The sequence below is a fragment of the Flagellimonas taeanensis genome, from assembly GCF_003584105.1.
Classification (GTDB): Bacteria; Bacteroidota; Bacteroidia; order Flavobacteriales; family Flavobacteriaceae; genus Flagellimonas; species Flagellimonas taeanensis.
The window spans coordinates 57433-115103 of record NZ_QXFO01000025.1 but is presented as its reverse complement, the minus strand read 5'-3'; the positions used below and the strand labels follow the sequence as shown (position 1 = coordinate 115103).

The 57671-nt window shown below is 45.9% G+C and carries 53 protein-coding genes, 1 tRNA gene and 1 other RNA gene (1 of these 55 running past the window's edge); 37 read left to right on the top strand and 18 right to left on the bottom strand.

All coding sequences use genetic code 11. The annotated features are described in order from the left end of the window. Positions 1-196, top strand: partial view of a BspA family leucine-rich repeat surface protein gene (locus D2V93_RS14025; RefSeq protein WP_119619830.1) — the 3' end only. It extends 1763 nt beyond the left edge of the window; only the last 196 of its 1959 coding nucleotides appear in the window; its start codon lies beyond the left edge, outside the window; its stop codon occupies positions 194-196. Between the two features lie 637 nt (positions 197-833). On the opposite strand, the gene D2V93_RS14020 is transcribed toward D2V93_RS14025, so the two are convergent. Then, complete coding sequence (locus tag D2V93_RS14020; protein WP_119619829.1) at positions 834-2027, bottom strand: DegT/DnrJ/EryC1/StrS family aminotransferase; 1194 nt, start codon at positions 2025-2027, stop codon at positions 834-836. Positions 2028-2052: 25 nt separating this feature from the next. Beyond that, on the bottom strand, positions 2053-2805 hold the full coding sequence (locus tag D2V93_RS14015; protein WP_119619828.1) for a sulfite exporter TauE/SafE family protein: 753 nt from the start codon (positions 2803-2805) through the stop codon (positions 2053-2055). A gap of 102 nt (positions 2806-2907) precedes the next feature. On the opposite strand from D2V93_RS14015, the gene D2V93_RS14010 reads away from it, so the two are divergent. After that, positions 2908-2992: transfer RNA gene (locus D2V93_RS14010), tRNA-Ser, on the top strand. Between the two features lie 58 nt (positions 2993-3050). On the opposite strand, the gene D2V93_RS14005 is transcribed toward D2V93_RS14010, so the two are convergent. Further along, positions 3051-4250 (bottom strand): TlpA family protein disulfide reductase, encoded by a 1200-nt coding sequence (locus D2V93_RS14005; protein ID WP_119619827.1) that lies wholly within the window; start codon positions 4248-4250, stop codon positions 3051-3053. Between the two features lie 140 nt (positions 4251-4390). On the opposite strand from D2V93_RS14005, the gene D2V93_RS14000 reads away from it, so the two are divergent. Continuing rightward, positions 4391-4789, top strand: coding sequence for a DoxX family protein (locus D2V93_RS14000; RefSeq protein WP_119619826.1), 399 nt, complete (start codon positions 4391-4393; stop codon positions 4787-4789). Between the two features lie 49 nt (positions 4790-4838). Then, on the top strand, positions 4839-5177 hold the full coding sequence (locus D2V93_RS13995) for a tRNA-binding protein (protein ID WP_072882700.1): 339 nt from the start codon (positions 4839-4841) through the stop codon (positions 5175-5177). A 9-nt stretch (positions 5178-5186) separates the two neighbouring features. On the opposite strand, the gene D2V93_RS13990 is transcribed toward D2V93_RS13995, so the two are convergent. Then, positions 5187-6671: a potassium/proton antiporter gene (locus D2V93_RS13990; protein ID WP_119619825.1), complete on the bottom strand. Its 1485-nt coding sequence runs from the start codon at positions 6669-6671 to the stop codon at positions 5187-5189. 356 nt (positions 6672-7027) lie between these two features. Between D2V93_RS13990 and D2V93_RS13985 the strand changes: the two genes are divergently transcribed. Further along, positions 7028-7876, top strand: a complete 849-nt coding sequence (locus D2V93_RS13985) for a TolB-like translocation protein (RefSeq protein WP_119619824.1) — start codon at positions 7028-7030, stop codon at positions 7874-7876. 698 nt (positions 7877-8574) lie between these two features. After that, entirely contained in the window at positions 8575-9219 is a 645-nt protein-coding gene (locus D2V93_RS13980) for a response regulator (RefSeq protein ID WP_119619837.1), read from the top strand. A 75-nt stretch (positions 9220-9294) separates the two neighbouring features. Here D2V93_RS13980 and dnaK read toward each other — a convergent pair whose 3' ends face one another. Further along, complete coding sequence (gene dnaK / locus D2V93_RS13975; RefSeq protein ID WP_072882692.1) at positions 9295-11211, bottom strand: molecular chaperone DnaK; 1917 nt, start codon at positions 11209-11211, stop codon at positions 9295-9297. A 220-nt stretch (positions 11212-11431) separates the two neighbouring features. Between dnaK and D2V93_RS13970 the strand changes: the two genes are divergently transcribed. Next, the gene (locus tag D2V93_RS13970) at positions 11432-12856 is read left to right on the top strand and encodes an L-serine ammonia-lyase (protein WP_119619823.1); all 1425 of its coding nucleotides are present in this window, start codon (positions 11432-11434) and stop codon (positions 12854-12856) included. On the opposite strand, the gene D2V93_RS13965 is transcribed toward D2V93_RS13970, so the two are convergent. Beyond that, positions 12853-13332, bottom strand: a complete 480-nt coding sequence (locus tag D2V93_RS13965; RefSeq protein WP_245978244.1) for a nuclear transport factor 2 family protein — start codon at positions 13330-13332, stop codon at positions 12853-12855. The two genes, D2V93_RS13970 and D2V93_RS13965, sit on opposite strands and share 4 nt — an antisense overlap. Positions 13333-13402: 70 nt before the next feature. On the opposite strand from D2V93_RS13965, the gene panB reads away from it, so the two are divergent. Together panB and D2V93_RS13955 are read left to right on the top strand one after the other, a co-directional pair. After that, on the top strand, positions 13403-14221 hold the full coding sequence (panB, locus tag D2V93_RS13960) for a 3-methyl-2-oxobutanoate hydroxymethyltransferase (RefSeq protein ID WP_119619822.1): 819 nt from the start codon (positions 13403-13405) through the stop codon (positions 14219-14221). 26 nt (positions 14222-14247) lie between these two features. After that, positions 14248-14955, top strand: coding sequence for an RluA family pseudouridine synthase (locus D2V93_RS13955; RefSeq protein ID WP_119619835.1), 708 nt, complete (start codon positions 14248-14250; stop codon positions 14953-14955). On the opposite strand, the gene D2V93_RS13950 is transcribed toward D2V93_RS13955, so the two are convergent. Beyond that, positions 14945-16489: a hypothetical protein gene (locus D2V93_RS13950; RefSeq protein ID WP_072882685.1), complete on the bottom strand. Its 1545-nt coding sequence runs from the start codon at positions 16487-16489 to the stop codon at positions 14945-14947. The genes D2V93_RS13955 and D2V93_RS13950 overlap by 11 nt on opposite strands. A 146-nt stretch (positions 16490-16635) precedes the next feature. Here D2V93_RS13950 and D2V93_RS13945 point away from each other — a divergent pair, with 146 nt between their 5' ends. Both D2V93_RS13945 and leuB read left to right on the top strand, forming a co-directional pair. Further along, on the top strand, positions 16636-17808 hold the full coding sequence (locus D2V93_RS13945) for a 2-isopropylmalate synthase (RefSeq protein WP_072882683.1): 1173 nt from the start codon (positions 16636-16638) through the stop codon (positions 17806-17808). 49 nt (positions 17809-17857) lie between these two features. After that, positions 17858-18976, top strand: a complete 1119-nt coding sequence (leuB, locus tag D2V93_RS13940) for a 3-isopropylmalate dehydrogenase (RefSeq protein WP_072882681.1) — start codon at positions 17858-17860, stop codon at positions 18974-18976. 83 nt (positions 18977-19059) lie between these two features. Here leuB and D2V93_RS13935 read toward each other — a convergent pair whose 3' ends face one another. Continuing rightward, the gene (locus tag D2V93_RS13935; RefSeq protein ID WP_119619821.1) at positions 19060-20289 is read right to left on the bottom strand and encodes a peroxiredoxin family protein; all 1230 of its coding nucleotides are present in this window, start codon (positions 20287-20289) and stop codon (positions 19060-19062) included. Positions 20290-20418: 129 nt separating this feature from the next. Here D2V93_RS13935 and pheT point away from each other — a divergent pair, with 129 nt between their 5' ends. Continuing rightward, positions 20419-22833, top strand: a complete 2415-nt coding sequence (gene pheT / locus D2V93_RS13930) for a phenylalanine--tRNA ligase subunit beta (RefSeq protein WP_119619820.1) — start codon at positions 20419-20421, stop codon at positions 22831-22833. A 6-nt stretch (positions 22834-22839) separates the two neighbouring features. Here the strand turns inward: pheT and D2V93_RS13925 are convergent, their stop codons facing one another. After that, positions 22840-23376 carry a fasciclin domain-containing protein gene (locus tag D2V93_RS13925; RefSeq protein ID WP_072882675.1) on the bottom strand — a complete coding sequence of 179 codons (537 nt, stop codon included), beginning with the start codon at positions 23374-23376 and terminating at the stop codon, positions 22840-22842. Between the two features lie 213 nt (positions 23377-23589). On the opposite strand from D2V93_RS13925, the gene D2V93_RS13920 reads away from it, so the two are divergent. Continuing rightward, positions 23590-24309 carry a hypothetical protein gene (locus D2V93_RS13920; protein ID WP_072882673.1) on the top strand — a complete coding sequence of 240 codons (720 nt, stop codon included), beginning with the start codon at positions 23590-23592 and terminating at the stop codon, positions 24307-24309. Here the strand turns inward: D2V93_RS13920 and D2V93_RS13915 are convergent. Further along, positions 24306-25934 carry an ABC-F family ATP-binding cassette domain-containing protein gene (locus D2V93_RS13915; protein WP_119619819.1) on the bottom strand — a complete coding sequence of 543 codons (1629 nt, stop codon included), beginning with the start codon at positions 25932-25934 and terminating at the stop codon, positions 24306-24308. The two genes, D2V93_RS13920 and D2V93_RS13915, sit on opposite strands and share 4 nt — an antisense overlap. A gap of 172 nt (positions 25935-26106) precedes the next feature. Between D2V93_RS13915 and D2V93_RS13910 the strand changes: the two genes are divergently transcribed. Continuing rightward, positions 26107-27498, top strand: a complete 1392-nt coding sequence (locus D2V93_RS13910; protein ID WP_245978243.1) for a TlpA family protein disulfide reductase — start codon at positions 26107-26109, stop codon at positions 27496-27498. Positions 27499-27658: 160 nt separating this feature from the next. On the opposite strand, the gene fsa is transcribed toward D2V93_RS13910, so the two are convergent. From fsa to ffs, 3 genes are all read right to left on the bottom strand, one after another. Then, the gene (fsa, locus tag D2V93_RS13905; protein WP_072882669.1) at positions 27659-28315 is read right to left on the bottom strand and encodes a fructose-6-phosphate aldolase; all 657 of its coding nucleotides are present in this window, start codon (positions 28313-28315) and stop codon (positions 27659-27661) included. A 39-nt stretch (positions 28316-28354) separates the two neighbouring features. Further along, the gene (locus tag D2V93_RS13900; RefSeq protein ID WP_119619817.1) at positions 28355-29164 is read right to left on the bottom strand and encodes an SDR family oxidoreductase; all 810 of its coding nucleotides are present in this window, start codon (positions 29162-29164) and stop codon (positions 28355-28357) included. A gap of 23 nt (positions 29165-29187) precedes the next feature. Further along, positions 29188-29286, bottom strand: an RNA gene (gene ffs, locus D2V93_RS13895) — signal recognition particle sRNA small type. A gap of 75 nt (positions 29287-29361) precedes the next feature. Between ffs and D2V93_RS13890 the strand changes: the two genes are divergently transcribed. The 7 genes from D2V93_RS13890 (at position 29362) to D2V93_RS13860 (ending at position 36228) form a co-directional block, all read left to right on the top strand. Continuing rightward, positions 29362-30429 (top strand): glutaminyl-peptide cyclotransferase, encoded by a 1068-nt coding sequence (locus D2V93_RS13890; RefSeq protein ID WP_245978241.1) that lies wholly within the window; start codon positions 29362-29364, stop codon positions 30427-30429. Beyond that, the gene (locus D2V93_RS13885; protein WP_119619816.1) at positions 30429-30818 is read left to right on the top strand and encodes an acyl-CoA thioesterase; all 390 of its coding nucleotides are present in this window, start codon (positions 30429-30431) and stop codon (positions 30816-30818) included. The genes D2V93_RS13890 and D2V93_RS13885 overlap by 1 nt, the downstream gene beginning before the upstream one ends. Before the next feature lie 415 nt (positions 30819-31233). Continuing rightward, positions 31234-31968 (top strand): LytR/AlgR family response regulator transcription factor, encoded by a 735-nt coding sequence (locus D2V93_RS13880; protein ID WP_119619815.1) that lies wholly within the window; start codon positions 31234-31236, stop codon positions 31966-31968. 142 nt (positions 31969-32110) lie between these two features. Then, entirely contained in the window at positions 32111-32287 is a 177-nt protein-coding gene (locus D2V93_RS18690; RefSeq protein WP_182849994.1) for a hypothetical protein, read from the top strand. 345 nt (positions 32288-32632) lie between these two features. Then, positions 32633-34708, top strand: coding sequence for a tetratricopeptide repeat-containing sensor histidine kinase (locus tag D2V93_RS13870; protein WP_147377411.1), 2076 nt, complete (start codon positions 32633-32635; stop codon positions 34706-34708). A 23-nt stretch (positions 34709-34731) separates the two neighbouring features. Then, entirely contained in the window at positions 34732-35400 is a 669-nt protein-coding gene (locus D2V93_RS13865; protein ID WP_119619812.1) for a response regulator transcription factor, read from the top strand. A gap of 174 nt (positions 35401-35574) precedes the next feature. Then, positions 35575-36228 carry a hypothetical protein gene (locus tag D2V93_RS13860; protein WP_072882657.1) on the top strand — a complete coding sequence of 218 codons (654 nt, stop codon included), beginning with the start codon at positions 35575-35577 and terminating at the stop codon, positions 36226-36228. A 24-nt stretch (positions 36229-36252) separates the two neighbouring features. Here D2V93_RS13860 and glyA read toward each other — a convergent pair whose 3' ends face one another. Continuing rightward, complete coding sequence (glyA, locus tag D2V93_RS13855) at positions 36253-37527, bottom strand: serine hydroxymethyltransferase (protein WP_072882751.1); 1275 nt, start codon at positions 37525-37527, stop codon at positions 36253-36255. Between the two features lie 238 nt (positions 37528-37765). On the opposite strand from glyA, the gene D2V93_RS13850 reads away from it, so the two are divergent. Beyond that, positions 37766-38950 (top strand): hypothetical protein, encoded by a 1185-nt coding sequence (locus D2V93_RS13850; RefSeq protein ID WP_119619811.1) that lies wholly within the window; start codon positions 37766-37768, stop codon positions 38948-38950. A 35-nt stretch (positions 38951-38985) separates the two neighbouring features. Here D2V93_RS13850 and ytxJ read toward each other — a convergent pair whose 3' ends face one another. Further along, a complete protein-coding gene (ytxJ, locus tag D2V93_RS13845) occupies positions 38986-39375 on the bottom strand; it encodes a bacillithiol system redox-active protein YtxJ (protein WP_119619810.1) in 390 nt (129 codons plus the stop codon). Between the two features lie 141 nt (positions 39376-39516). Between ytxJ and clpB the strand changes: the two genes are divergently transcribed. The 5 genes from clpB to D2V93_RS13820 all read left to right on the top strand — a co-directional run bounded on the left by clpB (position 39517) and on the right by D2V93_RS13820 (position 45978). Continuing rightward, on the top strand, positions 39517-42117 hold the full coding sequence (clpB, locus tag D2V93_RS13840) for an ATP-dependent chaperone ClpB (protein ID WP_072882652.1): 2601 nt from the start codon (positions 39517-39519) through the stop codon (positions 42115-42117). A gap of 258 nt (positions 42118-42375) precedes the next feature. Continuing rightward, positions 42376-43689: a gluconate:H+ symporter gene (locus tag D2V93_RS13835; protein ID WP_072882651.1), complete on the top strand. Its 1314-nt coding sequence runs from the start codon at positions 42376-42378 to the stop codon at positions 43687-43689. A 4-nt stretch (positions 43690-43693) separates the two neighbouring features. Continuing rightward, positions 43694-44161, top strand: a complete 468-nt coding sequence (locus D2V93_RS13830) for a RidA family protein (protein WP_119619809.1) — start codon at positions 43694-43696, stop codon at positions 44159-44161. A gap of 5 nt (positions 44162-44166) precedes the next feature. Next, entirely contained in the window at positions 44167-45231 is a 1065-nt protein-coding gene (locus tag D2V93_RS13825; RefSeq protein ID WP_119619808.1) for a dipeptidase, read from the top strand. Between the two features lie 150 nt (positions 45232-45381). Next, positions 45382-45978, top strand: a complete 597-nt coding sequence (locus D2V93_RS13820) for a TetR/AcrR family transcriptional regulator (RefSeq protein WP_119619833.1) — start codon at positions 45382-45384, stop codon at positions 45976-45978. Between the two features lie 4 nt (positions 45979-45982). On the opposite strand, the gene D2V93_RS13815 is transcribed toward D2V93_RS13820, so the two are convergent. Beyond that, the gene (locus tag D2V93_RS13815; RefSeq protein WP_182849993.1) at positions 45983-47380 is read right to left on the bottom strand and encodes a PorP/SprF family type IX secretion system membrane protein; all 1398 of its coding nucleotides are present in this window, start codon (positions 47378-47380) and stop codon (positions 45983-45985) included. A 121-nt stretch (positions 47381-47501) separates the two neighbouring features. Between D2V93_RS13815 and D2V93_RS13810 the strand changes: the two genes are divergently transcribed. Continuing rightward, the gene (locus D2V93_RS13810; RefSeq protein WP_119619806.1) at positions 47502-48026 is read left to right on the top strand and encodes a SixA phosphatase family protein; all 525 of its coding nucleotides are present in this window, start codon (positions 47502-47504) and stop codon (positions 48024-48026) included. Here the strand turns inward: D2V93_RS13810 and D2V93_RS13805 are convergent. After that, entirely contained in the window at positions 48023-48766 is a 744-nt protein-coding gene (locus tag D2V93_RS13805) for a DUF6503 family protein (protein WP_119619805.1), read from the bottom strand. The two genes, D2V93_RS13810 and D2V93_RS13805, sit on opposite strands and share 4 nt — an antisense overlap. 80 nt (positions 48767-48846) lie before the next feature. Here D2V93_RS13805 and smpB point away from each other — a divergent pair, with 80 nt between their 5' ends. Then, a complete protein-coding gene (gene smpB, locus D2V93_RS13800) occupies positions 48847-49308 on the top strand; it encodes an SsrA-binding protein SmpB (protein WP_119619804.1) in 462 nt (153 codons plus the stop codon). A gap of 133 nt (positions 49309-49441) precedes the next feature. On the opposite strand, the gene D2V93_RS13795 is transcribed toward smpB, so the two are convergent. After that, positions 49442-50083 carry a protein-L-isoaspartate(D-aspartate) O-methyltransferase gene (locus tag D2V93_RS13795; RefSeq protein WP_119619803.1) on the bottom strand — a complete coding sequence of 214 codons (642 nt, stop codon included), beginning with the start codon at positions 50081-50083 and terminating at the stop codon, positions 49442-49444. A gap of 115 nt (positions 50084-50198) precedes the next feature. On the opposite strand from D2V93_RS13795, the gene D2V93_RS13790 reads away from it, so the two are divergent. From D2V93_RS13790 to D2V93_RS13755, 8 genes are all read left to right on the top strand, one after another. Further along, complete coding sequence (locus D2V93_RS13790; protein WP_119619802.1) at positions 50199-51167, top strand: Gfo/Idh/MocA family protein; 969 nt, start codon at positions 50199-50201, stop codon at positions 51165-51167. Between the two features lie 91 nt (positions 51168-51258). Beyond that, the gene (locus tag D2V93_RS13785; protein WP_119619801.1) at positions 51259-52146 is read left to right on the top strand and encodes a 3-hydroxyacyl-CoA dehydrogenase family protein; all 888 of its coding nucleotides are present in this window, start codon (positions 51259-51261) and stop codon (positions 52144-52146) included. A 5-nt stretch (positions 52147-52151) separates the two neighbouring features. Then, entirely contained in the window at positions 52152-53387 is a 1236-nt protein-coding gene (locus D2V93_RS13780) for a DUF1015 domain-containing protein (RefSeq protein WP_119619800.1), read from the top strand. A 3-nt stretch (positions 53388-53390) separates the two neighbouring features. After that, positions 53391-54050: a YggS family pyridoxal phosphate-dependent enzyme gene (locus tag D2V93_RS13775; protein WP_119619799.1), complete on the top strand. Its 660-nt coding sequence runs from the start codon at positions 53391-53393 to the stop codon at positions 54048-54050. A 15-nt stretch (positions 54051-54065) separates the two neighbouring features. Then, the gene (locus D2V93_RS13770) at positions 54066-55400 is read left to right on the top strand and encodes an exonuclease domain-containing protein (protein WP_072882632.1); all 1335 of its coding nucleotides are present in this window, start codon (positions 54066-54068) and stop codon (positions 55398-55400) included. Continuing rightward, positions 55397-56239, top strand: coding sequence for an ion transporter (locus tag D2V93_RS13765; RefSeq protein ID WP_119619798.1), 843 nt, complete (start codon positions 55397-55399; stop codon positions 56237-56239). The genes D2V93_RS13770 and D2V93_RS13765 overlap by 4 nt, the downstream gene beginning before the upstream one ends. Further along, positions 56236-57159: a tRNA (adenosine(37)-N6)-dimethylallyltransferase MiaA gene (miaA, locus tag D2V93_RS13760; RefSeq protein ID WP_119619797.1), complete on the top strand. Its 924-nt coding sequence runs from the start codon at positions 56236-56238 to the stop codon at positions 57157-57159. Before D2V93_RS13765 ends, miaA begins: the two co-directional genes overlap by 4 nt. Beyond that, positions 57152-57649 (top strand): gluconokinase, encoded by a 498-nt coding sequence (locus D2V93_RS13755; RefSeq protein WP_119619796.1) that lies wholly within the window; start codon positions 57152-57154, stop codon positions 57647-57649. Before miaA ends, D2V93_RS13755 begins: the two co-directional genes overlap by 8 nt. Positions 57650-57671 lie beyond the last annotated feature (22 nt).

Here is a 57671-nt window from a genome sequence, read left to right as displayed (position 1 = left end):
CAATTCGGGGATGACGGTCAGCACCTACAGTGCCACCTTGGCGGGTTGGTGGTTCAATGCCAATACGCCCGACAATTTAACGCTCGATGCGGCAGGCCTGACTGTTTGCGGCAATGTGGGGGGCGTGAATGCCTATACCAACCTTAGAGCGAACAAAGGGTGGACCATCAATGACGAAAGTAGCTCTTGCTTCTAAAGAATATCTTATTTTGACAAAGACCGGGAGGACCATAAGGTCCTCCCGGTTTTTTTATTTCCTGGTTACGTTATTGGGTTTACTGGGTTCTTCCGGTATTCGAGATGCTTGTCATTCTGAAAAAAACGGAGTGTTTGAAGAATCTGACCCAGAAAGGGATTCTTCGATTGTCTGACGTCAGAGGTCTGAACATTGATTCGTGAGTATTCGTGCAATTCGTGTCGAATTAGATACAAGAGTATGGACCCTAGAAAATAGACTTTGGTATTTGGTTATTCGATTACTCGATGATCGTCATACTTGTCATTTTGAAAACACGGAGCGTTTGAAGAATCCAATCCAAAACGGGATTATTGGATTGTTGGATTTACGTTAAGATGTCAGTTCGAGTTTTTTCCAAAGGAAAAAGTATTGAGGACCCCTTCTTTGTCCAAGGCGATTGAATGTTGGGTCATCGGAAGTTTGGGCTTGGTTTGAATGATTCGTCACATTTGTGTCCACTCCATAGGAAACACCCCTAAAGTTCCCTCAAGGGGACAGTTGGTGATGGTTAACCTACATACAACTTACTGGTTCAATGGAATTTGGAATTTCAAATTTGAAATTTGGTACTTGAGACTTGTACTTTTTTACCCAACTAGAGAACCTTTTTAATGGCCTCCACCATTCTTTTGGCCCTTTCCCCTACTTCTGCTTCGGTCCATCCCAGTTTGATCAAACAGGAAATGGTCCTGCCCATCCAATGGTCCGATTCCGAAAAGTCGGCTTTGGAATAGTCAGGAAGGCTTTCCCTCACCTCTTTCGGCAATTGGCCCAACGATTTCAGTTGGGTGAGATGCTCCCATTTTTTATAATAGTGCCAATTGTTGCTGTACCAATAGAAGCAACCGTCGACCCCATTCTCCCCAAGGGCTTTGTGTGCCTTCCGCGCCAATTCCTCCGTTGGAAGAAAGAAACTGAGGAAGGAATAGTTTTCCTCCCCTCCTTTGGGCACACTTCGAAACATAATTTCGGGAATTTGTGACAGGGCCTCCCTCAAAATGGAATAGTTTCTTTTTTGAATGGAAAGAAATTCGTCCAATCGGGAAAGTTGCGCCAAACCTACTGCAGCGTTCATCTCCGAAATCCTAAAATTGTATCCCAAAAAAGGATGTTGCTCCGCTCCCCTATCGTTTCCGATATGATCGTGGCCGTGATCGGAGTATTTGTGGGCATTTTCATAATAGGCCTCATGGTTGGTAATGATCGCCCCACCTTCCCCACAGGTAATGGTTTTTACATAATCAAAGGAAAAACAGCCGAGGTCGCCATAGCTTCCCAAGGGTTTTCCTTGATAGCTTCCCCCGATGGCCTGACAAGCGTCTTCCAAAAGCAGCAGGCCGTATCTATCACAAATCTCCTTCAATGCTTTCAAATTGGCCATAGAACCGCACATGTGCACGGGCATCACTACTTTGGTGTGTGGTCCGATGGCCTTTTCCACCGCAGTGGGGTCTAAGGTAAGTGTATCATCAATGTCCACAAGGATAGGCACGGCCCCCAATGCCAAAATGGACTCGAAACTGGCCACAAAGGTGAATGTGGGCATGATCACCTCGTCCCCTGCCCCCACTCCGGCACTGGCCAGGGCCACTGTCAAGGCCGCAGTTCCACTGCTCACCAAATGCACATGTTGGGCCTGCATACGCTTGGCGAGGGCGGCCTCCAACTCCTTGGCCTTCCAATGTCCGTTGCGCATACCATCAAATCCGTAGCGCATCAGCACTCCCGAATCCAATACATCCTGCACTTCTTTTCTTTCCTTGTCCCCAAAAAGTTCAAATCCCGGCATTCCTTCTATTCAATTTTAATTTGACTTAAAAAAACCACAGCTTTATGGCCATGATCACTACGGCAACCACCAAAAAGGTCTTGATGAAGCCATCTCCCCGTTTTACCGAAAAACGACTTGCCACCCAGGCTCCCGATCCGTTGCCAATGGCCAAAATTAACCCGATTTTCCAATTGACCTTATCGTGAAATACAAATACGGCCAATGCCGCCAACATATAGATAAATACGACCGTTACTTTGGTGGCATTGGACCGTACAAGGTTCATTCGGTTAACGTAGTGCGTGAACAGCATCATCAGAAAGCCAAGTCCAGCGTTGATGAATCCCCCATATATCCCAAAACCAAAAAAAACGATCAGACTGATCCAAAGATATTTCCCCGTAAGGCGTTCCTGCATATCCTCCAACCTCATTTTGGGCTTAAAAATAATGATTAGCACCACGGCCAGCATCACCATCGCCAATATCCTATTAAAGGTCTCCCCATTGATGTCCACCGCTATCCAAGCTCCTAATATGGAGCCTAAGAAAGCGGAAATACCCAAATACACATTAAAAGGAAATGTGGAAATGCCCTTGCTCTTAAATCCAGCCGTGGCCATGGCCGTTTGGATGACGATGGCCACCCGATTGGTACCATTGGCCACCGCGGCGGGAAGTCCCAAAAAGATGAGTGTCGGCAACGAAAGTAGGGAACCCCCACCCGCTATAGTATTGATAAAACCAACAGCAAATCCAACGGCAACAAGAAGCAAATAATGATACCATTCCAACATGGGGCAAAAGTACAGGCAATAGTTGAATTCTTGCGCGATTAAAAAATAAAATGCTTTGGTTTTTCACAGAAGGAAAAAGCTTTATATATTTGCACCCGCTTAGGAGGAATGGCAGAGTGGTCGAATGCGGCAGTCTTGAAAACTGTTGAGGGTCACACCTCCGGGGGTTCGAATCCCTCTTCCTCCGCTTAATAATGTGAAAAGCCCCTTTTTTTGGGGCTTTTGTTTTTTAGGTGGCAGCCCGTTCATTCCTTTACAAGTCCGACCATATAGCTCTCCACAAATTGGATGAGTTCTTCTCCATGTAAATTTTTGGCCAGCACCCTCCCCTCCCCGTCCAGTAGAAAGTTGGCCGGAATGGTTTTCAAACGCAGGGCATCCATCAACGGATTTTGGTCACCCAACAAATGGGAGGCGTGCAGCCATCTGTCTGCCCCGTCACGTTCCATGGCATTTACCCATGCCTTTTCACTGCTCTCCAGTCCATACGCCAGAATTTGAAAATGATTGGATTGGTACTTTTCCCAAAGTGGCAGTAGCACACTTCTGTTCTCAATTCGGCAGGGGGCACACCAAGAGGCCCAAACATCTAGAAGAAGTAGTTTCTTTCCTTTCAACACTTCATCCAAAAGCAAGGTTTCCCCATTTTTCATGGGAAATTCCAATTGTGGCATCATATCTCCTTGCAATATGGGCAATTTGTCCTTCTCCGCTTTAAGGCCTATTTCCCGCACCCAGGAATGTTCTGGGTATAATGTGCCCCATTCTTGGGCCTGTCCATAGAAGAATTCGGCAACCCGCTCATAATCCCCTTCGGGACTCACCCATCTGATGGCCAACAATGCGGGCAGCATCTCTTCGGTACCATTTGCAAACTCCATCAGCTCTGCCTGGTAATTGAACAGCATTTTTTCTCGGTCCAACAAAGCCTCATCCGAGTCACTGACCCTTGAAGAATTTTCCATATAGCGCTCAAAAGCCCGTATTCTCAAATCCCGAAGCCGTAAAATCTCCTCATTTGCGTTTGATGGGGATTCCATGGACAAACTGGCTTGAAACCTATCGATACCAGCCTTTATTTTTATTTGATCCCCGGACTCCCACACCAAAGGGAAATAATTGTCGGTACGGGGATCTTCGTTCTGCAGCAGATTGGCGTAACCCTCTCCTTTTTTTTGGACTGCCAATTCCAATAAAGACGGGTTTTCTATATCAGGTAACCCTTGGAAACCAAAATAGCCATCCTTGCCCACCTCGGCCGAATCCAAAACACGGCCTACAAAACTTTGTCCCACCTCGCTCCACTTCCCAGGTTGGATAAGATAAACCTTGGGTTGCCATTCACTCCCGTCCGAAAGGTCCAACGTACCCGAAATCACGTGGGGTTTAGAGCAGCCGACCATCAGAGCGACTATGGGAAGTAATAGAAAAAATACGCCTCTCATTCTGTAAAATTAATGAATTACGGGTTGTTTTAACCAAGCTCATTTTTTAGAAAAACCGACAAATCGTCCATTTAAATTACAATAAAGTTATTTGAGGGCTTGTTTGACGACCAATCGGGGTAGTCAAACACAACTTCATCATGAAAACCAAACAAATTGTCTTTGTCCTGCTCCGGATCGTTCCGGCAATCATTCTATTACAGACTCTTTATTTTAAGTTTTCGGCAGCCCCTGAATCAGTGTTCATTTTTGAAACATTGGGACTGGAACCTTATGGACGTATCGGGCTGGGGATTGTGGAGCTTATTACTGCCGTGCTCCTCCTTGTTCCCCGGACCACTTGGATAGGCGCGCTTTTGGGAATAGGAATCATGGCAGGTGCCCTTTTCTCCCATATCACCACGCTTGGGGTGGTCGTTCAGGATGATGGTGGGACCTTGTTCATCATGGCCCTCATCACTTTTTTGTGTTGCTTGGCTCTGGCCTGGACACAGCGTGACCAGATTCCCCTGTTCAAAGATAATCTGCACAAATCATAGGGGCTTTGTCAAATTGAGGTTATTTTTAATCCCTCAAAAAAAAAATACAATGGCTGAAAATTTGACCTGGGGCGATTTTATGAAAGTAGAAATGGTGGTGGGTACCATCCTATCGGCCGAAACGTTTGAAGAAGTACGGAACCCTGCCTACAAAATGCTCATTGACTTTGGCCCTTTGGGCCAGAAAAAGACCTCTGCACAGATCACCAAACTTTACAAACCCGAAGAACTGATTGGGAAACAAGTAGTGGCCGTGGTCAACTTTCCCCCGAAACAGATTGCCAACATGATGAGCGAATGTCTAGTGTTGGGCGGTGTGGGCAATCAAGGAGAAGTGACCCTGATTCAACCCGAAAGACGAGTGGAAAACGGTACTCGGATCGGTTAATGGACAACCTTATCCTTCGGTCACATTGGCTCCCGACAAGGATAAGGATTCATAGACCTTCTCCAAGATCTCGGGCTTGTCCGTGAGTACCACCAACCTGTCATTGGCTTCCAACACTGTGGAACCATTCGGGGTCAGGTAATTTCCATCGCGTTCTATCATGGCGATAATGGCCTTCTTAGGAAAGTTTAGGTTAACGATTTTCAACCCGACAGTGGGACAACCCTCTCTTATAGTAATTTCCTTCATAATGGCCTTGGGATGTTCCGTGAGAAGCTCATCCGTGGGAGATAACGGTTTTACATTTTCCGGCAGGCCCACATGGAGCCATTTGGCCACTAGGGACAATGTACTGCCCTGTATGAGCACAGAGGTCAGCGACACAAAGAACACAATGTTGAACATCATGTTGGCCTTTTCTATGCCTGCCAAGAGCGGATAGGTGGCAAAAACGATGGGCACGGCACCCCTCAACCCTACCCAGGAAATATAGAACCTGCGCCTTAACTTCATGCGGAAGGGCAACAAAGAAATGAGCACTGCCACTGGACGGGCCACAAAAATCAAAAAGAGGGAGATCAACAGCCCTATTCCTATAAAAGGCACAATCTGGGAAGGAAAGACCAATAGGCCCAATGTCAAGAAGAGGGCTATCTGCATCAGCCAGGCCAGACCATCGAACATCCGCATGATGGTTTTTTTGTGTATGAGGTTCTGGTTCCCCAGATATACCGAACAGATGTATATGGCCAAAAATCCGTTGCCTCCCACAAAGTCGGTCGCCGAAAACGTTATGAACATCAGGGCAATGGTCAGTACGGGATAAAGTCCCTCAAAATCCAACTGGATACGGTTGATGATGATCTTACTGAACTTGCCGAAGAGAAACCCTGCAACTCCACCGATCACCATTTGCATAAAAAACAGGGGTAAAATGGAAAGGATACTTTTCTCCGGCTCTTGCACCAATGACAGGAAAGCAATGGTCAGTACATAGGCCATGGGGTCGTTACTCCCGCTCTCCAGCTCCAATGTCGGTCTCAGGTTCTTTTTAAGGGCCAGGTTCTTTCCCCGCAGTATGGAAAACACCGCTGCAGCATCCGTGGAGGAAACAATGGCGCCCAATAATAAACTTTCATATAGTCCAAAATCGGTTATCACATACACAAAATAGCCCAGCCCCACGGCCGTGAGCAAAACTCCCAAAGTGGATAGGGCAATCCCTTCCTTGAGTACGGGCTTCACCGATTGCCAGTTGGTGTCCAGTCCTCCCGAAAACAGGATGAAGTTCAAGGAGACCACGCCCACAAACTGTGCAATCTTGGGATTGTCAAAATAAATGCCGCCTATACCGTCCGATCCTGCCAACATCCCTATCGTCAAGAACAGCAAGAGGGTGGGAACCCCAAAACGATAACTGGTCTTACCGGCAATGATACTGATCAAGAGCAGTACAGAGCCAATAAGGATAATGTTCTCTATGGTAATGCTCATACGTTCAGAATGGTTTCGTTCATAATCTCAGGACAGTGGTTGAAAAATGTACCAAGCTATTCTTTTTTGGCGTTTATTGAGATGCGAAGTTAACCGAATTTGCCCAATCTATGGACAGAACACCTTTCGCTTATGGCTTAAAATCCATTTCTTTCAAGTCTTGTTTTCCGTCGCTCATCGGTACAAAAAGTTCGTTAATCAGTATCATAGAGCTGATTTTATTGTTAAATGGTTAAAATTTATTCGATGAAATACACTTTTTAGTCGTTAAAAGTGAAAACCTATGAAAAATTGATAAGTATTTCCTTGGTTTCTTTTTGATCTTTGTCATGTATTAACCCCCAAATCTATACATCATGACACAATCTACAATTTACAGCCTACTTGTTTCAGGAATGATTCTTGCCACCCAAAGCTCTTTTGGACAAATGGCAAAAGAAATGATAGATGAGAACATAAACGGAGGTGTTTCCACCGTAGATGGTTATGTGCCATCCATGTCCGTCACCAAGGATGGAAAAACAGCCTACTTCAGCAAGGCCACCTATCAGAAACCACTATATGGTGTGTTCTCCAAAAAAGAATTGGTACACGAAATCTACCGCACGGAATATATCAACGGTAAATGGACCAATATCACCAAAATGGAAGTATGCCCGCAGCACTACTCCGCCAAGCACCCTACCGTATCCGATGATGGAAAACGACTGTTCTTTGCATCGAACATGAAAGGCAGTTATGGAAAATATGACATTTATGTGGCCGACATCAACAAAGATGGCAATCTTGGGGTCTCCAAGAACCTGGGGCCAAAAGTGAACACCAAAGAGGACGAACTCTACCCTAGCATCTACAACGGCACCTTGCTATTCTTCGCTTCCGAAGGACGTGACGGTTATGGCGGATTGGACCTGTATGCCACCCAAGTGGTACAGAACACCCTCACTCCCTCCGTCAATCTAGGGAACCACATCAACAGCGACAGTGATGACTATGCCATCCAACTGAGCCCAGAAAAGAAATTGGGACTAGTGGTGTCCAACAGGGGCTATAACAATACCGTCTCACAATATACAGTGGCCTACGGGCGCACTGAAAAACAAGATGACTACAAGGACATTGCCCAAAGGGACATTGATCTGCAAACGGCAATGAACGTAGGGTCCGAATACAAATACACCGATACCTCCTTCGAGGACAAATAATATGAAAATATAATAACTAAAAATCGGTCAACTACCTGGTAAAGTGTCATATGATGCGTTTCATAGCCGAGATTTCGAAACACTCATGACCATGATAAGAAAGACAGGGGGAACTGACAGTCTATCATAGAAAGCGGGTTGTATTATTTCAATCTGACCGATTTTTTCACCAAGAATAGGATGCTCTCAAAAGCATCCTATTTTTTTTGTATATACTTCTGATATACAGTTAATTGATTTTTAAAAAGCATACAAATCAACCTGCTTCTGGGTGACTACGGGAAGTGGCAATAAGTGCATTTGAACGAAAAACACTACAAAAAATTCTATCCGATACAAAAAAATTTTACTTTAACTCTTGAAATAATACAATCCCAAATCTATTAGTCATGAAAAAAAACTACAACTCTCGGAAAAAAGGCATCCCCAAACCTCATTTGGATCCTCTTTTTTAAGAAGATAACCTACCTCTTCTAAACTTTATTTTTTGACCTGATCCCTTGGATCGCACCCGGATTGAAAGTCCAGGAATAGGTCTGTATTGCACATGTTCTTGGTCGTCCAAGAGCTTGAACCTGCATATTGTACCCCTTTCCAACCCTTTCAGACTGTGGAACGGGCTTTTTTTGCCCTATCGCAAACCTTTTAAATTCAAAGAAAATGTAATAGTTATCAATCCCCCCCAAATCTTTCTTATCATGAAAACTAACATCTTAAAAATTGCCATCATCGACAACGATGAGGCACTCGACCCTATTTATCGGCTTTATTTCAGTGAAAATGTTGAGTATGAACTCCATGGAGTCTACAAATCGGTGCAGGGGCTACTGTCCAGTTTTGGCCGTTCGTATCCCGATATCATCATTTGTGAGGCACAGCTCAACGGTATCTCCGGAATAGACGGCCTAGATTACTTTCTACGAAAAAATGAAGACCTAAAAGTACTGATGATGAGTAAAAAAAATGATTTCAAACTCATCAAGGAAGCCTTTAAAAAAGGGGCTTCGGGTTATCTCATCAAACCATTGACCAAGGAAAGGCTCTTCAATGCCTTGGAGGCCCTGCACCTGCATGGTGTGGCCCTGGAGCACGATGTGGCCAAAAAAATCATCAACTCGTTCCAGACCAAGAGTTTTGACTCGTTTTCCCGAAAGGAAAACCAGATCATAGAACTGCTCACCCAAGGTTTTACCTACAAGATGATCGCCGATAGACTTTGTGTTACACCCAGTGCCGTAAATTTCCACATCCAGAACATTTACGTCAAACTGAATGTGAACTCCAAATCAGAGGCATTGCAAAAGCTAAAGGAAATAGAGATACGACAGCTCAATGCGGCTTAACTCTGTTTTTTAGCTAAAACAAAAAGGCCCCGACATAAATGTCGGGGCCTTTTTGTTATTAAGATGTGGGGATGATCACTTCACTTCCTCGAAGTCAACATCTTCCACATTATCGCCTTCTTTGGCTCCTGTTGCTCCGCTCTCCGTGCCCGCAGAAGCTCCTGCTGCACCGTTTGCCTGTGCCGCATCAGCTTGGGCCTTGTACATTTCCTCGGAAGCGACTTTCCAGGCTTCATTGATCTTGTTCAACGCAGGTTCAATGACCGCCAAATCCTTGCTCTCATAAGCCTTTTTCAATTCTTCCAATGCATCCTCGATTGGCTTTTTCTTGTCATCGGACAATTTATCACCAAACTCTTTCAATTGCTTTTCGGTCTGGAATATCATTCCATCGGCCTCGTTCAACTTATCGGCAGTTTCCTTCGCTTTTTTGTCCGCTTCGGCATTGGCCTCGGCTTCCGCCTTCATCTTTTTGATCTCTTCCTCGGTCAAGCCGGAAGACGCCTCGATACGGATATCCTGGGTCTTGTTCGTGGCTTTGTCCGTTGCAGAAACCTTGATGATACCATTGGCATCGATATCGAAGGTCACCTCGATCTGAGGGGTACCTCTTGGTGCTGGTGGAATACCGTCCAAGTGGAACCTACCAATGGTTTTATTGTCAGCGGCCATAGGGCGTTCCCCTTGCAACACATGGATCTCAACCGAAGGCTGGTTATCCGCCGCAGTGGAGAATACTTGTGACTTCTTGGTCGGGATGGTCGTGTTGGACTCGATCAATTTGGTCATTACACCGCCCATGGTCTCGATACCCAAAGAAAGTGGGGTAACGTCCAACAAGAGTACATCCTTCACATCCCCGGTCAATACACCTCCTTGGATAGCGGCACCTACGGCCACTACCTCATCTGGGTTCACCCCTTTGGATGGTTTTTTGCCGAAGAATTTCTCAACCGCTTCCTGTACCGCAGGAATACGGGTGGAACCTCCTACCAAGATAATCTCATCGATATCGCTTTTGGAAAGTCCTGCAGATTTCAATGCAGTCTCACAGGGAGCGATGGTCCTTTTCACCAAATCTTCGATCAATTGCTCAAACTTGGCCCTTGACAAGGTTCTCACCAAGTGCTTGGGTCCTGAAGCCGTAGCCGTCACATAAGGCAAGTTGATCTCTGTTTGTGCGGAAGATGACAATTCGATTTTTGCCTTTTCGGCAGCTTCCCGCAAACGCTGAAGGGCCATAGGGTCTTTTCGAAGGTCCATATCCTCATCTTTCTTGAACTCCTCTGCCAACCAATCGATGATCTTTTGGTCCACATCGTCACCACCCAAGTGGGTATCCCCATCTGTGGCCAGTACCTCGAACACACCATCCCCCAATTCAAGAATGGAAACGTCGTGCGTACCTCCACCAAAGTCGAATACCACAATTTTTTGGTCCTTGTCCTTTTTGTCCAGACCGTAGGCCAAAGAGGCGGCGGTCGGCTCATTGATGATTCGCTCCACAGTCAGTCCGGCAATCTCTCCGGCTTCCTTGGTGGCTTGACGTTGCGAATCGTTAAAATATGCTGGAACGGTGATGACCGCTCTGGTCACATCTTGCCCCAAGTAATCCTCGGCGGTTTTCTTCATTTTCTGAAGAATCATGGCCGAAAGCTCTTGTGGTGTGTACAAACGACCGTCGATATCCACCCTAGGGGTGTCGTTGTCGCCTTTTACCACTTTGTAAGGGACTCTATCCGCTTCCTTTTGCGATTCTGAGTACTTGTTTCCCATGAATCGCTTAATGGAATAAATTGTTTTGTGAGGATTGGTCACCGCTTGTCTTTTAGCTGGGTCACCTACCTTGATCTCTCCGCCTTCCACAAAGGCGATCATGGATGGGGTCGTGCGCTTACCTTCGGCATTTGGAATCACCACAGGTTCGTTTCCTTCCATTACAGAGACACAGGAGTTGGTCGTACCCAAGTCTATACCTATAATTTTGCTCATCGTATCTAAAAGTTATATCTGTTTAAAAATGTTTTTTTGTCCTTGGTCATGAAATGTCAATGATTATGCCATGGGCAAGAATATGACAAGGTGTCAGCTAATTGAACTTTCACGATTAAAAACACCTAGACCATTCTACCTAAAATATGGGTTCCCTTGGTCGGATATTCTCCCATTATATCACATTAGGTTCCTATATTTGAAACCGCAATCGTTACCTATGGAATGTATCAGTGTGTTTGACATGCTCAAGATCGGGGTGGGACCTTCGAGTTCGCATACCCTTGGCCCTTGGCGTGCAGCGGAACGTTGGATCGGTGAACTCAAGGAGCAACAGCTTTTTGATAACGTACAGACCGTTTCCGTTTCCCTTTATGGCTCCCTCTCCCTGACCGGAAAAGGGCATGCCACCGACATCGCCGTAGTCATGGGACTGTTGGGCACCGACCCACAGATCGTTCCAATTGACAGTATTTCAGGAAGTATTGACAGGGTAAAGGCGGAAAACCTTCTGAATCTTTCCGGTGAACGGAACATTCCTTTCGATTTTGGAAAGGATATCGTTTTCAAAAAGGAGTTTCTGCCCTTCCACGCCAACGGCATCCAGTTCCGGGCACAATTAACAGATGGCACATCGGTTTCGGAAACCTATTATTCCATAGGTGGTGGTTTTGTGGTGAAGGAAGAACTCATCCATTCCAAGGAGAACAAAGAAACGTTCCAGACCTTCCCCTACCCAGTAACGACGGGCAGTGAATTGCTCCACTTCTGCGAATCGGAAAATAAATCCATTTCAGAGATTGTGCTGATGAACGAACGCTCACTACGAACAGATGCTGAAATAGATGAAGGCCTCCAACGCATCTGGGACACCATGCTGGAAAGCATGTTTGTGGGCTGCCATACCGAAGGGAAATTGCCCGGAGGCCTGAACGTGAAGAGAAGGGCCTTTGAAATGCACCAAAAACTCAAGGGGGACATCCCCTACTCCAATCCGCAGGAATGGCTGGAAAGTATTCGGGAAACAGAGGTAAAGTTCCGACAGATCATCAAATGGGTGAGTTGTTTTGCCTTGAGTGTCAACGAAGTGAATGCTTCCCTAGGCCGGGTGGTCACCGCCCCCACCAACGGGAGTGCCGGTGTAATACCTGCCGTGTTGATGTACTATATGGTCATTGAAAACCACGACGCCAACTTTGATGATGTCCGACAGTTTCTTCTGGTAGCCAGTGAAGTGGGCAGTATTTTTAAGAAGGGTGCCACCATATCCGCTGCCATGGGAGGATGCCAGGCAGAGATTGGGGTGTCATCGGCCATGGCCGCTGCCGGGTTGACCGAACTCATGGGCGGGACCCCCGAACAGGTGCTTATGGCGGCCGAGATTGCCATGGAACACCACTTGGGGCTTACATGTGACCCCATTGGGGGATTGGTGCAGGTGCCCTGCATCGAACGGAACGCCATGGGGGCCATCAAGGCCATCAATGCGGCGGAACTTGCGCTGGACGGTGACCCCAAAGAGGCCAAAGTGCCCCTGGATAAGGTGGTCAATACCATGTGGGAGACCGCAAAGGACATGAGCTCCAAATACAAGGAAACTTCCGAGGGAGGTTTGGCCGTAGGGGTGTTTTTGAGTGATTGTTAGTCCAAACAACCTTCCTTACCTCTGGTATCGATAAGGTAAATGATTTTCCATTCCCCATCAAAATTGACAAGTTGGAACGAATTGATACCGCAATGGCTGAAATTCCCATTGAGCCAAAACTCATACCCTACCCATGCATTGGCCATGGTGCGATCCACTTGGATGGAAAATGAAGTCAGCTTTTCTTCAAACCGAATACTATCGGGAATGCTGACAATTGAATTGATGAACTTTGAAAATTCCTCAGTCCGAAACATGGTCTTTCCCGCAGGGTTTCTTCCCGTGGTCTGTAGTACCACTTGATCGGCGACAGTAGAATTGATGATAGTGGAATCTTGTTTGTGAAAGCCCTCAAAAAAGGTCTCGATCACTCTCTTCACCTCTTCTTTCGAGCTTGCATCGGAGGCATCGGATACTTGGGCCCGTACGGAAACACCCAAAATCAATAGTGTCATGAAACAGAACAACTTTCCCATTCGTTAAGTTTTTTGATTGAAGTCCAAATTAAACAAATCTGCTTACATTTAACCGCTAAAGAAGAACATAATGTCTGTTGTAAAAAAAGAATACAAAAGAATCACGGTGAAGTCCTTGGTGGAAATGAAACAGAACGGCGAGAAGATCAGTATGCTCACTGCTTATGACTATTCCATGGCAAAAATCGTGGATGCGGCCAACATTGATGCCATTTTGGTGGGCGACTCCGCCAGCAATGTCATGGCAGGCCATGAGACAACCCTCCCCATCACCTTGGACCAAATGATCTACCATGCGTCTTCCGTGGTCCGGGCCGCAAAAAGAGCTTTGGTGGTCGTGGACATTCCATTCGGCAGCTATCAAAGCGATTCCAAGGAAGCATTGCGTTCGGCCATCCGAATCATGAAGGAAAGTGGCGCCCATGCGATCAAGGTGGAAGGTGGCAGTGAGATCAAGGAATCCGTTGGCCGTATTCTTCAAGCTGGCATACCCGTGATGGGACACTTGGGTCTTACCCCACAATCCATCTATAAATTTGGGACCTATACCGTCAGGGCCAAAGAGGAAGAAGAAGCCCAAAAACTGAAAGATGACGCCAAACTGCTCGAAGAACTGGGGTGTTTTGCCATTGTTCTGGAAAAAATTCCCGCCAAACTGGCCAAGGAGGTCGCGGAAAGTGTATCCATCCCCATCATCGGCATTGGTGCAGGAGGCCATGTGGACGGACAGGTCCTGGTCGTGCACGACATGCTGGGCATGACCCACGAATTCCACCCGAGGTTCCTGAGACGCTATCTCAATCTTTATGACGAGATGAGCAATGCCATATCCCAATATGTGGCCGATGTGAAAAGTAAGGATTTTCCCAACGATGAAGAATCGTATTGATTCAATGTTCAATTAACAAAAAACAATTGGCAGAAAAAATACCGCACTCCACATCATCAAATCTACAAGTCCTCTTTGAGGACAACCATCTCATTGTAATCAATAAAAGAGTCGGCGATATTGTCCAAGGCGACAAGACCGGAGATTCGCCCTTGAGCGATGTCGTAAAAGAATACCTCAAGGAAAAATACAACAAACCGGGCAATGTGTATCTGGGCGTGGTGCACCGACTGGACCGACCCACATCGGGCATTGTCCTATTTGCCAAGACCTCCAAAGCTCTGCCCCGATTGAACAAGCTGTTTTCCGAAGGAAAGACCAAAAAAATATACTGGGCCGTTGTGGACAATGCTCCACCGGATGAAAGCGGGGTCCTAACCCATTGGCTGGTCCGCAATCCCAAGCAGAACAAATCCTATGCGCATGCGCAAGAGGTCCCGGACAGCAAAAAGGCCGTTTTAGAATATAAACTCCTAAAAAAACTGAATCGATATTTTCTTCTGGAGATAGATTTAAAAACGGGAAGACACCATCAAATACGGGCACAATTGGCTGCCCTGGGATGCCACATCAAAGGAGATCTGAAGTACGGGGCAGATCGAAGCAACAAAGACGGGGGCATACACCTGCATGCCCGATATCTGGAATTGGAACACCCCGTAAAAAAGGAAATGATGCAGTTTACGGCCCCTTTACCCCCCGACCCAGTTTGGGATGCCTGTACTAACGGGTGATGGCCAGTGCTTTTTCGCGGATGATCTGCCCTACGGGTTTGTTCTCCAGATGGCTTTCGAGCCAAGAAAGGATATCCAAATAAAGGAAGGCCCTTTTCTCATACGGGTGGTTCTCGTATTTTTTCAACTCGTTGTAGAGTTTTTGGAACTCGTTCCGCAATTCGTGCGGATAGATTTCCCCTAATCCCCTCAAGAATTTGATCATTTCTTTCTGAACCGCATGCAAATCGTTCATTTTCAACAAGAACTTGTAGGTACTCTTTAACTGAACTTCCAAATGGTAGTCCATCCCCGCTTCATAGTGGGCCACCAAACTCAATACCCGGGCAAAACACATGAGGTCTTCGCGCATTTTGAGGTTCTTGTTGGATATGATTTTTTTGAGGTAAACAATGCAGCTCTTATTGTCCCCATTTCCAAAATACAGACAGGCGATTTTGTAGTAGAGTAGCATAATGTGGTGCTCGTCTATCCGCTCGCCATGCTTTTTGATACCGTACTCAATGATGTTCACCAAATATAGCCCTTTATCAAAAGTCCCTTCCAAAAAGTGGAGGTTCAGCTTGTTCGTGTTGATGTACAAAAAGGCCAATGAAGCGATATTGTCATTTTGGGGAAATTCCGGACTTTCCACTTGATGTTCCAACCTATCCAAGGTTTCCCGGAATTGGGAGGCGTACTTTACAAAAAAGAGGGATTCCAAAAGATAATGGTTCCCCTTCAGGAAGAATACGGGATTCAAAGGGATCATGGTTTCGTTCTCATAGAAAAGGTCCACCCACTTGCTGGCATATCTATAGGCGGACAAAAAGTCCTGCGTCAACAAGCTGTACCACAAATATGCTTTGTAGAGCCATAATTTTTCCCGGAATCCGAGTTTATCCAGGTCATAGGCGGGCAAATGGGTCTCAAAATAGGTCTTAACCGTGTTGAGATCCTCATCGCTACGCACATAGCCCACTTTCAGCATCATACCATACAGTTGAAGGGACAAGTTGGACAGCTTGCTGGTCATGACATTATGGGCGGAAAGTTCCTTGGCCTGAATGGCCAGCTCATCTGCCCTGTCAGGGATACTTCTCGTAATGTATTGTGTTTCAATGACCTTTTCCAGTTCTACAATCTCGTAGGCCACATTTTTCTCTTCATTTTCGATGGCAAAACTTTTCGCCTTGTCCAAAATCTTCAAGCTTTGCTTGTAAAGCCCTTTTTGATAGAGTATGGTGGCAAAGTCCAACTGTTCCCTGATCTGAATGCGTACATTCTGGTTTACGGGATTCAACCGAAGGCTTACCAATATCTGTTTGTACAAATGCGCCTTCAGGTTGGAAAGTTGTGCCTTGGTGACAATACCACTATCCAAAATTTGGTGTTCATCATACTTCCGCATTTTGTCCAACAGGTTAAAAAGAGCCAAAAACTTCGCATCCGTGTTGACCCCCAAACGGCCAACATAGAGTTTGAATTGACGCTTTTCCGATTTGGACAGCGATTTTATCAACACAAACAACGCATCCTTATGGGCATTTGTCATCGTAAAAAATATAATTTAAAGTGTTGTTTTACAGTTTTTTAAGTTATCCCTACTGCTATTTAACGTTGTAACAGGCACCGGCCTACTTTTATTTTTCGTCCTCTCTTCTCTATTTTCGTATGTCTCAGTATAAACAGATTGGAATAATGGGTAAAGATAAGGTACAAATTTTTGATACGACACTTAGGGATGGAGAACAAGTTCCAGGATGTAAGTTGGACACGGAGCAAAAATTGGTCATTGCCAAACGGTTGGATGAACTAGGAGTGGATGTGATCGAGGCTGGCTTCCCAATATCAAGTCCCGGGGATTTCAAATCCGTCCACGAAATTGCAAAATTGGTACAAAATGCAACGGTCTGTGGATTGACCCGCGCCGTCAAAAAAGACATCGAAGTGGCCGCCGAGGCCATCAAAATAGCAAAAAAACCTAGAATACATACGGGAATCGGAACCTCTGATTCGCACATCAAGTACAAATTCAACTCTACCCAGGACAAAATCATCGAGCGTGCTGTAGAAGCCGTGTCCTATGCAAAATCCTTTGTGGAGGACGTGGAGTTCTATGCGGAAGATGCTGGACGTACGGACAATGAATTTTTGGCCCGGGTATGCGAGGCCGTCATCAAGGCTGGTGCCACCGTGCTCAACATCCCTGACACCACTGGGTATTGTTTGCCAGAAGAATATGGGGCCAAAATGAAGTATTTGAAGGAAAATGTAAAGGGTATTGACAGGGCCATTCTTTCTTGCCACTGCCATAACGACCTTGGCCTTGCCACCGCGAATTCCATTGCCGGCGTAATCAACGGAGCAAGGCAGATTGAGTGTACCATCAACGGTATTGGGGAACGTGCGGGGAACACCTCTTTGGAAGAAGTAGTGATGATCTTGAGACAACACCCTTATTTGAACCTCGATACCAACATCAACAGTAAGCTGTTGTGGGACACCAGCCGAATGGTTTCCCAGAAAATGGGTATGCCCGTGCAGCCCAATAAGGCCATTGTTGGGGCCAATGCATTTGCCCACAGTTCCGGCATACACCAAGATGGGGTGATCAAACAACGTGAGACCTATGAGATCATAGACCCCAAAGATGTGGGCGTCAATGAATCTTCCATTGTGTTGACCGCAAGGAGCGGACGTGCCGCACTGGCCTACCGCGCCAAAAAAGTAGGCTATGAACTCACCAAAGTTCAACTGGACTCTGTTTACGAAAACTTCTTGAAGTTTGCGGACCGCAAAAAGGAAATCTTGGACGAGGACATCCACCAAATCATTGAGACCAGTAACATCCGCATACAGAGTATTGCTTAATTTTCAATAGTCTGCCCTCTTCAAAATACAACTTGTTTAAGGCTTCCATATGAATTTGAATATAGCTTTGTTACCTGGTGATGGTGTTGGACCCGAAGTGTTGGCCCAGGCGGTGAAATGTTTACAGGCCGTTGAAGAAACCTTCAACCACCAGTTCATTTTCAGGGAGGCCCTAGTCGGTGCAGCCGCCATCGACAAAAAAGGCAGGCCGCTGCCCCAGAGCACCTTGAAATTGTGCCAAGAGGCCGATGCCGTACTTTTCGGTGCCATAGGCGACCCCAAATATGACAATGATCCCGAAGCTAAAGTAAGACCAGAGCAAGGTTTATTGGAACTGCGCAAAAGTCTTGGCCTGTTCGCCAATATCAGGCCCGTGCTGTCCCACCCCAGCCTTTTGGGCAAATCCCCATTGAAAAAGGAGATTGTTTCCGGGACCGATTTTGTGATTTTCCGTGAACTGACCGGGGGAATCTATTTTGGTGAGAAAAAATTAAACGAGGAAGGTACCGTTGCCTCCGACCTTTGTGAATATTCCGAAACAGAAATCAGCCGTATCGCTCACTTGGCCTTCAAGGCAGCGAAGAGCAGAAAAAAGAAGGTGACCCTAGTAGACAAGGCCAACGTTCTGGAATCGTCCAGACTTTGGCGTAAGGTCGTGACCCGTATCGGAGAAAGTTACCCCGAGGTCGCCCTCGATTTCTTGTTTGTGGACAATGCTGCCATGCAGTTGGTCCTAAACCCTACCCAGTTCGATGTCATCCTAACCGAGAACATGTTCGGGGACATCCTTTCCGATGAGGGGAGTGTCATTGGAGGTTCCATCGGGTTGTTGGCATCCGCTTCCATTGGGGATGAAAACGCCCTTTTTGAACCCATCCACGGCTCTTACCCGCAAGCTAAAGGGAAAAATGTGGCCAACCCTATCGCTTCCATTCTTTCCGCAGCAATGCTATTGGAACATTTTGGGCTCATGGAAGAGGCCATGGCCATCAAACTGGCTGTGGACAAGTCCTTGCGAAAAGGCATCGTGACCCCTGACATTAAATCCAAGAGCCAATTCGGCACCCAACAGGTCGGTGATTATATCGCCCATAGCATTGTGGATATCGAGGACAATTTCAGTGTGAACGATGAAAACATCGATTTGGGCAAGTCCACGATTATTTGATTTCAAGTTTCAAGCCCAAGTTCAAATATCAAGTTCAAGGTCGAATAGCTCCTGCCTATTTAAAACAGCAACCTATTTAGGATTTAGCTCTGCTCATTGGCCAACCCTTCGACCATTGTTGCAAACTGCGCTTTGAACTGTTCGTATTTTTCCCCAGTGGCCGGACCGTTGAAACCGGTGTGTATTTTCCGTACCTCGCCTTTTTTGTCAATATAGATTGTGGTGGGATAGGAAAGAATGTGGTTGAGCATGGGCAGTTTTTCATTGGCCTTTTGCTTGTTGGAAGTCCCATATTGCGCCAATAAGATGGGATAGGGCACCTCCGCTTTTTCCTTCAACCTGCCGATTGCCTCGAACGCTTTTTCCTCTGTCTTGGCATATTCAAAGGCCAAAGCCACCAGTTCAATATCCAAATCGGGGTTGTTTTTAAGAAATTCCACATAGAAACGTGTCTCGTCCAAACAATTGGGACACCAAGACCCCATAATCTGCACCAAGACCACTTTATCCTTAAATCTTGCATCGGAAAGACTGACCATTTTTCCCTCGGAATTGGGAAAAGAAAAATCAAACCTATCATAGCCTTCCCTCAAAAAGGTCAAACTGTCTGCCTCAGGGAGCTCAAATGCCTCGTTCCTTGCGGCCATGAACTCTTGCACGGCATGCTTTCCAGAATAAAACTTACCATCCAGCGTGCTATCGGTGACCTGCGCCATGAAAAGGTACACATGCGACCCATCAAAAGCGGAAAGTTTCAGGCTGTCGCCCGTAACCACGCCATCCAGGTATCGGTAATCCCCCGTCTTTGTCCTGAATGTCCCCTTCACCTTGTCCCCACTCTGCATAAAGATGCCCTTGGCGGGGTATTCATTGGTGGTGTTGACATCAAAATAGGTCTCCCAAATCCCAGAGATGTTTACCCTTGCACTCTCCTTCACCTCGAAACGCTCACTTTGTCCATGGACAGCCGTGAAGTCCACCTCCCGTTCCTTGCTCTCTTCAATGAACTTTCCTTCCATCTCATTTTCAGAAAAAGTCCCTGCAAAATACCCTTCAAATATGGGCATCTGGATGCGAATGGAGTCTCCGTTCAACTCAATTTCATCCACCACGATTTCTTCCTCAGCATTGTACATTTTCATGATATACCCATCCGCTCCCTTTCCCACGGTAAAATTAAAGGGCAGTTTTTGAGAGTCGGACACCTCTATCCTGGCCAGCCAGTCACCCAAGGCCAGTTCTTTTTTTTCTTCCCCTTTGCAAGACATCACGAGCAGTGCGAGTGCCATCAAAGGCTGCCATATCATCTTCATTTAGTGAAAGTTTTTTCTTAAATGTATAAAATACTACCGAAAACTTACAATACCAAACGGTCTATAACCATTATTTCCGTTGAATCTGTTCCCCTATTGTTTTATATTTGTCGATTCTAAAATTGGGGTATGAAGATTTCTTACAACTGGTTGAAACAATTTTTGCACATTGATTGGGACTCACAGAAAACAGGTGAACTGTTGACCGATCTGGGTCTTGAGGTAGAGGGCATTTCCCGTTTTGAATCAGTTAAGGGCGGATTGCAAGGTATTGTAGTGGGACATGTGCTCAGCTGCGAACAGCATCCAAATGCAGATCGTTTGAAATTGACCACTGTTGATATAGGCCAGGGAACTCCCTTGCAGATTGTCTGTGGCGCCCCAAATGTGGCCGCTGGACAAAAGGTTCCAGTGGCAACCATCGGCACCACGCTCTACACCAAGGAAGGTGAGGCTTGGACCATCAAAAAAGGAAAGATACGTGGCGAGGAAAGCCAGGGTATGATCTGTGCCGAGGACGAGATTGGCCTTGGACAAGGACATGATGGCATCATGGTACTGAACGAAGAACTTGTTCCGGGGACCCCTTGCTCCAAAGTCTTCGATGTGGAGAGCGACGAGGTCTTTGAAATTGGCCTTACCCCGAACCGTGCCGATGCCATGAGCCATTTCGGTGTGGCCCGCGACCTAAAGGCCGGTCTGGAACAAAAAGAGATCCAGAAAGAACTGGTGACACCATCCACCAGTAATTTTTCCATAGACAACCGCTCCCTGAAAATCGATGTTGAGGTCAAGAACAGTCAACTGGCACCCAGATATTGTGGGCTCACCATCAGCAACCTTATCGTGCAGGATTCCCCGGATTGGTTGAAGAACAGATTGAAATCCATTGGCCTATCCCCCATCAACAATGTGGTGGATGTGACCAACTATGTGCTCCACGAACTGGGGCAACCCTTGCACGCCTTCGATGCATCGAAAATAAAGGGCAATAAAATTGAGGTAAAGACCCTACCCGCAGGAACCAAGTTCAAGACATTGGATGGTGTGGAACGCGAACTGCATGAAGACGACCTGATGATCTGTGATACCGAGAAACCCATGTGCATTGCCGGGGTCTTTGGCGGTCTGTACTCGGGGGTCACTGAGCATACCTCTGCCATATTCTTGGAGAGTGCGTATTTTGACCCGGTATCCATAAGAAAAACAGCAAAGCGGCACGGCCTCAACACGGATGCTTCCTTCAGGTATGAAAGGGGCATCGATATGAACATCACGGAATATGCGCTGAAAAGAGCGGCTTTGCTCATCCGTGAAATAGCCGGAGGGTACATCAGTTCGGAGATTGTGGACCTTTATCCCAAGAAAAATCAGGACAGACAAGTGTTCCTGACCTTTGACAAGATCAATAATCTGATCGGTCAGGAAATCCCTAGGGACACCATAAAGTCCATCCTTTCTTCCTTGGAAATCCGCATCAACAATGTTACCGAATCCGGCCTTGGGCTTACCATTCCTACTTATAGAGTGGATGTTACCCGAGAAGTGGATGTCATCGAAGAGATTCTCAGGGTCTATGGTTACAACAACATCGGTTTCAAAGAAAAACTGAACGCATCCATAGCCAAATCCTCGCGGTATGAAAACCACAGGATACAGGATGTGATAGGCAATACACTTGCTTCCAAGGGCTTTTATGAGATCATGACGAACAGTTTGGTCTCATCCGAAACCGTTTCAGGGGACAATGTGGAACCCGTACAAATGTTGAACCCATTGAGCTCCGATCTTTCCGTACTTCGGACATCGATGTTGTCCTCCGGGCTTCAGACCGTTTTGCACAACCATAATCGCCAAAAAACGGATTTGAAACTTTTCGAGTTTGGTAAAACATATCGCAAAGTAGGCGGAGAATATCAAGAGAAGAGACATTTGGCCCTTTTCATCTCCGGGGAACGCATCCAGAACAATTGGTCCACTGTATCCAAAAAAACGGACTTCTTCTATTTAAAAGGCATCGTGGAGTCGCTTTTTGCCCGTTTGGGCATCAAAGGCGTGGAAACCCTTCCCACCGGCGACCCTGTTTTTGCCGAAGGCCTTAGCTGTGGCAAAAATGGAAAATCATTGGCTTCTTACGGATTGGTCAGCAAAAATGTTCTGAAAAAGTTTGACATGAAGCAGGAAGTGTTCCATGCGGATTTTGACTGGGATGCCATCTTGGAATCTGTGGAGACCCAAAACATTGCCTTTAAGGAAATTCCAAAGTTCCCTGAGGTCACAAGGGACTTTGCCCTTCTCCTAGATGAATCCACTTCGTTCCAAAAGGTGTATGACATTGCCTGGCAAACGGAAAAGAGCCTTTTGAAAAATGTGAACCTGTTTGATGTCTACACTGGAAAAAACCTTCCCAAAGGGAAGAAATCCTATGCAGTGAGCTTCACCCTATCGGATGAGAAAAAGACACTTACCGACAAGCAGATAGATAAAATCATGGGTAAATTATTGGCCCAATACCAAAAAGAATTGGGAGCAGAGCTGAGATAGAGCCCTTTACATTTGGGTCGGCAATATCACACTATCAATTTCATGTACCACCCCATTTTTGAGGTTAAGGTCCGCAGTGGTGATTCTTGCTGTGTTGCCCATGGGGTCGGTCAAGACTATGTCGTACCCATCCAAATGCGCCACTAGTTTTTTTCCTTGTACCGTTGTGAAACTGGCCTTGCCATTTCCTTGGCACATGGCACGTAAGATTTTGGAAGCTGTCAATTGCCCGGCCACTATGTGGTAGGTAAGCAAGGATTTTAGTTCCGTTTTATCACTTGCGTTGATGAGTTCTTCTATTTTTTCCTGCGAAAATTTTTGGAAAGCTGCATCGGATGGGGCAAAAACTGTAAACGGTCCTGATTCCTCCAAAATATCATCCAAATTTGTGGCCTTTACAGCAGCAAACAGAATCTTATGATCATCGGATTCATTGGCATTTTGGGCAATGGACTTTAAGTTTTGGGTATTGGTCTGTGCAAACGAAAAAGAAGCAAAGGCCATGCAAAGACCAAATAGGATTTTTGTGACGGGGGCTTTCATTTATGGTTTCTCAATGTTGGGACTTTAGTTGGTTGGTCATGGCTGTCGATTAAATACCAAAAACTTCGATAAGATACATCTTTTTGGCCAAATCACAATTTATTTTCTCTCGTGGAATCCCATTTAACACAATGTTAACGCAATGATGTTTCTCCAACTTTTTCAATCGCTGATACAAATGATTAACTTTGAGGGAATTGCTAAGAAAACACCATGATATTTAGAGGCACTGACATTGAGCAAAAGCTGCACCAAATTAGGGACAGACAGGCCAAAGAGGCCCAGATTTTGGCCGAGGTGGAGCATCTATTGAAACAAAATACTCCTAAAGAAGAAGACATAGCGCAGCAACTTGCTTCAAAAGCTCCCATTGATCGCAATGATTTTGTGTTCGACCTGTTGGAAACCGACAACATATTCCATTTGGATGAGATCAAAAAAATCTGCATCGATTATCGGCTTCGTTTTTTGGACAGCTCTTTTTTCAAGGGTGAAATCCCAAAAACGGCCATTTCAAAAATAAAAGAGTTGGAAGCGGCCCACAATACCGAGATCAAAGGGTACAAGATCATGGCCCCATCCAGGCTCTTTAAACTGGAGGACAGGGACGACCCTCTGCTCTTTGCCCCCATTGGCAACAATTATTTCTATCTGATCCACAAATGGGGCAACGACCTACATCCCCTGAGAAAGTTCATGGCATGGCCTTTTAAGAATATTGTGAACCTGACCCTTGTAGTGTTCGTCCTGAGTTATTTCGTGACCCTAATGGTACCCAATGGGTTATTTTCCAAGAACAACTCCACCGCAGAGTTCTGGATCATTTTTTTCTTTATGTTCAAGTGTATGGCCTCCGTGGTCATCTTTTACGGATTTGCTTTGGGCAAAAACTTCAATCCCGCTATTTGGAACAGTAAGTATTTCAATGCCTAAGCGGTCACAGCATACATTTTGTCCCGTTGTTCCTTGATGGCCTTGTCCGACATATAATCATCAAAGGTGAGATAACGGTCAATAGTTCCCTTGGGCGTCAGCTCAATGATCCTGTTGGCCACGGTGTGCACAAATTCGTGGTCGTGGGTGGTGAGCATGATGGTTCCCTTGAAGTTCTTGAGCGAATTGTTGAATGCCGTGATACTTTCCAAATCCAAGTGGTTGGTAGGCTCGTCGAGCAAGAGCACGTTGGCGCGCAGCATCATCATTCGGCTGAGCATGCAACGTACTTTTTCACCTCCGGAAAGTACCGTACATTTTTTAAGGGCCTCCTCGCCACTGAAAAGCATTTTTCCCAAAAAGCCCCTGATATAGACTTCCTCGCGCTCTTCCTCGGTCTTGGCCCATTGACGGAGCCAATCTACCAAGTTGATGTTTTCCTTGAAGTAATCCGAATTGTCCGCAGGAAGATAGGATTGGGTGGTGGTCACCCCCCACTGGAAAGTACCTCCGTTTGCCTTGGATTTTCCGGAAATGATATCGTAAAAAGCGGTGGTTGCCCGCGAATCTTTTGAAAGAATGGCCACTTTGTCCCCTTTGGCCAGGTTAATATTCACATCTTGGAAAAGCAAATCGCCATCTTCCGAAGTGGCCGAAAGTTTTTCCACATTAAGGATTTGGTCCCCCGCCTCTCTCTCGCGATCAAAAATAATGGCAGGGTACCTTCTGCTGGACGGCTTGATGTCCTCCACCTTGAGCTTGTCCAACATTTTTTTTCGCGAAGTAGCCTGCTTGCTCTTGGCCACGTTGGCACTGAAACGCATGATGAACTCCTGAAGTTCCTTGGCCTTTTCCTCAGCTTTCTTGTTCTGTTGGGCACGCTGGCGGGCGGCCAATTGGCTACTTTCGTACCAGAACGTATAGTTGCCGGAGAAAAGGTTGATCTTTCCAAAATCGATATCGGCGATATGGGTACAGACCGCATCCAAAAAGTGCCTATCGTGGGAGACTACGATAACGGTGTTCTCATAATTCGCCAAGAAGTTCTCCAACCAATTGATAGTCTCATAATCCAGGTCGTTGGTAGGTTCGTCCATGACCAACACATCCGGGTTCCCGAAAAGCGCTTGCGCCAAAAGCACCCGTACCTTTAATTTGGGGTCCATGTCTGCCATGGTAGTGTAGTGCAGGTCTTCCGATATGCCCAAGTTTGAAAGCATGGCGGCCGCATCACTGTCGGCGTTCCATCCGTTCATCTCCTCGAACTGGACCTGCAGCTCCCCTATTTTCTCCGCATTCGCATCGGTGTAGTCCGCATACAGCGCATCTATCTCTTGTTTTATCTTGAACAAAGGCTTGTTCCCCATGACCACCGACTCCAATACCTGGTATTCGTCATAGGCGTTGTGGTTCTGTTCTAAAATAGACATCCTTTTTCCCGGCTCCAAATGCACATGGCCCGAAGTCTGGTCCACTTGTCCTGACAATATTTTCAAAAAAGTGGACTTCCCCGCTCCATTGGCGCCAATAATGCCATAGCAATTGCCATGTGTGAAGGTCACATTGACCTCATCGAACAACACTCTTTTGCCAAACTGTACGGATAAATTGGATACTGATAACATGCAGCTGTTTTATTTTTTGTGCAAAAATAGCTAAAACCAAACCTAATTTCTAATTTACGGACGCCTTATTGGCCGCGACGAAAATAGGGCGATCTAACTTTTAACTACCCATTAACAAGGTCGGGGCATGGGTATTCTTATTTTTGATTAATTAATGGAGGTTCCCTTTAATATGGTTAGATTTCTACTCGGCCTTTCCTTATTGTCAATTTCTGCATGTTCGGAGAAGTCTGGACAGTGTGCCCCTGTATTTTTTGGAGGGGAAATCGTGAATCCCACCAGCGACTATGTCGTCCTTTACCACAATGATACCTATGTTGATTCTGTCAAATTGGACGCCAATAACCATTTCTCTTTCAATCTTGAAGGGATAGAAGAAGGTCTATACCACTTTGACCACTCCCCCGAACTCCAATACATCTATTTAAAAGAAGGCGATAGCCTTTTGGCCAGATTGAATACAGTGGAATTTGATGAAACCCTTGTGTTTTCTGGCAAGGGAAGTGAAATCAACAATTTCATGATCGAGATGTACCTGGCACATGAGACTGAGGAGGAAAATCCAATTGTCCAGAGCTATTACCTCCTCGACCCCGAAGATTTCAGCAAGAAAATAGACTCATTGCGATCCATCAAAATAAACCACTTGAAGGATTTTGCAAGGGACAATGAACTGTCCGATCGCGTTATGGCCATGGCCGAGGCCTCAATTGACTATAATACCTACATCAGTAAAGAAAAATATCCTTTTTACCACAAGAAAAAGACCGGTGAGGACACTTTTCACGAACTGGACGATTCCTTTTATGCCTATAGAAAGAATATAGACCTCAGCAGTAGGGACCTTACCTATTATAGGCCTTATTTCAACTTTATGAAGCTGCATTTTGGCAACCTGTCCTATATGACCTGCTTGGAAAACTGCCCTACGGAGAAGAAGGCCGTGAGCGACCACTTGCATTTCAACAAACATAAGCTTGCCATGGTGGACAGTCTGGTCAAAGAAGTTGGGCTCAGGGACATTCTCTTCAGAAACATTGCCATAGATTACTTACTAAAGGAACGAAACACCAATGAGGAGTGCCAGGTCTTCATAGACAAGTTCCGTTCATTGTCCTCAAATGAAGCTCACAAGGAAGAAATAACCCACCTTTTCAATGCTATAAGGAACCTTCAACCCAATTCCCGCATCCCTGATCTTACACTCAGGGACGTGGACAATAACGTGGTCCACCTTAAGGATGTGGTGGACAAAAAGAAGAATACGGTCATTTATTTCTGGACAGCTTCCCAAAAACGTCACTTCAGAAATATCAGCCAGCACATCAACACGCTCCAAAAGAAGTATCCAGACCACAACTTTGTAGGCATCAACCTAAAGACCAGTTATCCACAGTGGAAACTGCTATTGGAAGAATATGGCTTGGAAACGAACAACCAGTTTTACGGTGAAAACTTCAAGGAAATCCAGACCAGCATGGTGGTGGATGGCCTGAACAAATGTGTGATCACAAAGGATACACTGGTGGTTGATGGATTTGCCAATCTCTACACTTCCCTATAATCGAATAACCTTTGGTTATTATTCAGTTATTCCGTGACTTGGTTCAAGCATAAAAAACTTTACAATCCAACTTCCCGAAAATTTGCCCTGTAGCTGACAGATAAACTAAAAAAGCCCCGATTTCTCAGGGCTTCATTTTTGGTCAATATAGTTATTTTTCTTAGGAATTTCCTTTCTTGTAATCCTCCAAAAACTTGGCCAGACCTATATCGGTCAATGGGTGTTTCAGCAGTCCTTCGATGGAAGACAATGGGCCTGTCATCACATCGGCACCTATTTTGGCACAATCGATCACATGCATGGTGTGACGGATGGATGCAGCCAATATCTGTGTTTCAAAGGCATAGTTGTCGTAAATGAGCCTGATCTCTGAAATAAGATTGAGTCCGTCTGTGGAAATATCGTCCAAACGCCCCAAAAATGGAGATACATAGGTCGCTCCTGCTTTGGCCGCCAATAGGGCCTGCCCCGCCGAGAAGACCAAGGTACAATTGGTACGGATGCCCTTGTCCGAGAAATATTTCAATGCTTTTACACCATCTTTGATCATCGGGATCTTGACCACGATCTGCTCGTGCAGTTCGGCCAGCTCCTCACCTTCTTTGATCATTCCTGCCAAATCGGTGGCAACCACTTCGGCTGAGACATCGCCTTCAACGATGTTGCAGATATCCACATAGTGCTTTAGGATATTGTCCTTGCCAGTGATTCCTTCCTTGGCCATCAACGAAGGGTTGGTGGTCACACCGTCCAAAACCCCCAATTGTTCCGCCTCTCTAATTTGATCTAGATTGGCCGTATCAATAAAAAACTTCATTTTTAACTATTTATATGTGATTTTTCGAGAAGTGTAAAGCTACAACTTATAATGGTTGAGCAGTAATTTTTCATAGACTTTATCGGGTAGCACTCTTTTTAAAGTGAGGGAAAACTTCTGCAAAAAAGCCCCGACCGGATTGTGCACTTTGGGGCGTTTTTTATTGATGATCGAGTAAATGGCCCTTGCCACTTGCTCAGGTTCTCCCCCACTGTCCACGTCCCCATTTATGGAATCAATGGTTCTTGCATACTTATCCTCATACGGGGAGCCGTCCAAAACCGGGGCATGATACCTTCCCGCAGCAATGTTGGTGGCAAAATCGCCCGGGGCCACATTGGTGATGGTCACCCCAAAATCCTTGGTCTCCATTCTCAGGGCCTCGGTAATGAGTCCCAGCGCACCTTTGGTAGCCGAATAGAACCCTCGGAACGGCAATCCCATATACCCAGCAATGGAGGTAATGTTCACAATGGTTCCACCGCCTTGCTTGCGCATTTGGGGCAGCACGGCCTTCATCATGTGCACAGGGCCATGGAAATTGGTGTCGAACACTTTTAAGATCTCTTCGTGCGGCGTCTCCTCGATGGGACCGGTAATGCCCACTCCCGCGTTGTTGATCAACACATCCAATCGGCCTTCTTTGGCAATGACATGGGAGACTGCATCTTGTATGCTGTCCACATCCCTCACATCCAACTGGATAAGGTCAAATACATCAAAATCGGGATAATTGGCCGGAGTCCTTGTAGTACCGTACACCTTGTACCCTTTTGTGGTCAAAAAGGTTCCTATGGATTTGCCGATGCCGGATGAACCTCCGGTGATCAATACTACTTTTTTTTCCATGATAGCTGAGTTCAGGGAACAAAAAAAGGCAAGCTACCTACATCGCACCGCTACGACCGCATACCCTTGCTGCGTTCCCACCCTGGGGGATTCTGCAGGAGCTGGTCGTGTAGGACTTGCCGACTGCAAATATACGACCTTTTAAATTTGTGACAATCCCAATTCATTCTTAATTTCGACCTCCAAGGATTAAAACCATGAAACACACACTCGTAATGGTATTCAAATTAACTTCGTTTTTGGGATCACTGCTTTTCTTTTTGGGCTGCGGAGGGAATGCCGATCCCGCCAAGCATTTTTCCATCCAACTGGAAAACAAGACCCTACAGCAAAACCAAAGGGTGGGGGTCTCCATCAAGAATAAAAAAGAGGTTGAGATTTCCAACATCCGCTATTTTATGGATGGGAAAGAACTTGTCTTGGAAAACGGCCAATTGACCATGGCCCTTCCCCATTTGGGCAACAAAATCTTGACGGCCAAGTTCGATATCGAAGGGGAAACCGTCGAAATCGAAGAAAACCTAAAGCTGTTGGCCGCTTCAGCTCCCGAGGTCTATACCTATGAAATCGTGAATACCTACCCGCACGACACAAAGGCCTATACCCAAGGATTGGAGTTCCATAATGGGACACTCTATGAGAGCACTGGCAAAAGAGGAGGTTCCACGGTAAGAAGGGTCAATTTTGAAACGGGAGAGGTGTTGCAAAAAATCGAAATGGACGATACGGTCTTTGGTGAAGGCATCACCTTGATGAATGAAAAGCTCTACCAATTGACTTGGCAAAGCGGCATGGGTTATGTATACAACGCCAGCAATCTGGAAAAGATCAAAAACTTCTCCTACGGCAAAAGCAAGGAAGGTTGGGGACTGTGCAACGATGGCAAAAAAATATTCAAAAGTGATGGCACGGAAAAAATATGGTTCTTGGACCCAGAGACTCTCGAAGAAACGGGACACATAGAGACCGTGACCAACAAATCCATCTTCAACATGGCCAACGAACTGGAATATGTGGACGGAAAGATCTATGCCAACGTCTATCAAAAAGAAAGCATGATGATCATTGATGCCACTTCCGGGGCCATTGAAGGGGTCATCAACTTTGGCGGGCTGAAAAGCAAAGTGTCCAAAGGAGGTACCGACTGGGATGATACCAATTCCGTACTGAACGGCGTGGCCTACCATCCCGAACGAAAAACATTCTTTGTCACCGGGAAGAACTGGGACAAACTCTTTGAGGTAACCATCCGCAAAAAAGACTGATGCAGACATTTTCAGAAATCTTTGATGTAGTCGTGGATGATATTGATGATCTGAACCATGTGAACAACATCAGGTATGTGGAGTGGATACAGGACATCTCCAAAAAACATTGGGAACAGGTCGCCAATGAGGATATGCGAATAGAGATGATATGGGTGGTACGGAACCACAATATCTCCTACCTCAAATCGGCAGTGCTTGGGGATACCGTTGAAGTGACCACCCATATTAAGTCCAGTAAAGGTCCATTGTCCATTCGCGTCGTTGAGGTCAAGAACCACCGAACAGGTGAACTGATGGTCAAGAGCACCACGGAATGGTGCCTTTTGGACGCAAAAACGTTCCGCCCCAAGCGTATCCCAGAATCTGTCCAAGAACTGTTCAGATAATCAATTTCTGCCTCTTCGTGCACGAAACGAGCATCAGTTTTGTGTAGTTCATCGAATTCTTCAGGTTCCAGCGTCAAAAATCCTCTCCATTCCTTTGATTCTATTGTTCGTAATCGTAAAATAGTGTTCAATCAACATCTCAACCAAATGAACTTAGTAAAAACCACACCAAACTTCACCACCATTTATACATGCTCATCCAGTGTGTTGCCCCATCAACGAACATGCTTTGACACGTGTTCAAAAAACAGGTCGGTCAAAGCATAGATTTGTTGCAGGTCGTTATCTTTTAACGAATTTTTAAGGGTTTTTGTAAGAAAATAGCCCCTTTTAGGGAGAAACCCATAGTTTTTTTAAGGGAAAACTGCAATGAGTTTTTTGAACTCGTTAGTAACTTGCACTCAGCATTTTGCGCATGGAATATACCTATAACATCATAGACCATAATGCAGCGACCAAGCTTCAGTTGCAACTCTATTTGGAGGAGTACGAGGATTTGTCCTGCACTGGGGTGGCCGCTTCCGCTGCAGAGGGTCTGGACACGATCTTGAAGTTCACCCCCGATGTGGTGCTCATCAATCTTGGCGAAGATGGCATGGAATACTTTCAAATGGTCACCGAACTGAACCAGTATATACAGTCCCTGCCTCTTATCATAGGATATTCCACCTCAAAAAAATATGCCTACAACGCCATAAAGAGTGGATTCTTTGACTATTGGATTCTCCCCCACAACGAATTTGATGTCAGAAAGACCATCCTCCGTCTCCGCAAGAGACATCCCAAGCAGGATGTACCGTCCACCATCTGCCTCAAATCCTATAATGATTATAGGTATCTGGACACCAAGGACATCCTCTATCTAAAGTCCGACAACAACACCACGGATTTTTTCATGAGGGATGGCAACATCATCAGTGCCTTTAAAACATTAAAATCTTTCGAGGACAAGCTTCCAAAAGCATTCATACGTATCCACCAGAGCTATATACTCAACAGTAGGTATGTGTCCCGCATCAATTATGGCAAGTCCATCTGCACCTTGAAGCATGGGAACGAGGAGGAACTCCCCTTTTCCAAAACCTATAAGGACCGGATAGACCACCTGAAGGAAATGCTCTCCAAAACTGCCGCAAAGGCCCTTAATTGACAAAATCCTAGCAGTTTGCCGCAAAATTCTAGCAGAATCCCTATGGATTCTAAATAGTCCGTTGCGCAATGTGCCACCCTAAAGGTCTTGGGTACTTTTGGTATAGACAAACCAATTAATTAACACCCTAAAACCTAATATTATGAGAAAATTACTATGCATTTTGGCGCTTGGACTATTGACCGCTGGATTCTACTCTTGCGAAACTGAAACCGATATCCAAGAAACAGAAGCGCTTTTCCAACAATTGGATCAAAATGCCACGGATGGTGATCAATCAAATGATGATGACCGTAGCGATGATGAAGGACTTAACTGATTTCAGTAAACAAAATTTATTGATGAACAACCTCATACGTTCAATACTCCTATTGTTGATTTTGGGCGGAACACTATTCTGCTATAGAGATGAATCTCAAAAAATTATACAAATAGAAGGTAATACAACTTCTGCACTCGATCAGGCATATAACGAACGAACACTTTTGGGCATTGGTCAAAAAAGAATTCTTCGGCTGAAACTGAGTGCCAACGATGATCGCAATCTATGATCACAATATAATTTTGGAACTAAGCCCCATCACCCTAAAAGGTCTGGGGCTTTTTTAGTACCTTGTATCGACATTAAAATAACCTGTTGCCATTGAAAAGCTGGGCTCTTATATTGCTAGTCTTCATTTTTTTTGGGTGCTACGAACAATCCCCGGAGAATGATTCCATCCAAGACACAACAGCGGACGCCGTACGCAAATGGATCAAAATGGCTAAGGACAGCACACAACTACCTCTTGAAAAGCGAACACAATTCTTGGAAAATGCCAAAAAAGAAGCATTTACATCCACCAATGATTCCATAACATTGGAGCAGCTTTCAAGTATTTCCTTGGCCTATAAAAGCTTGAAAGACTCCCTTGGTTTCAGAGAGACCAACAAGCAGGTCATGATCATGTCACAGGAAACGGACATGTTCACCCCACTTGGATATTCACACTGGGATCTTGCCTCTTTCTTTAAATCCTATGGGGCCTTGGATAGTGCTTTTTACCATTATAAAAAGGCACTGAACAGTTTTGAACAGCTTCCAAAGAGTTCTTCATCGAGTTCATTAAGAGGCAGGATATTATATAGCATGGGACAAATCCAAGATTCCTACAAGGACTACTTGGGAGCTGAAATTAGTGCCACTACAGCCCTTAGGATATTTGATGAGTTAGGTGATACCGAAAGAATCTATAATTGCTATAATTTGCTGGGCATTCTTTCCAGTGGTATGGGAGACAGTGAAAAATCTTTGGAATATTACCAAAAAGCTGGCACTTATTTGGATAAGTTAGATTCCCCTGAAACTGAAGAATTAGTATGGCAAAACCAAAACAATATTTCAAATGCCTTATTAAGAAATGAAGACTATTATAGTGCCAAGGTGTCATTTAAAAAACTATTGGGAAATAAGTCTTTGGAAGATAAAGATTCAGAGCTATATGTACTTGCTCTTACAAGCCTTGCCTATGCAATTTTCAAAGATGAAAGAAATTTTGCTGAATGCGAAAGATTGCTAAAAGAAAGTATCATTGCCAACGACAAATATGACCACGTAGAACACCAAGCTCGTACCAAACAATACTATGCCGAATTGTTGGCGGCCAAAGGAGACACGGCCAATGCACTACAATATGCCAAGGAGTCAAGAACAGTAGCCCTAGAAACCCACAACAACGACCGCCTGTTGGAGGTATTGCAATTACTCACCCAATTGGACAAGGCCAACGCAGCCAACTATGCCAATGCGTATTATGAGCTCAATGAGGTCATCAAGGAAGAGGAGCGTACCAAGCGGGACAAGTTTGCCCGTATCCGTTTGGACACGGACAAAATCAAAGAAGAGAACGTTTTGCTTTCCCGTGAAAGACAATTATGGGCAGGGGCCGTATTGGGCCTCGTTGTATTGGGATTGACCACCACCGTGATCGTTCTGCAATATATCAACAACAACAGGCTCAAGTTCAAACAGAAACAGCAGGAAAGCAATCAGGAAATCTACAACCTGATGCTCTCCCAGCAGGGCAAGTTTGAGGAAGGCAGACAATTGGAACAAAAACGCATCTCCGAAGAGCTCCATGATGGGATCTTGGGCGAAATGTTGGGCATACGATTGCTACTGAGCGGATTGAACGAGCGAGGTGACAGTGCTTCCGTGGAACAACGGGCGGCATTCATAGAGAAATTGAGGGAGGTCGAAGAAGATATCAGGACCATTTCACATGAACTCAACCATGCATCTTATGAAAAATTTCATAATTTTATTGTATCGTTGGAGGAGCTCGTCAGTAGCATTCAAAAGTCTTCTGGTATATCATGCTCCTTTACATACGATAAAAAAGTACACTGGGACAATCTGTTGGGAGACATCAAGATCAATGCATACCGAATTGTACAGGAAACGCTGAAAAACTGTGTGAAACACGCCAAATGTAAAAATATCGCCATTTCCTTCGGGTCTACCGATGACAAACTGAAACTCACCATCAAGGACGATGGTGTCGGTTTTGACACAAACAAGGGAAAAAGGGGAATTGGCCTAAGAAATATCATATCAAGGGTGAAAAAGATAAACGGCGTGTTCGACATACAGAGCATAAAAGGAAAGGGCACCACCATATCGGTGTCCATCCCCACAAAATATATCGAATCTGAACAGACCAAGGACCCCATCACCTTGAAACCTGCAATGAATGCCTAAATCCTACTTAGAAGCTAATAGTTATGAAAACATTGAGAATATTGGCAATAGATGACCACGAAATGACAATGCTCGGATACAAGTTTATCCTTGAGAACATTGATTTTGAAGGTTATGATATTATTGTTGATACCGCCAACACATACGAGGGCGGGAAAAAACTCATCGAGGATTCCGTGAATTCCTTTAAATATGACATCCTCCTTTTGGATGTACAGTTGTTCGCGCCGAACGAGAACCAGCCCCATTCAGGCGAGGACCTGGGCATTCTTGCCCGTAAACTGGTCCCTGAAAGCAAGATTGCCTTCATGTCCTCCTTCAGCGATAATTTCAGGATCAACAGCATTCTCAAGTCAGTGGACCCTGACGGCTATTTGGTAAAGACGGACATTGATCCCAAAACCTTGGAAGACGCCGTGAAAACCATTGTACTGAACCCGCCTTATTACTCATCAAAGGCCCTGTCCGCCATCCGCAAGAAAATGGCCAACGATATTGATCTGGATGAAAAGGATAAACAAATCCTGTACCACCTCTCCATGGGCACCAAGAACAAGGACCTGGAAAAACACATCAGGCTATCCCCTTCTTCCATTGAGAACAGAAAGCGGCACTTAAAAACCCTTTTTGGCACGGAGAACGAGAATGATATGGCCCTCATCATAGCTGCAAAAAATAGGGGCTTCATCTAGCTCCACCTAATCCAAAAATGTTTTTGGTCGAATCGTGTAATAGATTTTACATATTCTTGACGTAAAAAGCCTACAAACTATGGGAAATCCATAGAATTTTTAAGGATTTTCTTCAATCCCAAAAAAAAGATTCATCCTAACTTTAAGGTGAAGAGAAAATTATACCCATAGCATATGTCACTCCCAAGAAAAAATAACACCGGTCATCAGCAAAGTGGCGCAAAGGTATTTGAGGCCGCTAATGGGCTGGACGAGTTTTTGAAGACCATTGAAAAAGATTTTTTTGCCGATGTCAAGATACACTTCAAGTATGACAAGGAAAGTAAAAAAACCGATATGGTTTTGGATTTGCACTTCAACTTCGGTATTACGGAGAGCCTTCATTTCTTCACGAGTGGTACCTGGGGAGGCATGATATTCCCCGAAAAGGAAGACAAGATCTCCTCTTCTTTCGAAAGTGCCTTTGTGGAACTGAATTCCAAGAACAATTTTTTGTTGGACATAGCGGAAACCTCTCTGCACTTTAAGGACACATCGATCATCATTTCCAGGGTCTATGCACACAGTGTACCCGAACAAATCGGAAATATCCTGCTCAAGGCCAGTGAACACTTTGTGTACTACACCAAAGGACTTACCGAAATGCCCTATGAAATATTTGTTCCTGTCTATGAATATGTAGCGCCTGATGTCTTTGAACCCAAAAAAGGAAAAAGCACTTATTTTGACTATTGGGGCCTCTACTTTGAGGACGAATCCCACCAAGTAATGATTTATTCCCTAAATAAAAGGAAATTTTACGAAGTGGATCTGTTCCTCTTTGAATAGCAAGAACTTAAGCAAGCATAGATACTAAGCACTGAACAAAGGTCGCGATTTCATCAAATCGTTGACCTTTTGTTTTATTTGACCTATTTTCTGCTCGTTCGCGGGGTCCATGATCACCTCGTCGATAAACCCAACGATGGTTTCCATATCCGCTTCCTTCAACCCTCTAGTGGTGATGGCCGGGGTACCAAAACGGATTCCCGAAGTAATGAACGGGGATTGCGTATCAAAAGGCACCATGTTCTTATTGGCCGTGATGGCTGCATGTTCCAATGCCTTTTCGGCATCTTTTCCAGTGATGTCCTTGTTCCTAAGGTCTATCAGCATCATATGGTTGTCCGTTCCTCCAGAAATTACTTTGTAATCCAGGGCCATGAACGCTTTGGCCATTGCGGCAGCATTTTTCTTCACTTGGATCATGTAGTGCAAAAATTCGTCGGAGAGTGCCTCGCCAAAGGCGACAGCCTTGGCTGCAATGATATGTTCCAATGGACCGCCCTGGTTTCCGGGAAACACGGCAAGATCCAAAAGGGCCGACATTTTTCGTAAGGTTCCGTTCTTCAAGGTGATACCAAAGGGATTGTCAAAATCCTCTCCCATCAATATAAGACCTCCTCTTGGACCTCTTAAGGTTTTGTGGGTCGTAGTGGTCACAATATGGCAATGTGGAATGGGGTCGTTCATGATGCCCTTGGCGATCAATCCTGCAGGATGGGAGATATCGGCCACCAAAATAGCTCCTACACTGTCGGCAATTTCACGAAAACGTTTAAAATCCATGTCACGGGAATAGGCAGAAGCACCGGCAATAATCAACTTGGGCTTCTCCTTGTCCGCAATCTCTTGGATCTTATCATAATTGAGCGTACCGGTTTCCTCATCAACGCCATAGAAAACGGGGTTGTACAGTTTTCCGGAGAAATTTACGGGCGAACCATGGGTCAAGTGCCCTCCATGGGATAGATCAAAGCCCAAAATGGTATCCCCGGGCTGCAAACAGGCATGATATACAGATGCATTGGCCTGGGACCCGGAATGTGGCTGTACATTCGCATAGGCGGCCCCGAATAGTTCCTTGGCACGGTCTATGGCGAGCTGTTCCACCTGGTCCACCACTTCGCAACCCCCATAATAGCGCTTTCCAGGATAGCCCTCGGCATATTTGTTGGTCAATACGGAACCTGCGGCCTCCATGACCTGCGGGCTGGTAAAGTTCTCGGAAGCTATCAGCTCTATGCCTTCAATCTGTCTGTCCTTCTCTTGTGCTATCAGTTCAAAAATCTTATGGTCTCGTTGCATCTGCAAATTATTTTGATAAGCCGCAAAATTACGAATTGGAAGGGGATTTATATCCAAAAAAAGCAACATACATCCCAATTTTATCAAACGGAAATTAACAAAGTTGAAACTGTCGTTAAATGCTCTATATTTGAAACTTAAACCTCACCTGCACACTACCCGTGCGACTTTTTCGTTTATAGAGAACCATTTTTGGCATAGCTATTGAACTTGATCAAACAACCAATACACCACCATCATGAAAAAAATTCTACTCTTCACCACGATTTTAATGATTGCCGCCTGTGGGGGCGTCAAAAAGACCCAGGAAGCGCTGAACACCGGTAACTATGTTACCGCCATGGACAAGGCCATAAAGAATTTGGCGGAAAACAAGACCAAAAAAGGAAATCAGGAATACATCACCCTATTGGAAGAGGCCTTTGCCAAAAATGCGGAAAGGGAAGAACAAGAAATTGCCTTTTTACAGAATGATGGCAATCCGGCCAATCTGGAAACCATCTACAACAAATATGTGCAGCTGAAGCGGATACAGGAGCACATCAAGCCTTTGCTCCCCCTTCGCATCAACGACCAAGGAAGGAATGCACGGTTCCATTTTGAGAATTACGACAACGATATCCTGAACACCAAGGACAAACTGTCCGAGCATTTGTATGAGAATGCCATTGGGCTATTGAAAAGTGCCAAATATAAGAGTGATTTCCGTGCCGCCTATGACGACTTGAAGTACCTGCAGGAAATCAATCCTGGGTATAAAGAAACGGTATCTAAAATGGATGAGGCCTACAACAAAGGGTTGGAGTTCGTACGGGTTGAAATAGGAAACCTGACCGAGCAGATCATCCCTGAGCGGCTGGAAAGGGAGCTTCTGGACTTCAATGCCTTTGGCATCGACAATTTTTGGCTGCAATACCATACCAATCCATTGGCCAACGTGAAATATGATTACGCCATGAACCTTGATTTTATGGAGATCAATGTGTCGCCAGAGCGTGTGAACGAGACCCAGATCATCAAGGAAAAACAGATAGCAGATGGTTGGGAATATCTATTGGACAGGGATGGCAATGCGGTAAAGGACAGTTTGGGCAACAAGATCAAAGTGGACAAAATGCGTACCGTGACCTGTAAATTCTTTCAGTTTACCCAGACCAAAAGTGCGCAAATTGGGGCCAAGGTGCGGTTCACCGACCTGAAAAGCGGGCAGGAAATCAACGCCTATCCCCTATCCAGTCAATTTGTGTTCGAGCATATCTTCGCCAACTATCAAGGGGACAAAAGGGCTTTGGAGAACGACCTTCTGGTGTACCTGAACGCCAGGGAAGTACCTTTTCCTTCCAATGAGCAAATGGTGTACGATGCCGGGGAAGACCTCAAGGCAAGGCTCAAAGGCATCATAGCGAAATATCAGTTCGACTAGGTTGAAAAAACGAAAGCCCCAAATTGGGGCTTTTTTTATAGATAATCCTTCAGATCCAAATCTGCAATGGCACCATGGGAGGTGTGAAAAGACACTTTCCCATTTTTCAGGATCAGCAATTGGGGCGACTCATGCCTTACCCCAAACTTGTCTGCGATCGCATTGGACAGGTCCCTGTGTGCTTGGATGGTCAAAAAATAGAGATCACAATCCAAAATGGGATCATAAGAGCCGTTGAACATCTTCAGCACCATGCTACTGATGCCACATGTGGATGAATGCTTGAAGATGACCTGTGGCCGTTCCTTGGAACCAGTTTCAATGGTATCCAATTGTTCCATGGACTCCAAAAAAATCCACGGTATTTTCGTATCTTGAGTTTCGGTTTGTTGCTTCTTTCCGAAGACACTGTCAAATATTCCCATGTAGCAAATTTACGAGATAAGTCGGGATGGATGCAAAACCTTACAACTGACGAAATGTCTCGTTCTTTTTGAAATTTTAAGACATTTTGACGGTAGCCCGACCATGGTAGGATTGTTGACATACCAGAAAAAAACAACACTATGAACTTTAATAATTTTACGATAAAATCACAGGAAGCCATTCAACGGGCCCAGCAATTGGCCCAAGAATTAGGACATCAACAAATTGAGAACGAACACCTCTTCAAAGCCATTGCGGAAGTGGACGAAAACGTACTTCCCTTCATTTTGAAGAAACTGAACGTGAACGTGAACCTGCTCAACCAAATCCTGGACAAGGAGCTCCAGAGCTTCGCCAAAGTATCCGGTGGGGAGATCATGCTTTCCAGAGAGGCAGGAAAAACCGTGAACGAAGCCAGTATTGTGGCCAAGAACATGGGCGACGAGTTTGTTTCCATTGAGCACCTTTTGCTGGCCATCTTTAAATCGAAGAGCAAAATAGCACAGATCCTAAAGGACCAAGGCGTCACCGAAAAAGATTTGACAGCCTCCATCCAGGAATTGCGCAAGGGCGGTAAAGTGACCTCGCAAAGTGCCGAGGAGACTTACAACTCCTTGGATAAATATGCAAATAACCTCAATCGGCTTGCGGACAGTGGAAAATTGGACCCAGTAATCGGTCGTGATGAGGAAATCCGAAGGGTTTTGCAGATACTCTCCCGAAGGACCAAGAACAACCCCATGTTGGTCGGTGAGCCCGGCGTGGGTAAGACCGCCATTGCCGAAGGCTTGGCCCACCGTATTGTACAGGGTGATGTCCCCGAAAACTTGAAGGACAAGATTATTTATTCCTTGGATATGGGTGCATTGATCGCCGGGGCCAAGTACAAAGGTGAGTTTGAGGAGCGATTGAAGGCCGTGATCAAGGAAGTTACCTCATCCGATGGGAATATTGTGCTCTTCATTGACGAGATCCATACCTTGGTGGGTGCCGGGGGTGGACAGGGCGCCATGGACGCAGCCAACATCCTGAAACCCGCCTTGGCAAGAGGCGAACTCCGCGCCATCGGGGCCACCACTTTGGACGAGTACCAAAAATATTTTGAAAAGGACAAGGCCTTGGAGCGTAGGTTCCAAAAAGTGATGGTGGACGAGCCCGATACCGAGAGCGCCATCTCCATACTTAGGGGTATCAAGGAAAAATACGAGAGTCATCACAAAGTCCGGATCAAAGATGAGGCCGTGATCGGTGCTGTGGAACTGTCCCAACGGTACATCACCAACCGTTTCTTGCCTGATAAGGCCATCGACCTTATGGACGAGGCGGCATCCAAACTTCGTATGGAAATCAACTCCAAACCCGAAGAATTGGATGTACTGGACCGAAAGATCATGCAGTTGGAAATTGAGATTGAAGCCATCAAAAGGGAAAACGACAAGGCCAAATTGCAGACCTTGAACCTGGATCTGGCCAACCTCAAAGAAGATCGCAACGAGATCTTTGCCAAGTGGGAAAGTGAAAAAACAGTGGTGGACAACATCCAAAAGACCAAAGAAGACATTGAAAACTATAAATTGGAGGCGGAGCGTGCCGAGCGGAACGGGGACTATGGAAAGGTCGCCGAGCTGCGATATGGCAAGATCAAGGAAGCCCAAGAGAAACTGGAAAAACTTCAGGATGAACTTGCAAGCCAACAGACCGCTGGAACCTTGATCAAGGAAGAGGTCACCTATGAGGACATTGCCGAGGTAGTGGCCAAATGGACAGGCATCCCCGTGACCAAGATGATGCAGAGCGAGCGTGAAAAACTCCTGAAACTGGAAGATGTGCTCCACAAGCGCGTAGTGGGCCAAGACGAGGCCATCATTGCCGTTTCGGATGCCATACGAAGAAGCAGGGCCGGATTACAGGATTCCAAAAAGCCCATTGGTTCCTTCCTTTTCTTGGGAACTACCGGGGTCGGTAAGACCGAATTGGCCAAAACGCTCGCTGCCTATCTATTCGATGATGAGAATGCCATGACGCGGATAGATATGAGCGAATACCAAGAACGCCACTCCGTGAGCCGTCTAGTAGGCGCACCTCCAGGGTATGTGGGCTATGACGAAGGAGGTCAGTTGACCGAGGCCGTGCGAAGAAAACCCTATTCCGTGATCTTGTTGGATGAGATCGAAAAGGCGCACCCAGATACTTTCAACATCCTGCTACAGGTTTTAGACGAAGGTAGACTGACCGACAACAAAGGTCGGGTGGCGGATTTCAAGAACTCCATCATCATCATGACGAGTAATATGGGCAGTCACATCATCCAAGAGAAGTTTGAGAATGCCGTGGATATCGAAAGTGCTTCGGAAGCTGCGAGAATTGAAGTGATGGGACTGTTGAAACAAAGCATTCGCCCAGAATTCTTGAACCGAATAGACGACATCATCATGTTCGCACCTTTGAATAAATCGGATATCAAGGATATTGTGGGGCTGCAATTGGACGGTCTGAAGAAAATGTTGTCCAAACAGCACATTACACTGGATGCGACCGAGGAAGCCATCGATTATCTGGCAAAAAAAGGGTTCGACCCCCAATATGGCGCAAGGCCCGTAAAGCGATTGATCCAGAAAGAGGTGTTGAACAACCTTTCCAAGGAACTGCTCTCCGGAAAAATCACGGCCGACAGCATTGTACTCTTGGACAGTTTTGACGATCAATTGGTGTTCCGAAACCAAAATGAGCTGGTGAAATAATTTTCCATCATCATTTGCAGAACATAAGGCTGTCTAAAAAGTGTCATTCTGAATGAAATGAAGAATCTTCTACTAATTCAACTATTAGATATTGAGATAATAAAGATTTTTCGACTGCGCTCAAAATGACAATTTAATCCCTTTTTAGACAGCCTCTTTTATTTTCCACATATTTTCCGGACATCTGGTTTGAAATCGATAACAATCGCATTGTATTTCATTTAAATCCTTATTTTAGCTCAAATACATTTCCTAAATATGCCACTCCTCATAGCCGTTCTGGGCATCCTATTGCTCTTTCTGTTGATTGCCAAATTCAAGCTCAATGCATTCCTTTCCTTTATCATTGTATGCCTTTTTGTAGGGGTTTTTCAAGGAATGGAACTGGGAAATCTGGTATCATCCATCCAACGGGGCATCGGGAACACTTTGGGCTTTTTGGTATTGATATTGGGGCTTGGTGCCATGCTGGGCAAACTGGTTGCCGATAGTGGGGCCGCCCAACAGATCACCACCCAACTGGTGGCCAAATTTGGTATAAAACATGTTCAGTGGGCCATGGTGGTCACAGGTTTCATTGTGGGCATTCCCATGTTCTATTCGGTCGGTTTTGTAATCCTGATACCTTTGGTATTTACCGTTGCCATTTCAACGGGACTGCCCTTGCTCTACGTGGGGCTACCTATGCTCACCTCGCTTTCGGTGACTCACGGGTACCTCCCTCCCCACCCTGCACCCACAGCCATTGCAGCCATGTTCAATGCGGATATTGGAAAAACATTGCTGTATGGGCTAGTCATTGCAGTTCCCGCCATTATTGTGGCCGGTCCCCTCTTCGCCCGTACCATCAAAAAAGTGGAGGCCAAACCCTTAAAGGAATTCTACAACCCCAATATCATCCCAAAGGAAGAACTACCATCGACCTTTACCAGTATCTTGACCGCTTTGTCACCAATCTTGCTAATTGGTATCGCCATTGCCTCGGAACAATTTCTGGAAGAAGGCAAGCTCAGGGAGGTGCTCATGTTCATAGGAAATCCTGTGATTGCATTATTGATTTCCGTGTTGCTCGCCATTTACACTTTGGGATTGTCCAAGGGCAAGTCAATGTCCACCATCATGGATTCCATTTCGGCATCGGTGTCCAGCATCACCATGATCTTATTGATCATTGCAGGCGCAGGGGCATTGAAGGAGGTATTGATCGACAGCCATGTGAGCGATTATATTGCTGACAGTTTAAAAGGTTCCAGCATATCTCCCTTGGTCCTGGCTTGGGTGATTGCTACGGCCATTCGGGTAAGTGTAGGATCGGCCACCGTTGCGGGTTTGACCGCCGCTGGAATCGTGCTCCCTTTGGCCTCTGGCACTGGCACAAGCCCCGAACTGATGGTTCTTGCGATAGGCTCTGGTAGCTTGATGCTTTCCCATGTCAACGACACCGGTTTCTGGATGTTCAAGGAATATTTCAACCTTTCGGTAAAGGAAACCTTGTCCACTTGGACCGTTATGGAGACCTTGGTCGGCATTATGGGACTTATCGGGGTCCTAATTTTAAATACAATCATCTAAACATATGAACAGCACACCTTCTAAACGAGTTGAGGAACTGAATCTTCAGCTCCCACCTGCCCCACCACCCGCCGGGGTATATAGACCCATCTTGGTCGTCGATAATTTTTTATACGTATCGGGTCAAGGTCCCGTCAAGCTCGATGGTTCCTTACTGATAGGCCGCGCCGGGGACGACCTGGATGCCGACCAGGCCAAGTTCGCGGCCAGACAGGTGGGATTGACGATGTTATCCACCATCATCACCCATTTTGGAAGCTTGGACCGCATCAAAAGGGTCGTAAAAGTGCTGGGGATGGTCAACTCCACTCCAGATTTTGGGAAACAACCCTATGTCGTCAACGGATTCAGTGAGTTGATGGCCGATGTTTTTGGAAAAGAAAACGGTATTGGCGTACGGAGTGCCGTCGGGATGATGCTTCCCGGCAATATTCCCGTGGAGGTCGAGGCCATGTTCGAACTTCATCCATAGCACCTATGCTCATATTTGATGCGCACTTGGACCTCTCCATGAACGCCATGGAGTGGAACCGCGACCTCAGGCTGCCAGTTTCTGAAATACGGGAACGGGAAAAGGGAATGACAGACAAACCCGATCGGGGCAACAATACGGTTTCCTTCCCTGCCATGCGGGAAGGAAATATAGGTCTTTGCGTGGCCACACAGATTGCCCGCTACGTCAAGAAAAGCAACCCACTTCCCGGTTGGCATTCCCAACACCAAGCTTGGGCACAGACCCAAGGACAGTTGGCATGGTACAAAGCCATGGAAAATGAAGGCGAAATGGTCCAGATCACAGATTTACAGGGTTTGGACAATCACTTACAACTTTGGCAAAGCGAAAAGGAACATAAACCCATAGGATACATTTTGAGCCTGGAAGGCGCCGATTCCATTGTGGATATGGGCTATTTGGAAAGGTCGTATGAAGCCGGTCTGAGGGCCATCGGTCCTGCACATTATGGTCCCGGAATCTATGCGCATGGCACGGATTCCGTTGGAGGTATCGGGGCAAAGGGAAGGGAACTCTTAAAAAAAATAGAGGAACTCAACCTCATCTTGGATGCCACGCATTTGTGTGATATGAGTTTTTGGGAAACCATGACTGCCTACAATGGGCCGGTCTGGGCCAGCCATAGCCTTTGTCGAAAGTTTGTGGACCACAACCGACAGTTTACGGATGAACAACTCAAGGAATTGATCCAAAGAGAAGCCGTCATCGGGATGGTGCTGGATGCCTGGATGATGGTTCCTAATTGGGTCCGGGGGAAATCCGACCCAAAAGGTATGGGGGTCACTTTAGAAATTATGGTAGACAATATTGACCACATCTGCCAGTTGGCCGGGAATACGAATCACGTAGGTATTGGCACCGATTTGGACGGTGGCTTTGGAACAGAGCAGGGACCTTATGACCTGGACACCATCGGCGATCTGCAAAAAATCCCCGAACTACTGTCCAAAAGAGGATATACGACATCCGATATCGAAAACATCACCAGCCAGAATTACCTCAATTTCTTGAGAAGGGTCTGGGGGTGATGGACACATCGTCCTCAAAATCCCCATCAATCTATTTTGGAGCATGGAAAACGTCCCAACACTGTTAAAATAATGGCTTTTCAGTCGCTATAATACCAAACAGTATTGTTTTTTTATATCTTCGTTTCACCCGAACCAACCTATACCACCATGTCCAAAAAAGCAGAACGCACCACCGCCTATATCATTGAGACGGTCGCCCCCATCTTTAACAAACACGGATATATTGGAACCAGCATGAGCGACCTCACCGAGGCCACAGGTCTCACCAAAGGTGCCATTTATGGCAATTTTGAGAACAAGGAAGCACTTGCCCTCTCTGCTTTCGAATACAACCGAAACCAATTGCTAAGCGCCATAGATGAATCATTGGACGCCGAGGAAGACTCCCTTGGAAAATTGTTTTCCCTTATCAATTTCTACAAGCATTACGACGTGTTCACCCTTCCGATGGGTGGATGCCCCATTCTGAACGTTGGGATTGACGCCCAAGGCAATAACACCCTGTTGGCCGCTGCGGTAAAGGAAACCGTCAAGGACATTGAAGGGAAAATAGCCCTAGTGTTGGAAAATGGGGCCAAACAGAATGAATTGTACCTTCCCGTTCCCCCCTTACAGTTTGCCAAACAGCTGTTCACCATGATCCAAGGTGCCGTTGCGATGAGCACCATTACCCGCGACCGCAAATATCTCATCAATACGCTTACCTATCTGGAACATTTGGTTCGTAAGGAAATCAAGAAATAGTTTTTCAATTCCCTCTTACCCTGAAAATCCAGATTTTATCGGGGTATTTCCCATGGAACTTACTATCCCTTACCGACCGCGCTTCGTCCATCGTATCGTACCGCTCCAAATACACATAATTGTACTTATTGGCTTTTCGATAAAAGGATTTGGGTTCCAATCCCTTGGTCCGAAGGGTCTTCATGAAGTTATCAAAATACTTTTGGGTACCATACACATTGGCTATCAAATAAAAACCTGGTTCCAGCCCTTCTTCACCTTGCACCTCCTCATATTTTTCGTTGGGCCGCAGTTCAACGTTCTGGTTTCTGAGCCTTGTCAGACTGTCCTGCTGCCGTTGTACCAATACTTGGGCGATACTGTCCTTTTTTTGCTGTTCGCGCAATTGTTCGGCCAGTTGTCTGGCCCGGGTCAATGAATCCCTTTCTTGCTGAAATGTAGCTTCCCTTTGTAGTGCAAGTTCAGCCTCTTCTTGCCTCTTCAATCGCTCCTGCTCCAAAGCCTCTTCCTTTTCCACATCAAAGCCCACCACTTTTTTACGCCCATCCGGCTTTCCAAAGCGATAAAAAGCAATGATCTCAATGGTAGGGTCCTCCTCTTCCAAGGATGAATCCATTCCAAATTCCATAAGTCCGCCAATGGAAAACGTATTGGCCAAGGTAATTCCCAATCCTCCCGAAACTCCGTAAAAACTATTGTAGCCCCCCTGCAGCCAGAACTTGGAGGTGGACAGAAGGCCGTTCAGTCCAAATTGGGTATCTCCTTCGGGCACCGACTTCACATAAATCATGGGACGCACAAAACTGTCGCCCAAACCACTGGACAAGGTCACGGGAAAATCGTGCCCCAAAGTCCCCATGATGGTCTGGAAATTCTCCGTTTCCCCTTCCCCTGAAAGATAAAAGCCCACCGCATTCTCAAAGGCCAATCCCAAACTGAACCGGTTGACCAACAACCGGAATCCCGGTGAAAATGCCATCCGAAAACCTTCAAAACTTTCCAAAATGGCCGGATCTACCTCCCCGTCTTGGCCAAAGCGTTCATCGGCCACAGTTTGCTGAAAGGCAAAGACATTCACCCCTGCCAGCAACTGGACTTCATCGTCCAAATGAAATGTATGGGTGTAATTGGCATTTCCACCCGTAAAAAGGAAAATACCTGTATTGTGCTGCAAGAAGCCAAGGCCAGCAGTGGACCTAGCATTGATTTGATGGGTATAATTGGCAAAAATGGTAGTGGGGTCCCCATCAATGTCCTGCCATTGCCATCGGGTCCAGACGGAAAGGGAATTGGGCCGGTTCCAATCGGGAGCATAGGAGGCATTCATGAGGCTTGAACCGAACTGCACAAGGGTATGCTGCCTCAAATCGGTGGGCAATTGTCGTTCCTGACCCCTCGTCATCGTCAAAACCATTGCCCACAGCGTGCAAACGAAAATCCTGTGCATACGATAAAATGAAAATTAAACGTTACTTTTAAATCAAATTAACAAAAAACCTCGGGGAACCATTTAGATCAGAACTATGCGAACCATCAAACCTCTAATTGCCCTTGCAATTTTAATCGTTGGAAGTATCAGCTGCAAAAAAGATACGAAAATTGCAGAAGACCCGATCATATCCACTTTCTATTTTATCCGACATGCCGAAAAGGACAGGACCGACCCCGAAAACCCTGATCCGGAGCTGAACCAGGACGGTCTCAACAGGGCCATCAGATGGGCAGAGGTGTTTGACCCCATTCCCTTGGATGTGATCTACTCCACCAATTACGAACGGACTTCCATGACGGCCGCCCCTACATCGGTCAAGAAAAACATCGATGTGAAATATTACGACCCCAATGCCGTGGACATTGAGGAGTTCAAATTCATGAATGAAGGGAAAAATGTGCTGGTCGTGGGCCACAGCAACACCATACCCACTTTCGTGAACCGCATGATCGATCTGGAAAAATATGAAGATATGGATGACAGCGACAATGGCAGCCTGTTCATTGTCCGGATCATTGACGGTGTCCCGACCGACATCCGTTTGAAAATGGATTAATCGTTCCGCACTTCGATGTCCGTTATTTCAATTTTGGACAAAAGTTCCAATTCCCCTTCGTCATATAGCTTTCCTATTTCCAAAATATTGGAGTCTTTAGTCTTGGGCTTATAATTTTCATAATCCACAAAACGGATACCGCCCACGTAGCGTTCGTTGTAGGCCTTCCTGAATCGTTGTCCGCCTCCATCCACATGAAAGTCATAGGCCAAGTAATCAGGTTTAAAACTTTCAATGTCAAACCAATACAAATAAACATCTTCAAAGTCATCACCACCACCTTGTTTGTCAAAGGTCACCTTTATTTTATAGTACTCTTTCTCACCGATGGTTTCCTTCCCTAGCAATTCCTTGTTCACGGCCCCATCGTTCAAACCGAAGGGCAAGCGCACAAAATAATGTACGGAGTTGATGGAATTGGCATATCTGACAGCCATGGAATCGGGCACGGCCACCAAGGAATCGTTCATATACCTTTCAAAATCATTTTCTATTTTCACATCGGTGATGGTCATGGAATCCAATCGGGAAATCCGTTCGAACACCCGCTTCCCATTTTCATTCCTGGACACATATTCCTTATCCCTGAACAGAAAAGAGGTGTTATGATCATTGTAGTGCTCCCCACCACTGTCCGTAATCGACTTATCCACAATCTCTTGGGCGGTTAGGTCTTCTTTGGGGATTTCTTTGCACGCAAGGAATAGCAATACAAGGAGAGGGAGAAAAATTCTTTTCATGGAACAGGTTTGGTGTATAATCGTAAAATCTAATGCAACATTACAATTTTCTTGGCCAAGAGTTTATATTTTTGCGCACAATGCAGAAAAACATCAACATAAAGAACAAAAGGGCCCGGTTTGATTTTGAGATCCTAGATACGTATACCTCGGGTATTGTTTTGGGAGGCACCGAGATAAAATCCATACGGTTGGGAAAGGCCAACCTGTCGCAGAGCTTTTGCGAGTTCAATGACAAGGGAGAACTTTTTGTGGTGAACATGCAGGTGGACGAATACAGCCATGGCAGCTACTACAACCACAAGCCCAAGGCCGAACGCAAATTGCTCCTCAACAAAAGGGAACTGAAAAAACTGCGAAAAGAGGTCACCACCACGGGACTCACCATCATCCCCCTCAATCTTTTCATCAATGATCGGGGACTCGCCAAAGTGAACATAGCACTTGCCAAAGGAAAAAAACTCTACGACAAACGGGAGACCATAAAGGACCGGGACAGCAAACGCAGTTTAGATCGCGTGAAAAAAAGTTTCAACGACTGATCGGTTACTTAATTGTTTGGAGTTTGATGTCAGAAGTCCGAAGTCGGAAGTCAGTTACTGGCAATTGGGTTCTTGTCTCTTGATTCTTTTCTCTTTGTTCCCTTCTCTATTTTTTTGTCCTTGAACTTAAAAATCAATTCTTGTCCTCGAGCAAGGGCACGAACCTAAAGGCCCCCAATTCCTGCTTCTGGAACTCCTTTTCGGACTTTCGCACAAAAAGGGTCATGACCTGCTCATCCACCCCTACAGGAATCACTAACCTGCCTCCAACTTTGAGCTGTGACATCAAGGGTTTGGGCACCTCGGGAGCACCGGCCGTTACAATGATACTATCGAACGGGGCTTCTTCGGGCAGACCTTTGTAACCATCCCCAAAAATCATTTTTTTAGGTCGATAGCCCATTTTGGTAAAAAACAGTTTGGTTTTTTTAAAGAGTTCCTGTTGACGTTCAATGGTATATACCTTGGCCTTCAAATCCAACAGAACCGCCGTTTGGTAGCCGCTCCCCGTCCCTATTTCCAACACCTTGTCATTGGGCTTCACTTGGAGCAACTCGCTCTGAAAAGCCACGGTATACGGCTGGGAAATGGTCTGGTCCGCCCCAATGGGAAAGGCCTTGTCTTGATAGGCATGGTCCTCAAAACCACTATCAAGGAACAAATGTCGTGGTATGGTCTTTATGGCGTTCAACACTTTTTTGTCCGTTATTCCCTTGGCTTCCAATAGTTCTGCCAATTTGTTGCGCATGCCCCTATGCTTGAGCGTATCCTTCATCGTCTTTGGTCTGGTCCACGAATTTAAAAAGTTCCCCAATACTTTACCGTCAGTTCGGACCTATTTTTTGCGGAAGAGTGGTATCATATCCTTATTTTTGACAAAAACAGGTATTATGCTTAAAGTTGGTGTCCTCGGCGCGGGACATTTGGGTAAGATCCACCTCAGACTGTTGAACCAGTCCGAAAAATATGAGCTTGTGGGCTTCTACGATCCCGACGAGATCAACGCAAAAAAAGTGGCTGCCGAATTTGGCTACACCCATTTCGAAAATATCAACAACCTGATGGACGCCGTGGATGTGGTGGACATCGTGACCCCCACACTATCCCATTACGAATGCGCCAAAAAGGCCATTGGCAAGGGAAAGCACATTTTTATTGAAAAACCCATCACCAATACTTTGGAAGAGGCCCAAGAACTGCTCCAACTTTCTGAAAAACACAAGGTAAAGGGGCAAGTGGGACATGTGGAACGTTTCAATCCGGCCTTTTTGGCGGTGAAGGACAACATTCAGAACCCCATGTTCATCGAGACGCACCGTTTGGCGGAATTCAACCCCAGAGGTACCGATGTGCCTGTAGTTTTGGATTTGATGATACACGATATCGACGTGATCCTCAGTGTTGTACCTTCCGAAGTGAAACAAATAAACGCCAGTGGGGTTTCCGTCATCAGCAATTCACCGGACATTGCCAATGCCCGTATCGAATTTGAAAATGGCTGTGTGGCCAACCTTACCTCTAGCCGTATCTCCTTGAAGAACATGCGGAAATCGCGCTTTTTCCAAAAGGACGCCTATATTTCGGTTGATTTTCTGGAGAAAAAGGTAGAAGTGGTAAAAATGAAAGATGCTCCCGAACAGCCCGGTGATTTTGACATGATATTGCAAAATGCCGAAGGGGAGAAAAAACAGATCTATTTTGAAAACCCCGAAATCGATGTGAACAATGCCATTTTGGACGAACTGGAAACCTTTGCCAATGCCATTCGCAACGATACCACACCGGTCGTGAGCTTGGAACAAGGCACTAAGGCCCTGAAAGTGGCCCTACAGATCATCGAATCGTTCAAAAAACAATAAGTTGTTGTCCCGTCCTTCAACTACCCCTTCGACTGCGCTCAGGGTGACGGTTCTAGATGACTAAACTGACAACGCGATAACTACAACAACAATGGAAAAAATAGCAGTGATCGGTGCAGGGACCATGGGCAATGGAATCGCCCACGTTTTTGCACAAAACGGATTTAAAGTTAACCTGATCGATATTTCGCAAGCATCATTGGACAGAGGATTGTCCACCATTTCCAAAAATTTGGATCGTATGCTGGCCAAAGAGGCCATTGATGAGGCCAAAAAAGAGGAGACCCTTTCCAACATCACCACTTTCACTGCTTTGGAAGAAGGTGTTTCCGAGGTACAATTGGTCATCGAGGCCGCTACGGAAAACCTCGACATCAAACTGAAGATTTTCAAGGATTTGGACCAAACCTGCAAAGCAGGGACCATTTTGGCCACGAATACGTCCTCCATTTCCATAACCCAAATAGCCGCGGTCACCAAGCGACCCGAAAAGGTCATTGGCATGCACTTCATGAACCCCGTGCCCATTATGAAACTGGTGGAAATCATACGCGGGTACAGCACTTCGGACGAGGTGACCCAGACCATCATGGAGCTGTCCAAAAAGTTGGGAAAGACACCCACCGAGGTCAACGATTATCCAGGATTTGTGGCCAACCGCATCTTGATGCCGATGATCAACGAGTCCATTGAGACGCTATATAACGGCGTTGCCGGGGTTGAAGAAATCGACACCGTGATGAAATTGGGCATGGCCCACCCGATGGGGCCGTTACAATTGGCGGACTTTATTGGGTTGGATGTATGCCTTTCCATTTTGAATGTGATGTATGAAGGTTTCAAAAACCCAAAATATGCCCCCTGCCCCTTATTGGCAAACATGGTCATGGCAGGAAAACTTGGGGTAAAATCCGGGGAAGGATTTTACGATTATTCCGAATCCAAAAAAGCGGAAAAGGTATCGTCCCAATTCAAATAGACTACATGGCGACCATAAGACCGTTCAAGGCCATCCGACCCACCAAGGATAAAGCATTTTTTGTGGCCTCGCGTTCCTACGAGGAATATGGCCCTGAGGAACTGCATGCGGTGCTACAGCACAATCCCTTTTCATTCCTGCACATCATCAATCCCGGGTTCAAGTTTGAAAAGAACATCACGGGAAAGGAGCGCTTTCATTTGGTCCGTAACCGTTATTTGGAGTTTTTGGAGGAGCATATCTTTCAAAAAGATGGGGAAGCGGGCTTTTATCTGTATCAAATTGAAAAAGGGGATTTCAAGAGCCTGGGGTTTTTCTGCGCCTGCAGTGTTGCCGATTACCGCAATGGCACCATCAAAAAACACGAGGATACCATCCAACAGCGTGAGGCACTTTTTGCAGATTACCTTCACACTGTCGGGTTCAATGCGGAGCCCGTGTTGATGACCTATCCCGACAATGAGCTGATCAATGCGATTTTTCAACGAAAAATACAGCGGGAACCCGAGTACGATTTCACCACCACAGATCGCGTGAACCATAAACTTTGGCGGATTTCCTATCCAGAGGGCATTGAAAAATTGGAAAGAGCCTTCGAACAGATGGACTCCCTTTACATTGCCGACGGACACCATCGCAGTGCCTCTTCCAACCTTTTGGCGGAACTAAGGGAAACCGAGAACGAATCCCACACGGGAATGGAGCCTTACAACTATTTCATGGCCTACCTTATTCCCGAATCCCAGATCAGGATCTATGAGTTCAACCGCATGGTCAAAGACCTGAACGGCTATGCCAAGGAGGAGTTCCTGATCCAACTGGATAAACATTTCCGAATCGAGAAACGGGATGATGGGCTGTGCAGGCCAAAGCAAAAGCATGAATTCAGCATGTATTTGGCAGGAACCTTCTATTCCCTGCATCTTCGGAAGACCCAATACCCCTTTTCGGATGCGCTGAGCCAATTAGACACCCAAATCCTTTTCAAGACCATTTTGGAGCCTGTTTTGGGCATCAGTGACCTCCGCAACGATGAGCGGATCTCGTATGGATGCGGAAAAGACAACCTCATCCGGATGAAGGAAGGTGTGGACAAGGGCAATTTTGCCGTAGGGTTCAGTCTAGTACCTACGACCATTGAAGAAATCAAGGCGATTGCAGATGCCGGTTTGGTAATGCCCCCAAAAAGCACGTATATTGAACCAAAGCTCCGCAGTGGGCTTGCCATTTATGAACTGTAAACTATGTCGATAAAAGATAATCTCCTTAACATCAAATCCGAATTGCCCGAGGGGGTCACCTTGGTCGCTGTTTCCAAGACCAAGCCCAACGGGGATATTTTGGAAGCCTATGAAGCTGGGCAGCGGGTATTTGGGGAAAACAAGGTGCAGGAGATGGTCCAAAAATGGGAAGAACTGCCCAAGGACATTGAATGGCACATGATCGGCCACCTACAGCGAAACAAGGTCAAGTATATGGCCGAGTTTGTGTCGCTGATCCACGGGGTGGATAGCCTGAAATTGCTGAAGGAAATTGACAAACAGGCCGAAAAACACGATCGTACGATTTCCTGTTTGCTCCAAATGCACATTGCCGAAGAGGATACCAAATTTGGGTTGGATGCTTCGGAATTGGAAGAACTGCTGCATTCCGATGACTTCAAGTCCATGAAAAATGTGGAAATCGTAGGGTTGATGGGCATGGCCACCTTTACTTCGGATGAGGCCCAGATCCGAAAGGAATTTGCACAACTGAAATCCACCTTTGATGGATTACGAAAAAAACTGCCCGGTATTTCCATCCTTTCCATGGGCATGAGTGGTGACTATACCATCGCCATTGAAGAGGGCAGCACGATGGTGCGCATTGGAAGTAGTATATTTGGGTCAAGAAACTATTCATAAAATTCAAGGATTTTCATGTACGCCATACTCGATATTGAAAGCACGGGAGGAAAATACAATGAAGAGGGCATCATGGAAATTGCCATATATCGTTTTGATGGGCATCAAATAGTGGACCAGTTCATTTGCCTGATCAATCCAGAAAGGGAAATCCAGCCCTTTGTCTCCAAGTTGACCGGTATCAACAATGCTATGCTCCGTTCTGCTCCCAAATTCCATGAGGTGGCCAAACGGATCGTGGAAATTACCGAAGGGGCCGTCATTGTGGCGCACAATGCCCAATTCGACTACAGGATCCTCCGGACCGAGTATCGACGTCTTGGGTATGATTACCAACGAAAGACGCTCTGTACCGTGGACCTTTCCAAACAATTGATCCCGGAAGCCGAATCGCACAGTTTGGGCAAACTGGCCCGTTCGCTCGGAATCGCCACTAGCGACCGTCACCGGGCCAATGGAGATGCGCTGGCCACTTTAAAACTGTTCAAGTTGCTCCTCAGCAAGGATACGGACAAAAAGATCATCACAGAGGTCATGCGCGAAGAGACCCACGGGGAACTCTCGCCCAACCAGTTGGACATTGTCCTGAACCTCCCGTCAGAAACCGGGGTGTATTACATGTATGACAAGGATGGAGATCTCATTTTTATCGGGAAGACAAAGAATATCAAAAAAAGGGTCAACCAACACTTTACCAATGTGGGGAGTCTGGCCAGAAAACTGCAAAAAGACACTAAGAAAGTAGCTTATGAGACCACGGGCAGTGAATTGTTGGCCGTTTTGAAAGAATATCTCGAAACGTTCAAGAACAAGCCCAAATACAACAACAATCCCAGGAAAAAGCTTTTCTCGCACATTATCGGACCTGAGCAGAACGATTCAGGATACATTACCCTGAAAATTGAGAAGAGTAAATCCTTGAGGATCGATAAAATGGGGTTCAATGGATTGGTTTCGGCCAAAAGCTTCCTGGAGAAGGTTCGCTCGGAATTTGAGCTTTGCCCCTGCTCCATCGAAGGGGATAAAAATCAGGGGGCACATGACAAGGATACGGTGGAAGAATGCAACGCCAAGACCCTATCCGTCATGGAAAAATACAGTACCTATGCCAAGGATATGGTCATTTTGGACCGGGGACGCGAAACCGGTGAACGTAGTTTTATTTTGATCAAATCAGGTGTGGTTCAAGGTTATGGGCATGTGGAACTCAATTATCAGATCAATAATATTCCTATCTTGGAATCGATTATGACACCGATGTCCGGTGATGAGAACGTCACCTTCATCATCCAATCCTTTTTGAGAAAGAACAATGCTCCAAAAACCATTGTGTTGAACCCTAAACCTTGAAAGCATACAGACCACATAGCGGATGGAAGAGCAAACTTCACGAAATCATCTATGAAGCGGATACCCCTGCGGGAAAACTGTTTGACATCATACTGTTCTTTTTGATCATTCTCAGTGTGATCCTGGTTATGTTGGAAAGCATCGAGGAGGTAGACCAAAACCACCACAGATTGCTACTGACCCTGGAGTGGTGCATCACGATATTTTTCTCCCTGGAATACATTGCCCGTCTCATCAGCATCAAGAAACCATGGAAGTACGTCTTCAGTTTTTATGGCATCATAGACTTTCTTTCCACCATTCCGCTGTACCTATCCTATATTTTGGCCGGTTCGCAAGTGCTTCTGGCGGTACGTGCCTTTAGGCTGTTGCGGGTCTTTCGGATATTGAAATTGGTAAAGTTTATTGGCGAGGCATCCCAATTGCAATCTGCCCTCAAGGCAAGTCGGACCAAAATTGCCGTGTTCATTTATGTGGTTTTGATCCTTTCCGTCATTTTAGGCACCTTAATGTATCTTGTTGAGGGCGATGAGGCTGGATTTACCAGCATTCCCCGAAGCATTTACTGGACCATTGTTACCCTCACCACGGTGGGTTATGGCGATATTGCTCCCCAAACCCCTTTAGGGCAGTTCCTGGCCACAGTGATCATGATCTTGGGGTATGGGATCATTGCGGTTCCCACAGGGATTGTCACCGCCGAATTTTCCAGGAACGGTGAGAAAGGAAAAGAAGGTTCCAACATGGTCCATGTGAATACGCAGGCCTGCCCCAATTGCTCAGCTGAAGGCCATAGGGATGATGCCACCCATTGTTATAATTGCGGACATCTATTATGAACCAAAAAATCCTGTTAGCAGTGGTCGGGCCTACAGCCATTGGAAAAACCTCACTTGGCATACTCTTGGCCAAACATTTTGAAACGGAAATAGTTTCTGCCGATTCCCGTCAATTCTTTAGGGAGATGGAAATAGGCACAGCTGTGCCATCACCAATGGAACTCAACGAAGCGAACCATCATTTTATCCAACACAAGAGTATTTTTGAACCATACTCCGTGGGCGATTTTGAACGCGAGGCCATGGAATTATTGGAGACCCTGTTCCAAAGACATGACATTGTGGTCATGGTCGGCGGTAGTGGGCTCTATATGGATGCCGTGGTAAACGGTTTGGACGAATTTCCGGAAGTGGATCCCAAGATCCGTGCTTCCTTGGACCAAAGACTGCATCAGGAAGGTCTGGAATCCCTCCAGAACGAATTAAAGCATCGGGACGCCGAGTATTACAAGGTGGTGGACCTGGACAACCCCCACCGACTGATCAGGGCGCTAGAGGTCTGTATAGCCGCCAATAAGCCCTATTCCTCATTCTTGGGCCACGATAGACCCGAGAGACCATTCAAAACGCTTTATATCGGTCTAGAAGCTCCAAGAAGTGTCGTTTATGAACGGATCAATGCACGGGTCGATCTGATGATGGAGTCCGGCTTGCTCGAAGAGGCCAACAGGCTACATGCCCACAAAGCATTGAATGCACTGCAAACAGTTGGCTACAAAGAACTTTTTGAATATATTGACGGGCATTGTTCCCTGGAATTCGCTGTTTCGGAAATCAAGAAAAACACTAGACGCTTTGCCAAAAGACAGTTGACCTGGCTCCGAAAAAATGAGGACATATTCTGGGTGGAACACGACACTGAACCCAAGAAAATGCTTGAACAAATAACCAACCGACTCAAAACCATGACCCATGCTTAAAAACAATAAGGTATTGGTCGTTATGGGGGTAAGCGGTACCGGAAAAACGACTGTTGGGAAATTGCTTTCCGAAAAAATGGGATATCCTTTTTTTGACGGGGACGACTACCATCCCGAAGAAAATATCAAAAAAATGAAGACAGGCTCTCCTTTGGATGATAATGATCGTAAAGGTTGGCTCATCCGGTTGAACCAATTGGCCCTGGAGCACAAAAAATCGGGTGCCGTGATTGCCTGTTCGGCCCTAAAGAAAAATTACAGAGGTCTTTTGAGGGCCGGCTTGGGGAGCAATATCCGGTTCATTTACTTAAATGGCTCTTTTGATCTCATCAAATCCAGGTTGGAAAACAGAAAAGGCCATTTCATGCCCTTGGAACTCTTGCAATCACAGTTTGACACCTTGGAACCTCCCTTGAAGGCACTTACCTATTCTGTTGAGGACGAACCCTCCAAAATTGTTGGGGAAATCGTCAAAGAACTCAAACAATAGGGATATCTGCCCACCTCTCCCA

Excerpts from the sequence above, each read along its gene's own strand:
- D2V93_RS13970 (WP_119619823.1), top strand. The coding sequence starts at position 11,432 with ATGGAATGTATCAGTGTGTTTGACATGCTCAAGATCGGGGTGGGACCT.
- dnaK (WP_072882692.1), bottom strand. The coding sequence starts at position 11,211 with ATGAGCAAAATTATAGGTATAGACTTGGGTACGACCAACTCCTGTGTC.
- miaA (WP_119619797.1), top strand. The coding sequence starts at position 56,236 with ATGAACCAAAAAATCCTGTTAGCAGTGGTCGGGCCTACAGCCATTGGA.
- D2V93_RS14020 (WP_119619829.1), bottom strand. The coding sequence starts at position 2,027 with ATGCCGGGATTTGAACTTTTTGGGGACAAGGAAAGAAAAGAAGTGCAG.
- D2V93_RS13770 (WP_072882632.1), top strand. The coding sequence starts at position 54,066 with ATGTACGCCATACTCGATATTGAAAGCACGGGAGGAAAATACAATGAA.
- D2V93_RS13900 (WP_119619817.1), bottom strand. The coding sequence starts at position 29,164 with ATGGAAAAAAAAGTAGTATTGATCACCGGAGGTTCATCCGGCATCGGC.
- D2V93_RS13755 (WP_119619796.1), top strand. The coding sequence starts at position 57,152 with ATGCTTAAAAACAATAAGGTATTGGTCGTTATGGGGGTAAGCGGTACC.
- fsa (WP_072882669.1), bottom strand. The coding sequence starts at position 28,315 with ATGAAGTTTTTTATTGATACGGCCAATCTAGATCAAATTAGAGAGGCG.
- D2V93_RS13815 (WP_182849993.1), bottom strand. The coding sequence starts at position 47,380 with ATGACGAGGGGTCAGGAACGACAATTGCCCACCGATTTGAGGCAGCAT.
- D2V93_RS13780 (WP_119619800.1), top strand. The coding sequence starts at position 52,152 with ATGGCGACCATAAGACCGTTCAAGGCCATCCGACCCACCAAGGATAAA.
- pheT (WP_119619820.1), top strand. The coding sequence starts at position 20,419 with ATGAAGATTTCTTACAACTGGTTGAAACAATTTTTGCACATTGATTGG.
- D2V93_RS13865 (WP_119619812.1), top strand. The coding sequence starts at position 34,732 with ATGAAAACATTGAGAATATTGGCAATAGATGACCACGAAATGACAATG.
- D2V93_RS13915 (WP_119619819.1), bottom strand. The coding sequence starts at position 25,934 with ATGTTATCAGTATCCAATTTATCCGTACAGTTTGGCAAAAGAGTGTTG.
- D2V93_RS13795 (WP_119619803.1), bottom strand. The coding sequence starts at position 50,083 with ATGAAGGATACGCTCAAGCATAGGGGCATGCGCAACAAATTGGCAGAA.
- D2V93_RS13925 (WP_072882675.1), bottom strand. The coding sequence starts at position 23,376 with ATGAAAGCCCCCGTCACAAAAATCCTATTTGGTCTTTGCATGGCCTTT.
- glyA (WP_072882751.1), bottom strand. The coding sequence starts at position 37,527 with ATGCAACGAGACCATAAGATTTTTGAACTGATAGCACAAGAGAAGGAC.
- D2V93_RS13830 (WP_119619809.1), top strand. The coding sequence starts at position 43,694 with ATGAACAGCACACCTTCTAAACGAGTTGAGGAACTGAATCTTCAGCTC.
- D2V93_RS13790 (WP_119619802.1), top strand. The coding sequence starts at position 50,199 with ATGCTTAAAGTTGGTGTCCTCGGCGCGGGACATTTGGGTAAGATCCAC.
- D2V93_RS13950 (WP_072882685.1), bottom strand. The coding sequence starts at position 16,489 with ATGACAAATGCCCATAAGGATGCGTTGTTTGTGTTGATAAAATCGCTG.
- clpB (WP_072882652.1), top strand. The coding sequence starts at position 39,517 with ATGAACTTTAATAATTTTACGATAAAATCACAGGAAGCCATTCAACGG.
- panB (WP_119619822.1), top strand. The coding sequence starts at position 13,403 with ATGTCTGTTGTAAAAAAAGAATACAAAAGAATCACGGTGAAGTCCTTG.
- D2V93_RS13985 (WP_119619824.1), top strand. The coding sequence starts at position 7,028 with ATGACACAATCTACAATTTACAGCCTACTTGTTTCAGGAATGATTCTT.
- D2V93_RS13885 (WP_119619816.1), top strand. The coding sequence starts at position 30,429 with ATGCAGACATTTTCAGAAATCTTTGATGTAGTCGTGGATGATATTGAT.
- D2V93_RS13810 (WP_119619806.1), top strand. The coding sequence starts at position 47,502 with ATGCGAACCATCAAACCTCTAATTGCCCTTGCAATTTTAATCGTTGGA.
- D2V93_RS13785 (WP_119619801.1), top strand. The coding sequence starts at position 51,259 with ATGGAAAAAATAGCAGTGATCGGTGCAGGGACCATGGGCAATGGAATC.
- D2V93_RS13820 (WP_119619833.1), top strand. The coding sequence starts at position 45,382 with ATGTCCAAAAAAGCAGAACGCACCACCGCCTATATCATTGAGACGGTC.
- D2V93_RS13860 (WP_072882657.1), top strand. The coding sequence starts at position 35,575 with ATGTCACTCCCAAGAAAAAATAACACCGGTCATCAGCAAAGTGGCGCA.
- D2V93_RS13890 (WP_245978241.1), top strand. The coding sequence starts at position 29,362 with ATGAAACACACACTCGTAATGGTATTCAAATTAACTTCGTTTTTGGGA.
- D2V93_RS13850 (WP_119619811.1), top strand. The coding sequence starts at position 37,766 with ATGAAAAAAATTCTACTCTTCACCACGATTTTAATGATTGCCGCCTGT.
- ytxJ (WP_119619810.1), bottom strand. The coding sequence starts at position 39,375 with ATGGGAATATTTGACAGTGTCTTCGGAAAGAAGCAACAAACCGAAACT.
- D2V93_RS14005 (WP_119619827.1), bottom strand. The coding sequence starts at position 4,250 with ATGAGAGGCGTATTTTTTCTATTACTTCCCATAGTCGCTCTGATGGTC.
- D2V93_RS13995 (WP_072882700.1), top strand. The coding sequence starts at position 4,839 with ATGGCTGAAAATTTGACCTGGGGCGATTTTATGAAAGTAGAAATGGTG.
- D2V93_RS13835 (WP_072882651.1), top strand. The coding sequence starts at position 42,376 with ATGCCACTCCTCATAGCCGTTCTGGGCATCCTATTGCTCTTTCTGTTG.
- D2V93_RS13920 (WP_072882673.1), top strand. The coding sequence starts at position 23,590 with ATGATATTTAGAGGCACTGACATTGAGCAAAAGCTGCACCAAATTAGG.
- D2V93_RS13775 (WP_119619799.1), top strand. The coding sequence starts at position 53,391 with ATGTCGATAAAAGATAATCTCCTTAACATCAAATCCGAATTGCCCGAG.
- D2V93_RS13910 (WP_245978243.1), top strand. The coding sequence starts at position 26,107 with ATGGTTAGATTTCTACTCGGCCTTTCCTTATTGTCAATTTCTGCATGT.
- D2V93_RS13935 (WP_119619821.1), bottom strand. The coding sequence starts at position 20,289 with ATGAAGATGATATGGCAGCCTTTGATGGCACTCGCACTGCTCGTGATG.
- D2V93_RS13880 (WP_119619815.1), top strand. The coding sequence starts at position 31,234 with ATGGAATATACCTATAACATCATAGACCATAATGCAGCGACCAAGCTT.
- smpB (WP_119619804.1), top strand. The coding sequence starts at position 48,847 with ATGCAGAAAAACATCAACATAAAGAACAAAAGGGCCCGGTTTGATTTT.
- D2V93_RS14015 (WP_119619828.1), bottom strand. The coding sequence starts at position 2,805 with ATGTTGGAATGGTATCATTATTTGCTTCTTGTTGCCGTTGGATTTGCT.
- leuB (WP_072882681.1), top strand. The coding sequence starts at position 17,858 with ATGAATTTGAATATAGCTTTGTTACCTGGTGATGGTGTTGGACCCGAA.
- D2V93_RS18690 (WP_182849994.1), top strand. The coding sequence starts at position 32,111 with ATGAGAAAATTACTATGCATTTTGGCGCTTGGACTATTGACCGCTGGA.
- D2V93_RS13825 (WP_119619808.1), top strand. The coding sequence starts at position 44,167 with ATGCTCATATTTGATGCGCACTTGGACCTCTCCATGAACGCCATGGAG.
- D2V93_RS14000 (WP_119619826.1), top strand. The coding sequence starts at position 4,391 with ATGAAAACCAAACAAATTGTCTTTGTCCTGCTCCGGATCGTTCCGGCA.
- D2V93_RS13990 (WP_119619825.1), bottom strand. The coding sequence starts at position 6,671 with ATGAGCATTACCATAGAGAACATTATCCTTATTGGCTCTGTACTGCTC.
- D2V93_RS13945 (WP_072882683.1), top strand. The coding sequence starts at position 16,636 with ATGGGTAAAGATAAGGTACAAATTTTTGATACGACACTTAGGGATGGA.
- D2V93_RS13965 (WP_245978244.1), bottom strand. The coding sequence starts at position 13,332 with ATGGGAAAGTTGTTCTGTTTCATGACACTATTGATTTTGGGTGTTTCC.
- D2V93_RS13805 (WP_119619805.1), bottom strand. The coding sequence starts at position 48,766 with ATGAAAAGAATTTTTCTCCCTCTCCTTGTATTGCTATTCCTTGCGTGC.
- D2V93_RS13980 (WP_119619837.1), top strand. The coding sequence starts at position 8,575 with ATGAAAACTAACATCTTAAAAATTGCCATCATCGACAACGATGAGGCA.